Genomic DNA, 57,326 nt, shown 5'->3' with positions numbered 1-57,326 from the left:
TGTTTGGTGACGCCGTCCACGGGTTGGCCCAAGCCGGTCGTGGCGCCCACTTCCTGAGTCAGTCCGACCACCGTATTGACGACAGGCGCCAGGGTGGGATCCAGCGCTTTGCCCACGCCGCCCAACGTCGTGCCCAGATTCAGGGGCAGGGTGTTATCCACGGCGCTGCCGGTATTGCCCAGGGTGGTTTGCAGCAGGCCGGTCGTCACGGGATTGACGGGGGTGGTTGGGTCCGTACCGCCGGGATTGGTGGGATCGGTTCCCCCAGGATTGGTGCCGCCGGGGTTGGTTGGAATATCGGTGCCGGGCAGGCCCGCTGACTTCTTGCCGCCGCCTCCGCCGCCGCAGGCAGCCAGGGCGCTCATCAGCGCGGCGGCCATGACGGTAGAGGTCAAAATACGTTGAATGCGCTTTGCGTCGACTTTGGTATACATGGCGAGCTCCTCGGGTTGGATAGGTCAGGCGATGAAACTGCCCGATACGTCTCTACATGCATAAACCGTGCCAATATTTTCCAGGCTCCTGTTATCAGGCCCGCGCGTAGTGTTTTTTGGTTTAAAAAGTCCTTTTATATCAATGGCATGCGTGTGGATCCAGGGTTTATACCAATCTTGGGAAACCCGCATTTTTGCGACGACAAAAACCCTGCGAATGTTACGAATGACGGGTTATTCCCCGTTACGTTACGGGCAACGTTACGTAACGCGGTGTGTGGAATCCGCAAAAAAAAAGCGCCTGTGAGAACAGGCGCCAATCAGTCCAGCGTGCCCCGGCGTTCGGTCAGAACGCGTCGTAGAACAGGGAATAGTTGGCGTTGAAGCGCACGTCCCGGTCGTTGTTGACGGGGGCGGAGCCGATCGGCTTGGCCACGTTGAAATCGAACAGATAGTATTTATCGTCCGTGAACCGCAGGCCCAGGGCAACGGAAGACAAGTGCCGCTGGTTAAGTTCCTGCAAGCCCTTGTTGTTGTACCAAGTGCGCGCGTAGTCCACCAAGGCATAAGGCTGCACGCTGGACAGGTATTCCCAGCCCGTGCCGAAACGGCGGTTGACTTCGGCCGATACGCCCACGCCCTTGTCGCCGCTCTGCTCGCCTTGCGCGTAGCCCATGGCATATCTCCAACTGCCGAAAGAGACTTGCTCCGATGAAGGCAGGATATTGCTGGAGTATTGGGCGGCGCCCGAAAATGTCAGTCCGAACTGCGCCGGCAACGCAAACGTTTGTTTCGCGTTCAGGTTGTATCGGGTGAAATCCAGGTCAAGGATCGGCGTGGCCGAGTATCCATAGTTGGTCGAGATGTCCTTTTTGGCACCTGCTGCGTCAAAACCCTTGGACACGCTCGCGGTAACGTCCGTTGTCTTGCTTTCTGAAATCTGAATATAACGAAGCTCGGCATTGGCGGCGCGCACCCGCGCATCCTGCTGCAGCCAAAGATCCGTAGTGCGCGAGTCGTAGCGGTCCTTGGAATTGGCGGCATAGACGCCGAGCGTGCCCGTCAGCGAACGGGTGTTGTTCAGCAAAAACGGATAACTGACGCCGACGCCGATGCGGTCGTTTTTTACCCGCCGCTCGAAGCCCAGGTATTCGATGGCGTCGTCCTGGGGTTTGGCGTCGTAGTGATAACCGTCGACTTTGATTGCCAAGCCGTCCGGGCCGATCGGCACGCGGACCTCGCCCATGACATATTTGACGTCATCGGTATTGAACGGGATGGATGCGGTCAGCTTCACCTGTTCGCCCAGCGGCGTCAGGCTATTGGTGCCTACATTGACCAGCGGCTGCATGCCGGTGCCCAGATCGGCGATGCCGCCTGTCACGCTTACGGGCTGGCGGGTGGCGGTCAGTACCAATTCCGTTGCCCCATCCGCGCGGCGCGGCAGATCCAGATTCGGGGTGAACTTCACGCCAGGCACGGTGCGCATCAGATTCAACTGGCGCTCCAACGTTGCCTGCTGCAAGGGCCGATCTTCTTTCAAGGGGCCGGCCAGCGTTTCCAGACGGTCCAGCGCATTGCCGATATCGCCTTCGATACGCACGTTTCCGATATAGCCCTCGACCACCGTCACGACGACCAGTCCATTGGCGAACGTCTGGTTCTGCACCAGCGCGAACGACAACGGAAATCCCTTGTCGCGGTACAGCTGGGTGATCTTGTCGACCTGCTGCACCAGTTCGCCCAGGCTGATTTCTTTTCCTGACAATGGTGCAAGGATGCCGGAGACCTCGTCAAACGGAATGGCGTGGACGCCGCTCACGTCGAAGTTCAACGGAACGATGCGTTGCGCCAGCCTGGCTTGCAGCGCCAATTGTTCGGGGGTGGCCGTTTCCACGACGGGGGGCGGCTGCTGGGCGCCGGGTGGTGTTTCCAGCTTGGGAAGCGAGTCGACGGGGTTTCCCCGAAGCGGCCCGTCTGCGCGCGCATTCGCGCTGAAGGCAAGGGCGCAGATAAGGGCGAGGGTAAGCGGGCTTGCCGGGTACGAACGTCTCATGCCTTGTATGTCTCTCGTTTCTGCAGGCGCTGTCCCGCCATGTATTCGATATTCATTCAATATTGAACATATTGAGGGACACAACATTAGTAAGAAGTGCATCCATGCGCCGTAGGCGGTATGGTGCCAGTCGCACCGGATAATGACAATTTATTTCATTGTGACCGATCGGAAACGACAAGATAACAACATTGCGAAATGCTCAGGAACCGATTCATATAGAAAATATCAGGGTTAACTCGTGGTTTTTAATAAGATTGATATAAATTTTGGGGTATCCGTTACATGTCTGATGCACGAGTATGGGGAATATTGGTGTAAACCCTGATGTGTATTAAATGTTAATAGATAAGACTATATAAACGTATCAAAACACATCGGTTTTCAGGCCATCGGGAGTCCACAAGATGGGCGCGTGTGACAGCAGTACTTCTCGGATATGCCTGCCGGCGCAACGCCACGATTGCGGACCATTTCATTGGGGCCGTCCATGAACCCGGGCGACGTCGTTCCCCTTTCATTTCATGGCGGTCTGGTCGCGCTGTCGTTCCTGACCGCAGTGCTGGGCTCGTACGTTGCATTGCTGGCCGCGGCGGGTATACGCACCGAAACCCAGGACGGTGAAATACGTATCGGTTACATCCTCATCGGCGCTATGGCCATGGGCGGGGTGGGTATCTGGAGCATGCATTTCATTGGCATGCAGGCGCAGAACCTCCCTTTTGAAGTGGGTTACCAAGTCGGTCTGACCATACTGAGTTTCATTGTCGCTGCCGGGTTTTCAGGGTGGGCATTCTGGTATGTCGGTCGCGACCGTTTCACGTTCGGGCGTTGCCTTGTCGGTGGCCTTGCCGCCGGCTTGGGCGTCGCCGCGATGCATTATCTGGGCATGAGCGCCATGCGCATGCCGGCGGTATTGCTCTGGAATCTTCCGATGGTTGTTTTATCGGTGCTTATCGCGGTAATCGCGGCGTCAGCCGCGCTGTGGCTGGCTTTCAATACGCAGAATGAGTTTCAACGCGGTGGAGCGGCCATTTTGATGGCGGTGGCGGTGTGCGGCATGCATTACACCGGCGCAGCGGCCGGCACGGTTATCTGCACGACCCCTCGTGACTATTCCAGCCTGCAAATCGGCGGGCTCATGTTGCCGTATATCGCGTTTGTGCTGTCCGCCGTCACGCTGCTGATCATGCGTTGGCAGTTGCAGCGGGCATCGTCCCGGTTTCGCGCCCGCATGGCGCAACGGATTGACTCGTTTATCGAATCGGCGCCGGTGGCGGAGCCTGGCAAGGTGCCAGGATCCACGCTAGGGCCGGGTTAGCAGGGCCCCGGTTTGCGTGCGGGCGAGGAATGCTCCCCGCAGAGCAAGCAGTTCCGGGCATAGGGGGCTGGTGTCGCGCGGCGGCGCAGCTCAATGATCAATCGAGTCTTAGGAGCTCGACATGAAAGCGAAACTTGCGCAGTTCTGGAATGACGAAGATGGCATCACTGCCCTGGAATACGGGCTGATTGCTGGGCTGATGGCGGTAGCGATCATCGCTGCAATAGGCTTCTTCACCGGAGGCCTGACCAGTCTGTTCACAGACTTGGGCGCCAAGCTTACCTCCCAGGGCGGGGCAGTTTAACGCCCGGCAAGCCGGTCCATGTCGAGGATGGCCCTTTGGGCCATCCCGACGGGCAGGCTGGCCACCCCGTTCATTGGCTTGAGCCGAATCGTTGAAGCCTGGTTTTTGAAATATCGGAAGGTCCCGCCTTGTATCCAGGGGAAGTGTTGTGGTGGCTGCTATTCGCAAGCTGGAATCTGGTGCTGATCTACAACGATCTGCGCTACCGCCGTGTTCCCAACGCGTTGATCGTCGCGGGGTTCGTGGCTCAGCTGCTTTGGCTGGCGGCCGCATGGGCAGTGCCTGGCTGGCTCTATCCGCCCAGATGGACTGGCGGCGCCATGGCGCTTGCCGGATTTCTGGCGGCGATCCCGTTCCTGATCTTGTGGAGCCGGCGCCTGATGGGCGCGGGCGACGTCAAGGCGATCGCCATCATCGGGCTGCTGCTGGGTATCGCGCCCCTGATCCTGGTGCTAGTGCTGGCGAGCCTGATGGCCGGCTTGCACGGCCTGCTGTATCTGATCGCGTCGCGGTACTGGACTCTGACACCGCGCATCCGCCAGATTCCGTATGCCGCATACCTGGGAGCCGCCGCGCTCAGCGTGGCGTGTATGCCGTTGAATTCGGCCTGGTATTCGTGGTGTTCTTCCTGGTGTTCTACGCGATTCTGACGTACTCGCTGGTGGCCGCCGCACAACAATCCGTGACGCTTGCCGCGCAAGAAGGCGCGCGCAAGGTCTTGCAGTGGCAAGAGGGCACGCCGTCATCATTGGCCATGCGGGCCAATGCCGGCCGCGATGCGGCCCTGTATCAGGCGCAGTGGATCAGTTCCATGTCTGCCGCCGGCGTCCAGGTGGCGGTCTGCGGCAGCACGGGCGCGCTGAGCAGTTCGGCGGGCGGGGCCTGCAGCGGCCGCACGCTTGCCGATGGACAGGTGGAAGTCACCGTGTCTTACGCCTACGGCGCTCACCCGCTGATTCCGGCGCTGCCGTTGCTGCAGACGGTGCTGATGCCGGCCTCCGGCGTATTGAGCGCCCGCGCCACGGTGCATCTGAATGGGGAACGCTGATATGCGCGCCAACCTTCGGCACCGTAAAGGCCGCTCTCAGTGTTCCCGTCAGCGCGGCATCGCCGCGCTGGAATTCTCGTTGACCTTGATCATGCTGCTGATGTTCATCTGCGGCGTGCTCAGCTTCGCGGTGTTGTTCTGGATGCAGCAGCAATTGGCGTCCGCCGCGACTGACGGCGCCCGCGCTGCCGTGTTCGCCCGATTCAACGGCCAGCCAAATGTATCGGTGGCGGCGTGCTCGGCCGCGATGAGCGCGTTTTCCTCGGGCTCCGCTGTCGTCTGTGCCACCACCAGCGCGCCGTGCGCTTGGACTGGCTCGGGGGGGCAGCAAGCCAATTGCGCCACTGTCGGCCTGACATACGACACCCAATCCTGGCCGCTGCTGGCCACCTTGCAGCGCCTGATCACCACATTGCCCGGCATGGGGCCGAACTGGATTCCTACCCGATTGCATTCGCAAGCCGTTGTTCAGATATCGCAAGGGACACCATGAGCAGTTTGAGCAAGATCGTCGCGGGATTTTTGTTGGTGGCGGGCCTGGTTCTGGCCTTCGTCGCTTGGCGGCTCGCGTCCGCGCCCACGAACCCGCCGGCAAGCGTCGCGCCGGCGACTTCCGCACCGACGGCCGCCGCGCCAGTCAAGCTCTATCCGGTGGTCGTGGCCAAAGCGGCCATTCCTGCCGGTACGAGCATCAACAGCGAAGGCATGCTGAGAGTGGACGACTGGCAGGCGCCGCTGTCCGGCGGATACAACGCCGTCGCCGCGTTGGAGGGCGCCGTCACGAAAGTCGATATCGCTGCGGGCGACCCGATCCTGCCCAGCCTGCTGGCGCAGGGGCTGGCCCGCCAGTTGAAGGCGGGCGAGCGCGCCGTGGCGATCGCGGTGGACGAAGTGATCGGCGGCGGCAACCGCATCGCGCCCGGGGATTGGGTTGACGTGTTCTTCATGATCGAAAAGGGCCAGGAAGTGCCTGGCGGCCAGTCGCGGTTGCTGCAATCCCAGGTGCGCGTGTTGGCGGTGGGCAAGGATTCCGTGGACGGGCCTGAGAAGAACTCGGCCGGACAGCCTGGCGTGCCGGCTCAGCCGGCCCAGCCCGCCAAGACCGCGGTGCTGGCGGTGCCGGTGGAACACGTGAATGAACTGATATTGGCCAGCCGCTCAGGCCGGCTGCAACTGGCCTTGCGCCCGTTGAATGACGACAGCGTGCCCGATACGCAATTGTTCGCTCAGCGCGGCACGGTGTTGCCGACCCGCGCGGATTTGACGCCGGAACAGCGCGAAGCGCTCAAGCAGGGACCGAACCGCGCGTTCGCTGGCGAAAGCCTGGTTCAGCTTGACGGGACGACGACTGCCGCGCGTGCCCCCACCGCACCCGTGCGCGGTGCGAATTCCAGCGGGGGCGGAGGCAGGACGGTTGAGATCTTGCGCGGAGACAAATCCGAACGTGTGCGTTATTGAACGTGGCTCCGCGCGGCTTGGCGCCGCGCGCGGCTGGACTCTCTCTCATGACTAGATTCAGCACAATGAAGAACTATCAGCGCACCACCTTGATCTGCGTCCTGTCGGCGGCAGCGGCGATGTCCTACGGCGTTCTCGCCACCGCGCAGACTGCGGCGTCCGCGCCCGGCTCGAATGCGCCGGCGCCGGCCCGAGATCTTGCGTTGTCCGTGAAGGGGCAGCAGACGCTGCTGCTGGACGGCACGGCGCCGTCGCGCATTGCGATTGGCGACCCTGACGTGGCTGACGTGAAAGTCCTGCCGGCCTCCGGCAAGCGGGCGGGATCGATCCTGATCTACGGGAAAAAGGCCGGGACCACGCAGTTGCAGATATGGAGCGGCAACAACACGACGCCGCAGGTCTGGAACCTGCGCGTGGGCGGCAGCGTCCAGGGCGCGCTGGCCACACGCGGCATCGCCGGCGGGGCCAATGTCGATATCGCGGGCGACCGAGCTGTCGTGTCCGGCCATGCCGAGACGCCGATGGGGCAGGTCGCCTCGGCCGCCATTGCGGCCTCCGCGGTGGGGGGAGAGAAGAACGTCGTCGACGTGTCTTCCGCTGGCAACGGCGGCATTGTCCAAGTCGAGGTCAAGGTCGTCGAAGTATCGCGGTCGGTGATGAAAGAGGCGGGCATCAATTGGAGCGCCGGCGGCAGCGGCCCGTGGAGCGCGTCCACCAGCCTGGTTCCGTCCAGCCTGGCTTCCGCGGCATCCGGCTTCTCGCTGTTCTACGACACCAAGAATTTCGCCGCGAATCTGCGCCTGCTGCAGACCAACGGCATGGCGCGCGTGCTGGCCGAGCCCACGCTGGTGGCCATGACCGGGCAAAGCGCCAGCTTTCTGGCAGGCGGTGAACTGCCGATTCCCGAAGCCGGCGGGCTGGGGACGGTGTCAGTCACGTTCAAGCCTTTCGGCATCGGGTTGACGGTCACGCCCACGGTGCTGTCGCGTGACCGCATTTCGCTGAAAGTGGCGCCCGAGGCCAGCGAACTGGACTACAGCAACGGCATCGTGCTCAACAGTGGCACGGATTCCAGCTCGATCATCCCGGCGTTGCGCACCCGCCGCGCAGACACGACGGTCGAATTGGGCGATGGCGAAAGTTTCGTGATCAGCGGCCTGGTGTCGAGGCAGACCAAAGCCATGGTCAGCAAGGTGCCTTTGCTGGGCGACCTGCCGATCATCGGCTCGTTCTTCCGCAGCCTCGACTACTCGCAAGAGGAAACTGAGTTGGTCATCGTCGTGACACCGCGCCTGGTCCGCCCCATCGCGCGCGGGGTGAATCTGCCATTGCCGGGCGAAAAGCAAGAGCGTGCGGACAACGGCTTCAACGCCTGGGGCTACTACCTGACGGGTCCCATGGGCGGCCAGCAAATGCCGGGTTTTTCGCGGTGAACAATATGAAGACACACGCAAGCGAGTGGGTAGGCCTGCAAAACAGCAAGCGGTTTTTGTTTTGCTCCAAAGGCGCGGATGTCGCCGTGCAACTGGGGCAGGTGCTGGGCGACATGGGGATGCTGACCCAGGAGTCCCCGAGCAACGAGGAATTGGCGCGCCGCCTGGCCGAGATATCGCCCCAGGTGGTGTTCCTGGATTTCACGCTCAGCGAAGACGAGCCGGGAAAGCTGTTCAAATCCGCCGAATTGGCGCGTCTGCTGGCGCGCATCGCACCCACGTTGCCGCGTGTCGCAGTGGGCCTCTTGAGCCAGCCTGAGGGCGCCATCGCCGCGCTCCGAGCGGGCGTCAGCGATTTTGTCGACCCCACGGTCGCGCCGCAGGAAATCAAGGACATCGTGCTGCGGCTGCTGGACGCGCAGGCGGACGGCGGGCGCGCGGACGGTTCGCGGCGCAGTGTCCTGTTGCTGGGCGCTCGCCCCGGGGTGGGCGCCAGCACCTTGGCCGTACACCTGGCCCACATGGCTCAGGATCGTCTGAAACAGGCGCATGGAATGCGGGCCACGGCCAATGGGTCCAAAGGCGCCAAGGCAGCTGCCGCCGAGTCGGGGGCCTCGCTGCCCCTGTCCAGCCGCGTTGCGCTCATGGACCTGGGCTGGCCTGTGGGCGATTGCCAGCTTTATCTGAACATCGGCGGCGAGTTCGATTTCTCCGAGGCGGCGCGCAATCTGCGCCGGCTGGATTCCACCTTGCTGGCGTCAGCCATGCCCCACACGGCCAACGGCCTCAGCGTCCTGTCCCTGCCGCGCGATCTGGGCCTGATGCGCGATGTCTCGCAATCCGATTCGCTCCTGGTGTTCGAACGCATGCGCCAGCATTTTGGCGTGGTGATCGCCGATTCGGGGGGCTTCACCAACCCGGAATTCGTAGCCGGGCTGGCGCGCGCGTCCGAACAGAACTGGATCGTGACGGACCAGAGCGTCGGCGCCCTGGTGTCGCTGGCCGGATTGCTTCAAGAACTTGAGCAATTGCATGTGGACCGCCGCAGCCTGGGTCTGATCGTCAACCGGTACGACGAACGCTACGGCATGACCGCGCAGCAGATTGCCGAGCGCTTCCAGCTGGAACTGGTGGGCACTTTGCCGGACCGCACGTTGGCCTTGATGGTGTGCACGAACCAGGGCCACCTGCTGCACGAGGACGCCGAGCGCGACATCTATGTGCGCGCGGTGCAGGGGCTGGTGGAAAAGCTGGGGGCGGAAGAAAGCTCGTCCGGTGGACGGGCAAGCTGGCTGGCCACGTGGCTGCCCGGCGTGCACCGCCGTATGGTCGTCGGTTAACGGAACGACGCAAGGATTGCAACGGAAGCCGACATGATCATGACAGCGACGATAGAGTTTGGCGGTGATGGCGATAAGGGATTCTCGGCGTCGAACCGCTTCCAGGAAGTGAAGACGGCGGCGTACGAACACCTGCTCTCCCGTATCGAGGAACTGGGCGCCGAGTTCGGCCGATGGGCGCGGTCCGCGATCCAGGAATTCGTCGACATCGAGGTCGCGAGCTTCGTGCGCCTGCGCAGGGTGCCGATCAACGAAAGCGAAATGCGGCAGATCGCGGAGGCCCTGACCAAGGAATTGGCGGGTCTGGGGCCGTTGGAGGATTTGCTGGCCGATCCGGCCGTCGAGGACATCCTGATCAACGGCTATGACAACGTGTTCGTGTCGCGCCGCGGTGTGCTGGCCCGCGAAACGCTGCGGTTCACCGACAACCAGCATGTGCTGCGCATCGTGCGGCGCATCCTGGCGCCGATCGGCCGCCGCCTGGACGAATCCAGTCCCATGGTGGATGCCCGTCTTCCCGACGGCGGCCGCCTGAATGTGGTGATCGAACCGCTAGCCGTCGATGGGCCGATGGTGTCGATCCGCAAGTTCCGGCAAGACCCGTTAAAGCCCGCCGATCTGCTGACCCTGGGGTCGTTCGACGAAGAGATCTACCGGCTGCTGCATGAAGCGGTCAAGAACCGCTGCAATGTGCTGGTTTCCGGTGGCACCAGCTCCGGCAAGACCTCGCTGCTCAATGCGTTGGCGTTTTTCATTCCGGAGACGGAACGCGTCGTCACGGTGGAAGACACGGCGGAATTGTCGCTGAACCACCCGCACGTGGTGCGGCTGGAATCGCGCCAGGGCGGTTTCGACGGCAGCGGCGCGGTCAGCATCCGCGAGCTGATCCGCAATAGCCTGCGGATGCGCCCGGACCGGGTGGTGGTGGGCGAAGTGCGCGGCGCCGAGGTCATGGACATGCTGCAGGCGATGAACACGGGCCATGAAGGGTCGATGGCGACCATCCACGCGAACTCCCCGCGCGAGTGCCTGTACCGGATCGAGATGCTGGCGGGTTTCGCCGGCTTCCAGGGAAGCGAGGACAGCTTGCGCAGGCAGATCGCCAGCGCGCTGGATTTCATCGTGCAGATCGGCCGCCTGTCCAACGGCAAACGCCGCGTGCTGTCCGTGACCGAAGTCACCGGCATGGGCGACAACGTGATCTCCACTCAGGAACTCTATCGCCACGAGACCTTCACGACGCCAGAGGGTGAAGAGAAGGACCGTTGGAACTGGCTGGGGATCCACCCCCACACACCCAAGCTTGCCAAGATGCGCACCGAGGCGCGCGCCAACGAGCCCCCGCCGGGCGATACCGACGGTGGCGGATTCTGGAGCCGGAGGCGCTGATGATGCAAGCCCTGGTGCTGGCAGGCCTGGCCTTGGTGCTGGCGATCGGTGCGGTGCTGCTTTGGCGTCATGCCAACAGCGGCGCACGCCGCGCCGCAAGCTCGTCGTTCCTGGAAAACCAATTGAACCGGGGGCGCGACGCGTCGTCCAAGCCCGAGCCGATTTTCGAAAGCGCGCGTGCGGTGCGCAGCGGCCTTCCGGGCTGGGACCGCCTGCTGCTGCTGGCGGGCGTGCGCCAAAGCGCGGGGCTTTATGTGCGGCTTGGGGTACCCCTGTTGGGCCTGGCCGTGCTGGCGTGGCTGATATTGGGGGTCTTGTCCGGCATCGTGACACTGTTGCTCGTGGCCATCCTGGAGTACTTCCTGTTGTGGTTGCGCGCCGACAAGCGCCAGCGCCGGATGATTTCGCAATTGCCAGCGTTCCTGGACAACATCGTCCGCCTGATCACGATCGGCAACAGCATGGGGGCCGCGTTCCAGACGGCGGCGGCCACCACGGATGAACCATTGCGCGAGGTGGTGGAAATGGCGGCCAGCCTGAGCCGGTCCGCCAAGGAACTGGATGCGGCCCTGGTTCACGTGTCGCGGCTGTATGGATTGAAAGAGCTGTACATGATTGCCGCCGTGGTGTCGCTGGCGATGCGCTTCGGCGGCCGCAGCGACCAGGTGCTGGAGCGCATGGCCGCCTTCATGCGAGACGTAGCGCAGGCGCGCAATGAGCTGTCGGCAAGTTCGGCCGAGATCCGCCTGTCCGCCTGGGTCCTGGCGCTGCTGCCCGTCGGCATCGGCGGCTTCATCATGTTGACGAACAACGATCTTTTCATGAATCTGTGGCGCGACCCGGCCGGATTCAAGATGCTGGTGACCGCCGTTCTCCTGCAGATCGTCGGCAGCTATTGGCTGTACCGCATGGCCAAGTCCATTTGATGGGAGAGGCGAGATGGATATCCTGAAATCCTGGAGTGTCTCCTCCGTGCTGGCGATGGGCCTGATGCTGATCGCGGCGGCCATGCTGGTATTGGGCGTGGGCATCGTGCGCCGGCTGCGCGGCCAAAGCAGAAGCCGGCAGGTCGTGGACCATGCGCTGGCGTCGCGGCAAGTGGGTGGCTCGGCGGCGTCGGCCTTGCCCGCGCAAGACGGGCAGGGCAGGTTCGCGGCCGCCACGCGCGCGGCGGATTCCTTCGGCAAGCGCCTGAGCGAAGGCCGGTTCGCGGAAGCCTTGCTGGCCGCCGAAGACCGCAAGCTGGTGGATATCGCCGGCTATGCCAATGCGGCGACCGCAAGGTCGCGCTTCGTCGCGTTCCGGTTCGGACTGGCGATCTTGTTGCCCATCGCCGCGGTGACGCTGGGTCTGCGCTACCACTACGTCGATTCATTGTCGGGGATGCTGGTCGCGGCCTTCCTGGGCTTTGCCGTCGGCTACATGCTGCCCAAATGGATCGTGCGGCGGCGGGTGGCGCAACGCCGCAGGATGGCGGCGGACGAGCTGCCGCTGTTGATCGATCTGCTGCGCCTGCTGCAGGGCGTGGGGCTGTCGATCGATCAGAGCATGCAGGTGCTGGTGACCGAGTTCGGGCAGGTGCTGCCGGTGCTGTCGCAGGAATTGCGCCTGGCCTCTGAACTCTATGTGCGCGGCCGCACCCGCGAGCAATCGCTGGCGCGGCTGGCCACCGGATTCGACAACGATGACCTGTCCGCCATCTGCCGCCTGATCGCGCAGGTCGATCAGCATGGCGGGGCGGTGCAAGAGCCGTTGAACCGCTTCGGCGAAAGGTTGCGGGATTCGCGGCGCCTTGAATTGAAAGAGAAAGTCGGCAAGACCACGGTCAAGATGACGGGAGTCATGATCGTGACTTTGCTGCCCGCGCTGCTGATCGTCACCGGCGGGTCGGGGTTTGTAGCGGTGATACGCGCGATGTCGCGCATGGGGGGTACATGATGGCGGGCGCGATGGGAAGTCGGCAGGGCGCATTGCGCTGGACCCTTTTAGCCGCGGCGCTGTCCGCGGCTGCGGGCTTGAGCGGATGCAAGACCAACAGTGCGGAAACTGCCTGGCAGTTAATGCAGCAACAGCAGCAGGAGCAAGCGCTTGCCCGCCAGAAAGAGGACGAGGCGGAGGGCCGTCGGCGGCCCAAGGAACCGGAGATGATGCTCTCCCTGATTTCCGAAGCGCAGCGCCAGGAACGCTATTTCGCTTCGCTGGCGTATATCGAGGCGTACCAGCAGAAATTCGGCAACGACAACCGGCTGGCCGTGATGCGCGCGGATGCCTTGCGCCAGACCGGCCAGACCGCGCTAAGCGAGCAGGCCTATCGCGCCTTGACCAGCGGCGATCAGGCGGCGGACGGGTGGCATGGCCTGGGCCTCATCGCAGGCGGCCGCGGGCAGTTCGATCAGGCGGTCGACGATTTCGCCCGTGCGGCCAAGCTGGCGCCGATGAATGCGCGGTTCCTCGGCGATCTGGGCTATGCGCGATTGCGCGCCGGCGATGTGGTCGGCGCCCGGGTGCCGCTGGGCCAGGCGGCCGAGCTGGCGCCGGAGAACGGCAAAGTGCTGGCCAACATGGCGGTGCTGCTGCTGGTTGAAGGCGACTCGGTCAAAGCCCAGCAATTGATGGACCGGGCGCAGCTTGGCGAGGACGCGCGCGGTCAGGTGCTGCGCCTGGCTTCCGAGATCCGCAGCCATCGCATGCCGCCGCCCATGCCGGCCGCCGCGGCGGTGGGCGGCGCGCCGACCCGCGTGTCCAGCGGCGAGGGCACCGTGATGCCAATGATGAGTCCGTTGATGGATGGCCTGGGCAATGGGCCCATCGTGCGTTAACTCCGTGTTCAGGAAACCTCTTATGTCTCAACCTCGATTGACTCGTTCCTTCACCCTGGTGCTGGCATTGGCCACGCTGGCGCCTGTGGGCGCCCTGGCACAGTCGAATGCGCCGCTGACCGGAAACATGTCGGGCGGGGCAGCGGCAGGCGCCGCGCAACCCGCGCCGCCACCGGCCGCGACCTTGCCCAACCGGCCCGTAGTGCAGCAAGTCCAGACGTCGATGCCGCAGGCAGACGCGCCCTCGGCGACGCCGACGGCGGCGCCGGCTGCAGCACAACCGCCCGCCGCCGAGGTCCGGGAAGGCTTCGGCGACGTGACGCGGGGGTTGCTGGCGGCCCAGGCCGACGGCCGTCGCGCAGGCGGCGTGTTGCCTATCCTGGGGCCGGTCTCGTCCGCGGCCTGGACCCGTTACGTGGATAGCTTCAGGCAGCCGATCCCGGAATGGTTCCAGAAGCGGGTGGAAACCAAGAACACCAATTAGGGCTCGGACACGAGCCGGAGCCGTCAGACCATGTCAGCCGTCCCGTTACGTTCCCGTTCCTTGTCGCGCCAGCGCGGCAGCATCACCGTGGCTGTCGTGTTCGCGGTGCTGGTGGGGCTGGTGCTGCTTGGGGTCGCACACATTTCATACAGCTTCTACATGAAGCGAGAGATGCAGAAGGGGGCGGACCTGGCAGCGCTGTCGGCGGTGCAGGTATTGGGCATGGGGGCCGCCGCGGACTGCGCGCGTGCGGGCACCGCTGGCCGTACGTCGGCATTGGCCAACCTGCCCGGTTTCTTCCAGACGTTCACGGCGGCCGACGTCACCGTCGAATGCAAGGTATGGGATTCAAGCCGGGCTGACGCCTCCGGCATGCATGTCTTTGATGCCGCCAGCGGGCAAACGTTCAACGCCGTGCGCGTGACGGTGCGCAAACGGCTGACCAGCATTGTTCCCAGCTTTTCCGGCGGCGCGGACAGCGGCACGCTGGTCACGACCACCGCCGTGGCCACGAACACGCGGCCCGTCGCGGCATTCATGGTGGGGTCACGCCTGCTGCGCCTGGAAAGGGGCGGGTTGCTGTCCCAACTGCTGGCCTCGGTCGGGGCGACGCCCGCACAATTGGATGTGCTGGATGCGGCAGGCTTGGCCAGCGTCAACATCACGCCGTCGGGCCTGCTGAAAGCGCTGGGCTTGCCCCTGTCGGTGGCGACCGGCGTGGGCACTCCCGCGGAACTGGCCGCCGTCAACAACCTGACGCTAGGCCAGTTGCTGAACGCCACGCTGACGGTGGTCAACCAGAGCGGCACCGCCGGGGCCAGCATCGGCCTGATCAACAACGCCATCAATACGGTGCTGGCCGTGATGCCGCTGAACCTGCCGGTCAAGCTGTTCGGAGACGGCGGCGTCCTGAACCTGTCGGTCGTGGGGGGGGACGCCACCGGCGCCCTGGCGGCGAACGTCAACGCGTTGAACCTGCTTGAAACCGCGCTGGTCGTCGCCAACGGGCAGAACCTCATCAACCTGGGCCTGAGCGTGCCGCTGCTGGGCGTGGACGCCCGGGTGCGCGTGGTGGAGCCGCCCACGCTGGCTGTCGGGGGCATCGGCACCCAGGCCACCAGCGCTGGTATTCGCGTGTATCTGCGCGTCAACACCGCGAACATTCCGCTGGTGGGCCCCTTGCTGGCGAATACGCTGGGCACGAAGGTGGATTTGCCCATCATCATCGACGTGGCGCAGTCCACCGGCACCTTGACGAACCTGTGCCAGGCGCCTTTGACGGAGTCGCAGGCCACGATCGCCGTGACGTCCTCCGTCGCCAATATCTGCCTGGGGCGCTTTCCGGGCATGACGTCCAGTACCGATCAGAACGCTGCCAACTTCGTGTCCCTGACCAATAGCTGCCAGCCCAGCTCGTTTTCAGCCATCCAACGCCACCAGGTGTTGAATGTGCTGGGCATCCTGCCGTTGACCGCAAAGGTCACGCTGCCGGTTTTCAACTCCGCCGCGCCGGTTTCGGTGACGCTGACCGAGCCACCCGGCACCCCGTCGACGCAGACCGTAACCGCCACGTCCATCGACCTGGGGGCGTTGGCATCCAATCTGTCGGATGCCTTGATCGGCGGCATTCTGGGGGATCTCTTCAATACCGGCACCGCGTTGACTGCGACCGAGCGCACTGCGTTGGCGACCAAGCTGGTGGGCGGGGGCGGCAGCAATGCCGGCAAGTCCATTACCGAAGTCTTCAATGACATGCAGTGGTCCACGACCGCCCTGAACCAATTGGGCAACCGCCTGAGTACCGGCGGGTTGACGGGGGTGCTGGGGGGCACATTGCAACTGGTCGGCAATATCCTGACCTCGCTGCTGCTGGCGCCAGTCAATGACCTGCTTTGCACGCTGGCGATCACGCCCAGCGCCGTCCGGCAATGCCGCATCGATTCCGTCGCGACGATGGCGCTTAGCGGTTCGTCCCAAGTGGGCGGGGTGCTGTCCGTCGTTGTGAACCTGTTGCAGCCTGTCCTGGCGCCGCTGTCGGGCCTGTTGCAGCAATTGCTCAACATGCTTGGCCTGAGCGTCGGCCAGACCGATGTTTCGCTGCTGTCCGTGGACTGCGGCCAGCCCCGTTTGGTGTATTGATGATGCCTGTGATTTCCGCCCGTTATTTGTCGTCCATGCCATGACCCAGAAATTCGCCCGCGACGAGTTCGACGTGTATGTATGGGAGGGGACTTCCGATATCGCCTCCCGGGCAGAGCGTTGCCTGGTCGGCATGGACGTGTCGCTGGTGCGCGCGGACGCCGGCACCGCGTTTCCGCCGCCGCGCGACCCGACGCGCCCGGCCGTGGCGCTGGTGTCGGTATCCGTGATGGGTGACAACCGCTTCAGTGGCTACGACTGGCTGGCGGTGCAGGCCATGCCGGTGATCTGGGTGGCGGCAGAGGCCCGCGGGCGCGATTCGCGCTACTACCCGCCCGAATATTCCTACACCTTGCCGCTGTCCTTTACGACGTCGGACTTGCGCAAATTGCTGTTCGAATTGCTCGGCACGCTGGACCAGTTCAACCGCACCGCGCCCAAGCGCGAACAGCCCTTGATCGCCGTGTCCGAGCCGATGCGCGCGCTGTTGGCCGAAGCCGAGATGTTCGCCGACTGCCGCAGCAATGCGTTGATCCACGGCGAAACGGGCGTGGGCAAGGAGCGCATCGCCCGGCTGTTGCACGACCGGGCAGAATGGTCGGATGGCCCATTCGTGGCCGTCAACTGCGGCGCCATACCGGAGGGCCTGTTCGAAGCGCATTTCTTCGGTCACGCGAAGGGCGCCTTTACCGGCGCGGTCGGCGCGCATAAGGGCTACTTCGAACAGGCCAATGGCGGCACGCTGTTCCTGGACGAAATCGGCGACTTGCCGCTGTATCAGCAGGTCAAATTGCTGCGAGTGCTGGAGCAGAGCGCCGTCACGCGCCTGGGTTCCAGCGTCGAGATCCCGGTGGATTTCCGGCTGGTCGCGGCGACCAACAAGGATCTGCGGGTGCTGGTGGGCCAGGACGAGTTCCGGGCGGACCTGTATTACCGCCTGGCGGTGATCGAGCTGCGTATCCCGAACCTGGAGCAGCGCGGGCCGGAAGAGAAAATCGCCATTTTCCGCGCGCTGCTGGAGCGGGTGGGCGGGGAAGGCGACCCGCCGGACTGGCTGCTGGAGCGCGTGGCGCGCACCCGCTATGCGGGCAATGTGCGCGAACTGTCCAATGTGGCGGAGCGCGTGGCGATCATGCGCCGGCAGTTCAAGAGTTGGGACCAGGCGCGCATTGAACGCATATTCGATCAGATCGGCGAGCCATTGCGCGCCGCCGGCTCCCTGGGCGGGCCCGGCTCGCTGTGCGAACCACCCGTTTTCACCGATGCCGAGCGCGCCGAGCGCGCCCGCATCCTGGCTGCGCTGGACGTCAATGGCTGGCGCCGCCAGGACACCGCCAACACCTTGGGCATCAGCCGCAAGGTGCTCTGGGAAAAGATGCGGAAATTGCATCTGGGGGGCGGCCAGGGCGAAACGGCGGAAGGGATTGTCGAGGCATCCTGATCATGCAATAGGGAAAGGCCCGTACAGGGCCACAACTTTGCCTGCGGCGAATGTAAGTGGATCTGCCGTGAACGAAATAAATTGCTATAGTTCCGCAACGATTTTTTTGGGGAAGGCATGAACGTCCAATTTATCCGTGCCGCCACTCGCATGGCGCTGTTAGGCACGGCACTGTCCGGCCTGGCGGCTTGCGCCAGCGCGCAATCCGAAGCGCCGAGGCCCACGGTTAAGCAGGTCGAGGACAAACCGGCCGCCTCCACGCCCGTGACCCCGCCGCCGCCGCCGGCTGCTGCGCCGGCCGCGGCCGCGCGGCCGTCCTCCACCGTGGCGGAATTGCAGGGCCTGATCCAGAGCCGTCAGGTGTCGGAGCTGCGTACCGCCTATAACGGCACGTATGGCGCCAGCCTGCTGTTCAAGCCGGACGACCTGACCTATTACGTTGCTTTGTTCCAGCAGAAGGACTTCTGGCGCGTGCTGAAGACCTTGTCGGAAAAGCAGGCCGAATCCACGTACCGCGCGTTCGCCGCGCAATCTGCCGACCTGGCCGAAGTGGACATCAAGCGCATCAAGCTGCAAGCCGAATACGCGAACGCCGAGAAGCTGCTGGCCAGCCGCAGCGCCCAGCTCAGCACGTTGCAGGCCGACCGCACGCTGCGCATGCAGCAGGAAGAGCAGGTCGCGGCACGCCAGGAGCAGTCGCGCCAGGAAGCCACGGCATTGGCCGATCAGCAAAAGGACGTGCGCCAGCAACTGCGCGATCTGCAGCGCCAGATCGATTCGTTGCAGGCTCAGCAGGCGCAAATCGACGCCGGCCCGGCCGCCAAGCGCGGCAAGTAAGCCGGCGCCAATCACCAGAACGGGCCTTCGGGCCCGTTTTTCTTGGGCACCGCCCCGCCTGCCTGCTTGACGTGGGGGAATGGCGCCCGGTGCGGGCGAATTCTTGTATTCTGGCTGCTGGACCCCATATAGCAACCATGGCTCTTAAAGTTTTCGACCTTCAGTGCGAGCACAGCCACATTTTCGAAGGCTGGTTCGGATCGCACGACGACTATGACGCGCAGCAGGCGCGTGGCTTGGTCACGTGCCCGGTTTGCGGATCGGCCAGCATCACCAAGCGCCTGTCTGCGCCGCGTCTGAACGTGTCCCACCTGCATGCGCCGGCCAAGCCGCCCGCCGTGCCGGCAGGCGCGTCCGACGCCGAGAAAATGGCCGCCTTGCAGGCGGTCGTGATGAAGCAGGTGCGCGCCTTGCTGCGCAATACCGAAAACGTGGGGCCGCGTTTCGCCGAAGAGGCGCGCCGTATCCACGAGGGCGATGCCGACGAGCGCCCCATCCGCGGCACGGCCACGCCCGAAGAGCGCGAAGCGCTGGCCGATGACGGCATCCAAGTCATGGCCGTGCCTGACTTCCTGGACGACGAGCGATTGCAGTAAGTCTTCGACCATCAGGACGGTGGGCAAGTCGATGCCCAGCAAGGCTGGCACGCGCGGCACATGCTCTAGAAACAGCCTGCCCGCCCGAGTCAGTCGCGGCCACGGCCAGGAAGCAGCGTAGATGCCGAAGCGCTATGCATCACCTCACAATTTCCCAGTTAAGTGGTGCTGAAGGAACGGCCCGGTCACTGACTCCGGGGCGTTGATCATTGTTGCGGGTGCACCCTCAAACACGAGTTTTCCTCCATGCTTTCCGGCTCCAGGTCCCATCTCGATCAACCAGTCTGCATGGGCGATGACATCCAGGTTATGTTCGACCACGATCACGGTGGCACCTCGCCGCGTGAGTCCGTCGAGAATGGCCAACAACCGATTCACGTCGGACATATGCAGGCCGGACGTGGGTTCGTCGAAGACGTACAGACTGCCTTCCTCGGCCAATCGGGAGGCCAGCTTCAAACGCTGGCGCTCGCCCCCTGACAGGCTGCTCAGGCGCTGCCCCAGCGACAGATAACCCAGTCCCACGTCGCAGAGCCGCCGCAACGACCCGGAAATACTCCCGCAGGACAGGAAATGCTCCAGCGCCTGCTCCACCGGCATAGCGAGAACCTGGGCGATGTTGCAGCCCATCCAGATGATCGCGCGTGCCGCCTCGTTGAAGCTCGTGGCGCCACAGGCGTCGCAGGGTGTTTCCACACTGTCCATGAATGCCAGGTCGGTTTGAATCAGCCCCAGCCCCTTGCAGACCGGGCAAGCGCCCTGGGCATTGCTGCTGAACAGGCTCGGGGGGTGGCCGCTGGCCTTCGCGAAACCCGCGCGAATCTCGTCGAGCACGCCGATGTAGCTTGCCACCGACGAACGTCGCGTTCCTCCCAAGCCTTTCTGGTCGATCAGGATAGCCTGCGGACAATGGCGCGGAAGCAGGCGGTTGACCAGTGTGCTTTTGCCGGAACCGGCGACACCCGTCACCACGGTGAGTACGCCCGTGGGGATGGATACGCTGACATCGCGCAGGTTGTGTAGTGAAAGGCCGTGCAAGACGATTTGCCCGGTCGCGGTGCGCGGCTCGCGTTTCACGGATGTGGGCCGCCGCAAGCAACGTCCCGTAAGGGTATCGGCCTGCCGTAAACCTGAGTAGTCGCCCTGGTACACCACCTGGCCGCCATCCTTCCCGGCACCCGGCCCCATGTCCACCACATGGTCGGCAATAGCCATCACGTCGGGGTCGTGCTCCACCACCAGGATAGTGTTTCCCTTGTCGCGTAGTCCACGCAGCAAGGTGTTGAGCTGGTGGACGTCGCGCGGATGCAGTCCCACGCTGGGTTCATCGAAGATGTAGGCGATGTCGGCCAGGCTGCTGCCCAGGTGGCGGACCATCTTTACGCGCTGCGACTCCCCACCCGACAAGCTGGCAGTCTCCCGGCCCAGGCTGAGATAGTCCAGACCGATGGCGCGCATCTGCTCCAATCTCTCGTCGATAGCGGTCAGCACCGTCGTTACCGGCTCGGCGCTGATCGTTCGGATGAAGGCCAGCAGGTCGGCAATCTCCAGACTGGCACAGTCCGCGATGGATTTGCCGTGGATCTTGCAGGACAGGATGGTGGGGTTGAGCCGTGCGCCGCCACAATCCGAACAGCGCTGGCGGGTGATGACGTGGGCGAGCCCTTCGCGTTCGGCCTGCGTCATGCGGCTGGGCTCATGGTTCAGATAGGCGCGCCGAAAGCGCGGAACGACCCCCTGAAACCGCGCCGACGACGGCCATCCAGGAAGAGGATTACTCACGGCAAGATCGTCGGCATACAACAGCGTCTGCCATTCGTCCGGGCTGTAGTCGGCCAACGGCTTGTCGCAATCGAACAGGCCGGAGCAAGCGTAGCGCTTCCAACGGAATGTGCCCCGGGCAAACGTGGGGAAACGGATTGCCCCTTGGTTAAGGGACTTGCTGCGGTCAAACAGCAGATCGAGGTCAAGCTCGTTTACCCAGCCCAGGCCTTGGCAGGTCGGGCACATCCCCTGTGGGTGATTGAACGAGAACACATTGGAGTAGCCCACAAAAGGCTGGCCCAGGCGCGAGAACAGCAGCCGCAGCAATGGCTGTATGTCGGTGGCCGTCCCAACCGTCGAGCGCGCATTGCCGCCCAGCGGTTTCTGATCGACCACGATGGATGCCGGCAGGTTGCGCAACGCGTCGGCCTGAGGCTGGCCGTAATGTGGCAATCGGTGCCGCACGAAGGCGCTGTGGCTTTCGTTGAGTTGGCGCTGGGACTCGGCAGCGATAGTGTCGAACACCAGCGACGACTTCCCGGAACCGGACACCCCAGTGAACACCGTGATGCAATGCTTGGGAACCTTCAGGGTGACGCTGCGCAGATTGTTGTTGCGTGCGCCAATGATGTCCATGTCGCGGTACGGAGTCTGTAGAGGGCTCATGAGCTTGCCCCTTGTTCGGCCTCATGCGCGGTCAATGCCGCGCTGACCTTCTCGCAGAGTTCTGTGAACATGGCCTGTTCACCGGGCGTCAGCGCCGCCATGACGCAATGTGCCGCATCGCGCCTGCCTGTGGCAGCGCGCACGAGGAAGTCACGCCCTTGCTGCGTCAATGCGGTGACCTGTTCGCGACGGTCACCATCCCCCTGCATTTGCTCCACCAGATTGAGGTCTTTGAGCACGCGCAAGGCCTTGGAGATGCCGGTGCGCGCCGCCCCCAGCCTGTCGCCCAGCAGCGAGGGCGTCATGGGACCTTGCAGGCGAAGCAGTTCCAGGATGTCGTACTGCGCCCAGCTCACCGCCTCGGGTGTGTAGCGGGTGCGTCGCGCCACGAGGATGCATTGGAGGTGCGAGAACGCGTTCTCCAGAGCGCCAGGTTCTTCGTCAGATTGATCTATGTCCATGAGGTCTCACAAGATTTCCCTTGTGCAACTTTATACCCATATTTTTCGATAAATTATGCCTATTTGATTTCTTTTTGGCAATTATATTGGGTGTCCCTGTTCTCGCCCGACATCCGACGGCATACCGTTGCCGTGTACCGTGGCGGCAAGGTCTGCTGGAGTCATCGTGCAATAAAAAAAGCCAGACCTTCCGGTCTGGCTTTTTTGTCGCAGGGCCGTCCCAAGACAAAGCGCCCCCTCGGGGGGCACAAGCAAGCACACGAAGTGTGTGCCGCGTGGGGGCCCTTGTACCGGCTTGCCGGATCAGTTGTTGACGCGGCTGCGGTATTCGTTCGTGCGGGTGTCGATTTCGATCTTGTCGCCGATGGCGCAGAACAGCGGCACGTTCAATTCGTAGCCGGTGTTGATCTTGGCCGGCTTCGTGACCTTGCCCGACGTATCGCCGCGAACGGCGGGTTCGGTGTAGGTGATTTCGCGCACGAGCGTGGTGGGCAGTTCAACCGAGATGGCGCGGCCGTCGTAGAAGACCACTTCCACGGGCATCGCTTCTTCCAGGTAGTTCAGGGCGTCGCCCATGCTTTCGGCTTCGATTTCGTACTGGTTGTACTCTTCGTCCATGAAGACGTACATCGGATCGCCGAAATAGGAGTAGGTGCACTCCTTGCGGTCCAGCTGGACGACTTCGAACTTTTCGTCGGCCTTGTAGACCGATTCGCTGGCCGAGGCGGTCAGCAGGTTCTTGAACTTCAGCTTCACAACAGCAGCGTTACGGCCAGACTTGTTGTATTCGGCTTTCTGGACCACGAGGGGATCCTTGCCGACCATGACCACGTTGCCGACTCGCAATTCCTGAGCGGTTTTCATCGATAAAACTCCGGGGGGGATGGGTGCACTCGCCGTGCTTGCAAAAAGCCGCCTTCGCGAAAAATCACGAGCTAAAGGTCCGGGTCAAAAGTCCCTGACAAGCGGTTTCATGCACACCCCGGGAGGCGTCATAGTTGAGGCCCGACAAATCCAGGGCGACTCAGAAAACTCTCTATTCTAACGTTTCTTGGCCAAGTCTGCGCAAAAGTCCGCCAGATTTTCAGCCAGATCCGGCAGGGTGGCCTGGCTGGCATCCCACTGCCGGGCGGCGGCCGACCAGGCTTGCCAGGCGTCGGGCGCCAGCGCCTGGGCGACGGACGCCGCCGCCTGGCCCGTTTCCGGCTGGTTCCACGCGCGAATCAACGCCTGCGCGGATTCCGGGGCCGGGTAGCGGGCCAGCCAGGCTTCCAGTTTTTCCAGGTGGATGTTCTCGTCTTGCGGGTAGATCTGCCACACAAGCGGTCGAGCGGCCCAGGCCGCACGGATGAAGGAATCTTCCCCGCGCACGAAGTTCAGGTCCGCGCACCAGAGCAGGCGGTCGAAGTCCGGCTGGGCCACGAAGGGCAGGCGCGCCAGAAGGGGGGCGTTTGGCGCGGCGCAGGCCGCCTCCAGTCCGGGCGCGACGCCCTCGGGCACCAACAGCACGCTCGCGCGCGTGTCGGCCGCCAGCGCCTGGACGAGGGCATCGGCGGGCGCCGTGGGATAGCAAAAAAGGGACACTGTGCGGGCGCCGTCGCGGCGGCGCAACAACACGGCCTCGTCCACGCCCAGCGATCGCAGGAAGCCGTTCTGCAGGTCCATCGAGGCCTGCCAGGCGTCGCGTTCGGCGCCAAGTCCGGGTTCGCGCAGCAGGCCGCCCGTGGCGGCCGTGAAACCGGGAAAGAAAAAATGCTTCACCAGGCCGTCGGGACGCTGCGACGGCAGGCCGTGGCAACTTTCCACCCAGGCCTCGGCGCTCAGGTATTCCAGGTTGATCCAGGCCGGATGCACGCGGCGCATGCTGTCCACGAACGCAGGCGGGGGATCGCACGCGAAGGCTTCAATGACGACGTCGCGCGCGGTCAGGGCCGGATCTGGCGTGTTGGACCAATGCACGATATCCACGCCGCCCAGCTGCTGTCGCGCCGCGTGAGCGTCGACGCCGGGCTGGATGCGCGCAAAGCTGGCCAGGTCGTCCACCCACAGGCGGATATCCCAGCCGCGGCCTTGCGACAGCCGGCGCGCCAGCCGCCAGCAGACGCCGATGTCGCCGTAGTTGTCGACGACCCGGCAAAAAATGTCTGCTTGCATGGCGGCTTAGTGGAACTTGGCGGGGGCCGCTTCGGCGTCTTCGGGCAGTTCGGCGTGGACCAGTTCGCCCAGCGGGTTCGGGAAGTAGGGCGCGCCGCAGTCTTCGCAGTACTCGGCAGGCAGCACGCCGGGGATGCGGCGCACTTCAGTGACGCCGTATTCCTTCAGCAACGCCGTGATTTCGTCGACCACGTCGGGCTGGCCTTCATCGGACGGCAGTTCTTCTTCCCGTCCGTACAAGGGCCACACGCAGCCGTAGTAGACGTCGTTGCTGCTGCGGGCCGTAAAGCCGATGCGGTATTCGTCGATGCGGCTTTCGCCGCAGCCGGCCACGACCGCGCGCAACTGCGAGGCTTCCAGGCTGACCGCGCCTTCCAGCCAGCTGATGGCCGCGCGCAGGGACAACGGACGTACGCGCCGGTCCGCTTCGCGGTTGCTGACGTAATAGGCGTCGGGCAGCAGCGCTTCAAAGCCGCAGCCCGGCAACAGCGCGGCCAGGGTCGGCTGCGCCTGCGCGGCCCACTGCTCCTGGCACGCGTCGCGGCTGGCCTCGGCTTCGCCCATTTGCTCCTGCCAGCGGAAGATCGGCGCGTTCTCGGGCACCGCCACGGCGCCGATGATGTAGCGCGTATCGGCCAGCATGTTCGCAGTTTCGGCCTCGGTGTTCAGGGCCGGCTTGGTGGTTTCGGCGCCCAGCGCCTGCGAGCCCAGGCGTTGGAGCCATTGCCAGGTTTCACCGAAGGTGCGGGGCATCTGGTCCACGCTGACCAGCATGGGCATCAGCGCGGTGCGCGCCTGACTGGACAGCACATGGCCATGCAGCTGGGCCAGCAGCGCCTGCTGGGCGGAGGCGGAGACGGGGCCGGTGGGGATCGCGTAACGGGTCCAGGCGACGATGGGCGCGACGATCAGCAGCACGTCGTACCGGACGCCGTTCTTCTCGATCTTCATTGATTCGGACAGGGTTTCGGCCTGTTCGATCAAGACTTCGTAGGCGCCTATGTCGCTTTGCGCGAGGTGGTCCAGGGCCGCTTCCAGCGGGGCATCCTGCCCAGCCTTCAGCAGCTTGGGAATCGCTTCGCCAAGCTGGTTCTCCCAGAACACGTCTTCGACGCGGCTGCCCGAGCGGTTGAGCGCCTGGGCAAGCGCAACCAGGCGGGTCGCGTCACGGGTCATGCGGGGAGCGGATTGGCTGCGGGATCGGGCCATAACTTCGGGGGACGTCCAGTAAGTGGTGTAACGGTGTAGTTTAACGCCCGCCGCGCGCCTCGGCATTGAGGGCGGACCCGGGCGTCCGGCACAGGCGATGGCATGGGGACGGCGGGCTGGGTATTGGCGCAGGTGCCCAGATTGATGCGCATATGGCAACAGATCATCCCTGGGCAGGGGGTTTATTGCTGAATCGAAACGTCCGAAAATGCTTTCATCGACTTGATCTATGGAGGCATCGCCATGCGTTGGCCTACGCTTTTCGTTTCCCACGGCTCGCCCATGCTGGCCGTCGAACCCGGCTTGACCGGCCCCGTGCTGGCTGACTGGAGCCTTGCGCAAGGCCGCAAGCCCCGCGGCATCCTGGTGGTGTCTCCCCATTGGATGGGCGAGGGGTTGGCGCTGTCCACGCGCGACCAGCAGGTGGCCTGGCATGATTTCGGCGGCTTTCCGCCCGAGCTCTACACCTTGCAGTACGCGGCGCCGGGTTCGCCCGAACTGGCGGCGCGGGTGCAGGCCTTGCTGGCCGAATCCGGCATCGCTGCCGACCGCGATCCGCGCCGGCCGCTGGATCATGGCGCCTGGGTACCGCTGCGCTACCTTTATCCCGAGGTCGACGTGCCGGTGGTGCAGTTGTCGCTCGACATGGGGCGCGACGCCGCAGGGCAGCTGGAACTGGGCCGCGCGCTGGCGCCCTTGCGCGACGAGGACATCCTGATCATCGGGTCGGGATCGTTGACGCACAACCTGCGCCACGTGCGGATGCCGCAGAACGCGCCGGCCGTGCCTTACGTGCCGGCCTTCCAGGACTGGTATGCGCGCCGGCTTGCCGAGCACGACGTGCCGGCCCTGCTGGATTGGCAGGCGCAGGCGCCTGGCGCCATGCAGGCACATCCGCATGACGACCACCTGATGCCGCTGTACGTGGCGCTGGGGGCGGGCGGCGCATCGGCCAAGCGGCTGAACGACGAGATCTCGTACGGGGCGCTGGCGATGGACGCCTATCAGTTCGACGACTGAATCCGCCGATTGCCTGCGTAAAAAAGCCCCGGAACCTCAAGGTTCCGGGGCTTTGTTCAACGCGGGGCCTGCGAAGGGGCTCAGGCCGCCAGCAGTTGGCGCAGCACGAAGGGCAAGATGCCGCCGTGCTGGTAGTAGTCCACCTCGATCGGCGTGTCGATGCGCAGCAGCACCGTCACATCCTGCTTCGAACCATCCTTGCGGGTGATCGTCAGCGTCACGTCCTGCATCGGCTTGATGCCGTTTTCCAGGCCCGAGATGTCGTAGGTTTCTTCGCCGGTGATGCCCAGCGATTGCACGCTGTCGGCGCCCTTGAACTGCAGCGGCAGCACGCCCATGCCCACCAGGTTGCTGCGGTGGATGCGTTCGAAGCTGCGGGTGATCACGGCCTTGACGCCCAGCAGCTGGGTGCCCTTGGCCGCCCAGTCGCGCGACGACCCGGTGCCGTATTCTTCGCCGCCGAACACCACGGTGGGGGTGCCGTCGGCCACGTACTTCATGGCCGCGTCGTAGATCGACATCTGTTCGCCGGTGGGCTGGAACAGGGTTTCGCCGCCTTCGAAGCGGCTGCCGTCCGGCAGCGACGGGATCATCAGGTTTTTGATGCGCACGTTGGCGAAGGTGCCGCGCATCATGATTTCATGGTTGCCGCGGCGCGAGCCATAGCTGTTGAAATCAGCCTTCATGACACCGTTGGCCTTCAGCCACTTGCCGGCGGGCGACGTTTCCTTGATGGAGCCGGCGGGCGAGATGTGGTCGGTCGTGACCGAGTCGCCAAATACGCCCAGCGCGCGGGCGCCCTTGACGGCCGGCATGGCGGACGGCGTCATGCCGAAGCCTTCGAAGAAGGGCGGTTCGGCGATGTAGGTCGAATCCGGCCAGTTGTAGGTGTCGCCGCTGACGCCCTTGATGTTCTCCCACAGCTTGCCCGGGTTGCTCTTGACCTGGCCGTAGTTGGCCTCGAAGACCTTCGGGTCCAGCGCATGCTTCATCAGCGCTCCGACTTCTTCTGCGGTCGGCCAGATGTCGCCCAGCCAGACGTCGCCATTCTTGCCGCGGCCCACCGGTTCGGTCATCAGATCGCGCGTGACGGTGCCGGCCAGTGCGTAGGCCACGACCAGCGGGGGCGAGGCCAGGAAGTTGGCCTTGATGTTCGGGTGGATGCGCGCTTCGAAGTTGCGGTTGCCGGACAGCACGGCCGAGCAGACCAGGTCGTTGCCGATGATGGCTTCGTTCAGGTCCGGCGTCAGGTCGCCCGCGTTGCCGATGCAGGTGGTGCAGCCGTAGGCGGCCACGTCGAAGCCCAGTTTTTCCAGGTAGGGCAAGAGGCCCGTCTTGGTCAGGTAGTCGGTGACGACACGCGATCCGGGGGCCAGCGAGGTCTTGATGTGCTTGGGTACCTTCAGCCCGGCTTCCACGGCCTTCTTGGCCAGCAGGCCGGCGGCCAGCAGCACGTTGGGGTTGGACGTGTTGGTGCAGGACGTGATGGCGGCGATCAGGATGTCGCCGTTCTTGATCTGCGTGCCCGCGCTGGTGGTGAAGGTCTGGGCCAGCTTTTCGGCGGGCTGGTTGAAGCCGTTTTCAGCGACGGGCTTGGAGAACAGGTCGATGAACGTGTTCTTGACGTTGCCGATTTCGATGCGGTCCTGGGGACGCTTCGGGCCGGCCAGCGACGGCGCCACGGTGGACAGGTCCAGCGTCAGCAGCTTGGTGAAGTTGATGTCCTGGGCGGCCGGGATGCCGAACATCTTCTGCGCCTTGAAATAGGCTTCGAAGGCGGCGATCTCGTCTTCCGTGCGGCCGGTGCCGCGGAAATAGTCGATGGTGCGGTCGTCGACCGGGAAGAACCCCATGGTGGCGCCGTACTCGGGCGCCATGTTGCCGATGGTGGCGCGTTCGGCCACGGTCAGGCTGGCGGTGCCTTCGCCGCAGAATTCGACGAACTTGCCCACCACTTTTTCACGGCGCAGCATTTCGGTGATGGTCAGCACCAGGTCGGTGGCGGTGACGCCGCCGCGCAACTGGCCCTTGAGTTCCACGCCAACCACGTCGGGCGTCAGGAAGTACACGGGCTGGCCCAGCATGCCGGCTTCGGCTTCGATGCCGCCCACGCCCCAGCCCACCACGCCGATGCCGTTGATCATCGTGGTGTGGCTGTCGGTGCCCACCAGCGAATCGGGGTAATAGACGTTGTTCTTCTTGTCCTGGTGCACGCCGCGCGCCAGGTATTCCAGGTTGACCTGGTGGACGATGCCGAAGCCCGGAGGCACCACGCCAAAGGTGTCGAACGCCTGCATGCCCCACTTCATGAACTGGTAGCGCTCCTGGTTGCGCTTGAATTCCAGCTTCATGTTCAGGTCCAGCGCATCCTTGGTGCCGAAGTAGTCGATCATGACCGAGTGGTCCACCACCAGGTCCACCGGCACGAGGGGCTCGATGCTCTTGGGGCTTTTGCCCATCTTGTCGGCCACCGAGCGCATGGCGGCGATATCGGCCAGCAGCGGCACGCCGGTGAAGTCCTGCAGCACCACGCGGGCCACCACGAAGGGAATCTCGTCTTCGCGGCGGGCGTTGGCCTGCCAGTTGGCGAGCTGCTTGACGTGTTCTTCGGTGACCTTTTTGCCGTCGCAGTTGCGCAGCACGGATTCCAGCACGATGCGGACCGAAACCGGGAGCCGCTGCACATCGATGCCGAGGGACTTGCCCAGCGCCGGCAGCGAATAGTACTGACAGGATTTATTGCCGATCTTGAAATTCTTGAGAGTATCTAGGGTGTTGTGCGGCATGATGGACTCCGTGGTTTTGCCTGGCTTTATCTACCCAAGCGCAGGCGGCAATTTTTGGCGTTTTTGCGCGTTTGTCATTGTAGGGGAGACAAACCCGCGTGCGGCGGTATGTCTTATATCTTATATAAGACTTGGCCTGCACGTCAAAGTTCCGCCCCTGTTCCGGTAAACGGCATCCGGAACTGCAAAACCCCTACTTTGGCGGACATGGGCCAAGCCCGCAAGACCCAGCGGTTTTACCAAGAAAGTCCTACCGTTGGATGGCGGACGGCGCGGGCGTCTGCCGCAGGGCGGCGGGCCCCTTCATGCCAGGAAATCGCGCAGCAGCGGCTCGAGTTCGGCCTTCAGGTAGTCCACCAGCGCGCGTTGGGCCGTGGACGGGTATGGAGTGGGCGAAGTCAGGATGAAAAGCTTGTCGCCAGGCCCCTCGGCCTTGTAGGCGGGCAGCACTTCGCGCAGCCGCCCGGCCTGCAGGTCGGGGCGCACGATGTAGGCGGGTAGCAGCGCCACGCCTGCACCGTCGCGGGCGGCGTCGGCCAGGAAAGGGAAATATTCGGATTGCAGGCGGGACGCCAGCTTGATCTCGTAGGCCTGGCCCTTGCGGTGCAGGCGCAGCGCCGCCTGTGGCTTGGGGCCGGGCGGGCATAGAAAGTCCAGTCGGCCCAGGTCGCGCGGATGCGCGGGCGTACCGGCGCGTTGCAGATAGGCGGGGGCGGCGCACAAATGCCATTTCACGTCGCCCAATTCGCGCGCCACATAGTCCTGCGGCGGCGACGAGACCACGCGCAACGCCACGTCGATCTCTGAGGAAATCAGGTCGCTGACCCGGTTCGAGAACAGCACGCGCAGGCTCAGGCTGGGGTGTTCCAGGGCAAATCGCACCAGCAGCGGGCGCAGGGCGTCAAGTTCGCCCAGCCCGGTGGGCAGGGAAAGGCGCACGTGGCCCGTGGGTTCGGCGCCCATTCTCTGCAAGGCGTGGCGGGCGGACTCCACTTCGCGCGCCATGCGGGCGCCATGCTCGTACAGCACGCTGCCCTGATGCGTCAGTTCCAGGCGGCGCGTCGTGCGCCGGATCAGTTGCGCCCCAAATACCCGCTCCAGCTTCTGCAGGTTGCGGCTGACGTGCGACCGGGTGACGCCCTGGCGCAAGGCCGCCTCGCTGAGCGTGCCCGTTTCGACGATGGTCACGAATAGCTGGATCAGGTTCAGGTCTAGCGCGGGCAAGGCGGACATGGGCGGGGTTGATTGTTGCCTGTGAGGAAACAGAGTTTACTCAAGGTGAAGGATTGTCGCGATATCCGGGGATTGATATTCTGGGTCCGAACCGCATCGGACCCATCCGTCCGCTGCTGGCATTCCAAACGACAACAGGAGACAAACCATGCCGCAAAGCATGTTCCGGGCGGACTTGTTCCACGGCCAGCGCATCCTCGTCACGGGCGGGGGAACCGGCCTGGGCTACGCGATGGCGGAGCAACTGGCGTCGCTGGGCGCCACTGTCCACCTGTGCGGACGCCGCTTGTCCGTGGTGGAGGAGGCCGCTGCCGCCTTGCGCGCCAGGCATGGCGGCCAGGCGTATGCCCACGCGGTCGACATCCGCGACGCGGATGCGGTCGACGCGATGGTGGCGGGCATCTGGAACACGCACGGGGGCCTGGACGGCCTGATCAACAACGCCGCCGGCAACTTCATCAGTCCGACTGAAAAACTGTCGGCGCGCGGTTTCAACGCCATCGCTGACACCGTGTTCCGCGGCACTTTCTATACGACGCAGGCCGTGGGCAAACGCTGGATCGCCACCGGTGCGCAGGGCGCGGTCGTGTCCATCGTGGTGACGTGGGTGTGGACCGGATCGCCGTTCGTGGTGCCCTCGGCCATGTCCAAGGCGGGCATCGACGCGATGACGAAATCGCTGGCCGTCGAATGGGGGCGGCACGGGATCCGCATGAACGCCATTGCGCCCGGGGTGATCCCCACCGAAGGCGCGACGGCGCGGCTGCGCCCGAACGGCGATGGCCAGGATGCCCTGATCCAGCAGAACCCCATGCGGCGCCTGGGCACCGGCCACGACATCGGCGAACTGGCGGCCTTTCTGCTGGGGCCGGGCAACGACTGGATCAACGGCCAGACGATTGCGCTGGATGGCGGCGACTATCTGGCCAACGGGGCGTACTTCAAGCAGTACTTCGAGTGGACCGAGGAAGACTGGGCCGCCGCCCGCGCCGCGATCGAGGCGCGCACGGCGCAGGACAAGGCCCTGCGTGCCGGGAAGCCGGCATGAGCGGACGGATCATTGCCGGCGACGTTTGCCTGGACCGCGATGCGCTGATCGCCCGCGGCGAACAGGTGGCGGCGGGCCTCGCGGCCATGGGGGTGCGGGAAGGCGACGTGATCGCCGTGCTGCTGCGCAACGGCATGCCCTATCTGGAAATCATCCAGGCCTGCAAGCGGCTGGGCTGCTATTACTGCCCGATCAATTGGCACTACACGGCCGACGAGGTGGCGTTCCTGGTAAGCGATAGCGGCGCGAAACTGCTGATCACCGAAGACGACCTGTGGCGCGGGGTCTGTGCCGCGCTGCCGGCAGACCTGCCCGTGCTGCGAGTGTCGGGCGGCACGGACACCATGTCCGAGGCCGACAATTTCGAGGCGAACGACTACGAGGCGTGGCGCAATGCGCAGCCGCGCCATGACGGGCCGCTGGTCGCGCCGCGCGGCCACATGGCCTATACCTCGGGCACGACGGGCCGCCCCAAGGGCGTGGTGCGCCAGCCCTTCCCGGTGGAGCGGCTGGCCGAACATCTGGCGGCCGTGGAGGCCGTCGTCGAACAGGCCTATGGCTTGCGCCAGGGAAGCCGCGCCTTGCTGCCCGCGCCGATCTACCACAGCGCGCCCAGCGTCTTCGCGCAGGTGGCGCTGCGCGTGTGCGACACGCTGGTGCTGATGCCGCGTTTCGACCCGGTCGAGGTGTTGCGCCTGATCGAGCAGCACCGCATCGACACGATCTATCTGGTGCCCATCATGTACGTGCGCTTGTTGAAGCTGGATGCGCGCACGCGGGCATCGTTCGATTTGTCGTCATTACGCTTCGTGGCGTCGACGGGCGCGCCGTGCGCCCCAGAGCTCAAGCGAGCGATGATCGACTGGCTGGGGCCGGTGGTGCATGAAACCTACGCGTCCAGCGAAGCGGGCATGGTGACCGTGATCGATTCACATGAGGCGCTGGCGAAGCCGGGTAGCGCGGGGCGGCCCATCGGGCCAGCGCAGGTGCGCATCTACGCCGAGGATGGCTCGGTCTGCGCGCCCGGGCAGGTCGGGCGCATCCACGTGCGCCAGCCCGCGTATGCCGACTTCACCTACCGCAACCATCCCGAGGCCCGCCAGGCGGTCGAGCGCGACGGCCTGATCGGGCTGGGCGACCTGGGCTATGTCGACGAGGACGGCTACCTGTTCGTGTGCGACCGCGAATCGGACCTGGTGATTTCGGGCGGCGTGAACATCTATCCGGCGGAAATCGAACACCACCTGATGCAGTACCCGGGCGTGGCCGATTGCGCGGTTTTCGGCGTGCCGGATCCCGAGTTCGGCGAACGCCTGCTGGGCTTGGTTCAACCCGCCCCGGAGGCCGTCCTGGATGTGGAAGACGCCCTGCGATGGCTGTCCGCCCGGATCGCCCGCTACAAGGTCCCGCGCGAGCTTTCCCTGCGCCAGGTCCTGCCGCGCGACGACAACGGGAAGATCGCCAAGCGCCGGCTCAGGGCGGAATTCTGGGAAGGCCACGCGCGCAAGGTGTAGCGGCCACGCGGCCTTTGCGAATGGCCGCCGGCGCCGTCGTCCAGTTCCTTCAGGCAGTACCCATTACAAGAGTCCGTGAAGACTCGGGAGACAAGCATGTCGCAGATGAATCGTTGGTTCGGCCGCGCCTTGGCCGCGATGCTGGTGTGTGCCGCCAGCGTCCCGCAAGCCCGGGCGGCGTTCCCGGACAGGCCCGTGAAGCTGGTGGTGCCCTACACCCCGGGGGGCGCGGCCGACCAGTTGTCGCGCGTGCTGGCCGAGCGCCTGTCGCGCGAGCTGTCGCAACCCGTTGTGGTCGAGAACAAGCCGGGCGCCAACACGATGATCGCCGCCACGCAGGTGGCTCGCGCCCAGCCTGACGGGTACACGATATTTCTGGCCAGTAACGCCAGCATGGTGCTCAACCCTCTGCTTTACCGGAAGATCTCCTATGACGCGGCGCGCGATTTCCGCGTGCTGTCGGTCGTGGCGGAGTTGCCGCTGGTGGTCGTGGCGAATAACGAGGTGCCCGCCACAACGTTGGCGCAGTTCGTCAGCTACGCGAAGGCGCACCCTGGCAAACTGAACTACGCGTCGGTCGGCATCGGCAACCCCTTGCAACTGGCGACTGAACTGCTCAAGTCCCGGACCGGCGTCGACATCGCGCACATTCCGTACAACGGCAGCGCGCCCGCGCTCAGTTCGCTGATGGCCAACGACACGCAATTGATGGTGGATGTCATCAGCACGTCGCTGCCCCTGGTGAAGGAAAACAAGATCAAGGCGCTGGCGGTGACCACGGCCGAACGGCTGCCCGTGTTGCCCGACGTGCCGACCGTCGCTGAAAGCGGGTTTCCGGGCTTCCGCGCGGCGACCTGGTTCGGCGTCGCCGTGCCGCTGGCCACACCCGCCGCCGATGCGCGCGTTTTGCAGGACGCCGTTGCCCGCGTCATGCGCCAGCCGGATTTCCGCGAACGCTTCCAGACATTGGGGCTGGCGATCCAGGCGCCGCGCGACCAGGCGGAGGTCGACAGGTACGTCTCGGAGGACCGCGAACGCTGGGGCGCCGTGATCCGCGCGAACCGGATCACGCTGGACTGAGTCCGTGGCGTCGCTACCGGGGCGAGGGCGAGAAATTGGGGGGATTGCGCGGGGGGCGCGGAACCCATAAGCTTCGCGTCAGCTAGGGCCTGCGCGCACGGAAGGGAGCCTCCTTTTACGTGTGTGGCAGGCCCTAGCGCCACTCCCTCATCAGGCAGCATTTTTTTGACTATCCATCTCAGCAACGTCGTTGCCGGCCAGACCCAGTCCGCGGGCGATGCCTGCACGCTTCGCCCGTTCCTGCACACCGATTTCTCCCATAGCCCGTCGCCCGTCGTCATGGTGGACCACTTCATCATGACCGGGGCGATGGCCGCGCCGCAGCCGCACGCCGGCCTGTGCGCGGCCACGCTGCTGCTGGAAGACGCCAAAGGCGTCATGCAATGCCAGGACAGCGAAGGCAACGATCACGAGGTGCGCGCAGGGGACCTGCACTGGACCGTGGCGGGCACGGGCATCCTGCGCACGCAGCAACCCGCCGGGCCCGCGCGCCTGAATGGCCTGCGCATCGCGTTGAATCTGCCGGACCGGCTCAAGTCGCTGCCGCCGGAGGTCTCGTTGCTTCGCGCCTGGGAGATGCCTGTCATCCAAACGGACGCCGGCCGCGTGCGCGTCGTGGCGGGCAAGCACGGCGGCTGGCAGTCTCCGCTAGCGACCCCCGAGGCACTGATGATCCTGGACGGCTGGCTGCGCCCCGGGGCGACGCAATTGCTGCCCTTGGCGCCCGGCTGGAATGCCTGGATCTACTCGGTGCAGGGGGAGCTGGGGGTGCGTGCCCGCCATTGCCGGAGCGGGGCGCCGCCCTTGCCGAAGCGGCAGGGCGGTGATCCGGACTTTGCCGTTCTGCACGTCGGTTCCGCGTTGGCGGCGTCGGCGCGACCGGCCGACGACGAGGGGGTGCTGCTGCTGATGGCAGGGAAGGCGCCCGCGCATTACGTGCTGATCGCAGGTCCGTTCGTGGACGAACCCGTTTTTCGGCGCGGGACCGTCGTGATGGCCAGCCAACGTGACCTGAGCCGAGCGCTGGCCGCCTATGAAGCCGGCGATTTCGGGAAAATGCGCCAGGATCAAGCGGCTTGACCCTGTAGGCATCAGGGATATCTGTTGCGCGCCGGCAACGATCCGTCTTTCTAAAATAAGGGACGGAATGAGAATGATTCTCTGTTTGATACCATTTCCGGCATAAATCCTCCAAGATTCCGTGCGTGACCCCTGCGGGATGTTGCGTTTCTTTGCGCAACGACGCGCTTCTCTTGCCTCTCGTGATCCCGATATGAAAATCAGAACTCTTGCCTGCATGGCCGCGACGCTGCCGTGCCTGGGCGTCGTCTACGGTCAAACTGCCCCCGAAACCCAACCCGCCGCCAATGGCTCCGTCGTGTCGATGGAGGCCATCAAGGTCGAAGCCAGCGCTGATGCCTCGGCCGGCGGCCTGGCGGCGCCTTTCGCGGGCGGCCAAGTCGCCACAGGCGGCCGCGTCGGCATTCTGGGTACCCAAGACAACATGAGCACGCCGTTCAGCATCACCAGCTACACGAACGAGCTGATCCAGGACAAGCAGGCACGCAGCGTGGGCGACGTGCTGCAAAACGATTCCGGGGTGCGGGTGGCGCGCGGCTTCGGCAACTTCCAGGAGTCGTACTTTATCCGCGGCTTCATCCTGAGTTCCGACGACGTGGCCTACAACGGGCTGTACAGCCTGCTGCCGCGCCAGTACATCGCCACCGAACTGTTCGAGCGCGTGGAAGTGCTGCGCGGCGCGACGGCTTTTCTGACGGGCGCGACGCCCGGCGGCGGCGGCATCGGCGGCGTGATCAACCTGGTGCCCAAGCGTGCGCCGAATGAACCGCTGACCCGCGTCACCACCGGCGTGGGCAGTGGCGGCCAGTTCCAGCTGTCGACCGACATTGCGCGCCGTTTCGGCCCTGACGACAGCACCGGCATCCGTCTGAACGCCGCGCAACGCAGCGGCGATACGGGTATCGACGACGAACATTCGCGTACCAGCCTGGTGTCGTTGGGCATCGATTGGCGCTCGGCCGACACGCGTTTGTCCGGCGATATCGGCTGGCAGGAAAACAAGCTCAAGCGCGCGCGGCCGAACGTGACGATGGGCGCCGGCGTCACCAGCGTGCCCGACGCGCCGGACGCCAGCTCCAACTACGCGCAGCCGTGGTCCTATTCCAACGAGCGAGATGTGTTTGGCACGTTGCGCGCCGAGCACGATTTCAGCGACAAGCTGACGGGCTGGGCCGCGTACGGCTTCCGCCGCAGCGACGAAGCGAACTCGCTGGGCAACGTGACGCTGACCAACGGCAGCACGGGCGCGGGCAACTTCTACCGGTTCGACAACACTCGCGAGGACAGCGTCAACACGGGTGAATTGGGCTTGCGCGCCAAGGTGCGCACGGGTCCGGTGGGCCACGAGTTCGTCGTGTCGGCATCCTTCTTCGACCTGAAGAAGAAAAATGCCTACATCATGGATTACGCCAACACGTTCGCGACCAACATCTATGACCCGGTGTCCTACGACAAGCCCGCCTTCAGCGCCGGCGCGTTGCGGGGCAACGACATCGACAACCCTGCGCTGCAAGGGCGCACGCGGATGAGCAGCTACGCCTTTGGCGACACGATGTCGTTCCTGGATGACAAGGTGCTGCTGACCTTGGGCATCCGGCATCAGCGGCTGTCCCAGCGCGACTACGCCTACAACACCGGCAAGGAAAACGGCGCCTATGACGCCAGCCGCAATTCGCCTGCCGCCGGCATCGTCTTCAAGGTGGCGCCCAGCGTTTCCCTGTACGCGAATTACATCGAAGCGCTGGTCGCAGGCCCGACCGCGCCCGCCAACGCGAACGGCAGGCCCGTGCCCAACGTCGGCCAGAGCCTGCAGCCGTACGTGTCCAAGCAAAAGGAAATCGGCGTGAAGTACGAAGGCGACGGCCTGGGCGCCGGCCTGGCGCTCTTCTCCACGGACAAGCCGCGCGCGATGTACAACGCCAGTAACGAGCTGACCACGTCCGGCAAAGACCGCCATCAAGGCGCGGAACTGACTGTCTACGGCGAACCCATCAAGAGCGTGCGCGTGCTGGGCGGCCTGACGTGGCTGGACGCCGAGCAGCGCTCGACCGGCACGGCGTCGCTGGATGGCAACCGCGTGATTGGCGTGCCGCGCTTCCAGGCCAACATGGGCGTGGAATGGGACATTCCCGGCGTGCAGGGCCTGGCCGTGGACGGCCGCGTCGTCTACACCGGTTCGTCCTATGCGAACGACGCCAACACCCTCAAGGTGCCGGGCTGGACCCGTTTCGATGCGGGCCTGCGCTACATGATGGACGTCGACGGCCACGTCGTGACCCTGCGCGCGCGCGTCGAGAACATCGCCAACCGCAACTACTGGTCGTCGGTGGGCGGCTACCCGGGCAACGGCTATCTGGTCCTGGGCGGTCCGCGCACGTTCCTGCTGTCGGCCAGCATGGACTTCTGATTGTGGCCGGCATGAGCCGGCATGCATGAAAAACCCCGGCTTGGTGCCGGGGTTTTTATAAAGACTGCCCCCTCACCAGAACCATCCCCCCCGCGTCAGATCCGCCTCGCAGCTCTTGTACTGCGACGTGAACTTCTCCGCGCGTGCCTGCACCTTTTGCGACACGGTCTTCAACCAAGCCTTGCGGTCGTAGCTGCGGTTGCGGTAGCCGGTCCAGCCTTCGTGATAGTTCAGGTATTGGCCGTAGGCGTCCCACTTCGATACGCCGTTGATGCGCTGCGACTTGCTCATGTACCAGCCCATGAAATCCAGCGCATCGGCGAAGTTGTCGCGGCTGGCGCCCCAACCGCCGGCGTCATTCTTGTAGTCGGCCCAGGTTTCGTCCTTGGCCTGCGCATAGCCGTAGGCGGAGCTGACCCGGCCCCAGGGGATGATGCCCAGGAAGTAGTAGCGGGGCGGCACGGCGTCCTGCTTGAAGGACGACTCCTGGTACATCATGGCCATCGGGACCGGCACGGGGGCGCCCCATTTCTTCTGCACCTTCAGGGCGGCGTCGTGCCAGTCCGGTTTTTCGCGGAAGATCGCGCAAATGTTCTCGGGGTTGGATGGCGGCGCGGTGGCGCAACCGGCAAGCGCCAGCAGTAGCAGCGGCGGCAGCAAAAGCCGGGTCATTGGCAGGCGTCCTCCTGAATAAGGGGGGCGCAGGCGGCAAGCCGCGCCGGTTTAAGGGCCAAGTGTCACAAGGTAGCGCGATTGTATGAAAACGTATCGCCGGAAAAGTTCCGTCCCTGAAATTTTTTGAGGACACGTGCAGCCCCGGGTGCTTCGCGCCAACGCGGGCACAAAGAAAAACGGCCCCGGATCGCTCCGGGGCCGTCGTGCAGGCAGCAGGGCCTGGCTGGGCGTTCGAGGCTTAGACCTCGATCACATCCGCCACGTCCTTGTAGTCCGCGATTTTGTCGAAGTTCAGGTACTGGTAGATCTGGTCGCCGCTCTTGTTGATGACGCCCATATCGCCCATGTATTCTTCCTTGGTCGGAATCCGGCCCAGCTTCGAGCAGATGGCGGCCAATTCAGCCGAACCCAGGTACACGTTCGTGTTCTTGCCCAGGCGGTTCGGGAAGTTGCGGGTGCTGGTCGACATGACGGTAGCGCCTTCGCGCACTTGTGCCTGGTTACCCATGCACAGCGAGCAACCCGGCATTTCCGTGCGGGCGCCGGCGGTGCCGAAGACGCCGTAGTGGCCTTCTTCGGTCAGTTGCGTGGCGTCCATCTTGGTCGGCGGGGCAATCCACAGCTTGACCGGGATGTCGCGCTTGCCTTCCAGCAGCTTGGAGGCTGCGCGGAAGTGGCCGATGTTGGTCATGCAGCTGCCGATGAACACTTCGTCGATCTTTGCGCCGGCGACTTCGGACAGCGTCTTGACGTCGTCCGGATCGTTCGGGCAGGCCACGATGGGCTCGTGCACGTCGGCCAGGTCGATTTCGATGACGGCGGCGTATTCGGCGTCGGCGTCCGGAGCCAGCAGCTTGGGGTCAGCCAGCCAGGCTTCCATGGCCTTGATGCGGCGGCCCAGGGTGCGCTCGTCTTCGTAGCCGTTGGCGATCATCCACTTCAACATCACGATGTTGCTGTTGATGTATTCGATGATCGGTTCCTTGTTCAGGTGTACCGAGCAGCCGGCGGCCGAACGTTCAGCGGAAGCGTCCGACAGTTCGAAGGCTTGTTCGACCTTCAGGTCGGGCAGGCCTTCGATTTCCAGGATGCGGCCGGAGAAGATGTTCTTCTTGCCTTGCTTGGCGACCGTCAGCAGGCCTTGCTTGATGGCGTACAGCGGGATGGCGTTGACCAGGTCACGTAGGGTGACGCCAGGCTGCAACTTGCCCTTGAAGCGGACCAGCACCGACTCCGGCATGTCCAGGGGCATCACGCCCGTGGCGGCGGCAAAGGCCACCAGGCCCGAACCGGCGGGGAACGAGATGCCGATGGGGAAGCGGGTGTGCGAGTCGCCGCCGGTGCCGACGGTGTCGGGCAACAGCATGCGGTTCAGCCACGAGTGGATCACGCCGTCGCCCGGGCGCAGCGAGATGCCGCCGCGGGTGCTGATGAATTCCGGCAGCGTGTGGTGCGTCTTGACGTCCACGGGCTTCGGGTAGGCGGCGGTGTGGCAGAACGACTGCATCACCAGGTCTGCCGAGAAACCCAGGCAAGCGAGGTCTTTCAGTTCGTCGCGGGTCATCGGGCCGGTCGTGTCCTGGCTGCCGACCGAGGTCATCTTCGGTTCGCAGTAGGTGCCCGGGCGGATACCCTTGCCTTCCGGCAGGCCGCAGGCGCGGCCGACCATCTTCTGGGCCAGGGTGTAGCCGCGGCCGGTGTCGACCGGGTCCTTCGGCAGGCGGAACAGCGTCGACGGGGCCAGGCCCAGCGCTTCGCGCGCCTTGCTCGTCAGGCCACGGCCGATGATCAGCGGAATGCGGCCGCCGGCGCGCACTTCGTCGAACAGCACGTCGGATTTGACTTCGAATTCAGCGATGACTTCGCCATTCTTGATGGCCTTGCCTTCATACGGACGCAGCTCGACGACGTCGCCCATTTCCATCTTGGACACGTCCAGTTCGATCGGCAGCGCGCCGGCGTCTTCCATCGTGTTGTAGAAGATCGGGGCGATCTTGTTGCCCAGGCACACGCCGCCAAAGCGCTTGTTCGGTACGAAGGGGATGTCTTCGCCCGTGAACCACAGCACCGAGTTGGTGGCCGACTTGCGCGACGAACCCGTGCCGACCACGTCGCCCACATAGGCGACCAGGTGGCCCTTTTCCTTGAGCGATTCGATGAACTTGACCGGGCCGCGCTTGCCATCTTCTTCCGGTTCGAAGGCGGCGCCGTCGCGCTTGTTCTTCAGCATCGCCAGGGCGTGCATCGGGATGTCGGGGCGGGTGGTGGCGTCAGGCGCCGGCGACAGGTCGTCGGTGTTGGTTTCGCCCGGCACCTTGAAGACGGTGATGGTCAGGCTTTCCGGCAGTTCCGGACGGCTCGTGAACCACTCGGCATCGGCCCAGCTTTGCAGCACGGACTTGGCGTTGGCGTTGCCGCCGTCGGCCTTTTCCTTCACGTCATGGAAGGCGTCGAACATCAACAGGGTCTTTTTCAGCGCATCGGCGGCGATGGTGCCGATTTCCGCATCATCCAGCAGGTCGACCAGCGGGCCAATGTTGTAGCCGCCGAGCATCGTGCCCAGCAGTTCCGTCGCCTTGGCACGGCTGATCAACGCACAAGCTTCCTTGCCCAGCGCCACGGCGGCCAGGTAGGACGCCTTGACCTTGGCGGCATCGTCCACGCCGGCCGGCACACGGTAGGTCAGCAGTTCGACCAGATTCTGCTCCTCGCCAGCAGGCGGGTTCTTCAGCAGTTCGATCAGTTCAGCGGTTTGTTTAGCCGTAAGGGGCAGCGGGGGAATCCCCAGAGCCGCGCGTTCGGCAACGTGTTGGCGGTAATTATCCAGCATGTGAGGCCTGCTCAAAGTCGGGTTGGAAGAAGGGTTGTTGGCGGAATTGTAGAGGGAAGACGGGGGGCAGGCAAATGTCTTATATCTTATATAAGACTTGAGTTGATAGCTGTTGCTTACGGGCGACGGCGCGCAGGGGGGCGGTGCGGGGCGGGCAAGCAAAAGGCGGCCTTGCGAGCCGCCTTTCCATAGAGGCGCGCCCGAAGGCGGCGCGGTGCCAGGCTCAGCGTGCCGTAGCGTCGTAGACCAGGCCCACCCGGGCGAAATTGCCGCCGTATTGTTTGACTTGGGCTTCGAACGGGGCAGTTTCGCCCGGCTTCAGCTTGGGCAACCGCAGTTCCTTGAACGTGGCCCCGGACACCTGGTCCTGGGCGTCGTACAGGGTGATCCAGACCCGCACGTTGTCGACCTCCGCCTGGTCTTCATTGCGTACCCGGCCGTGGACCGTGACGTACTTGTAACGGTAGCGGTAGCTGAAATTGAGGGTGCCGGTGCCGACGTTGGCCTCGGTGTTCTCCACGGAGACGGCCAGCTTGGGGCGGGGGCCGGGCAGCGCGGCGCGCTTGGCCGGCCGCCAGTCAGGCTTGATCTCGGTCACGCGTTCATAGCGGCCGCCGGGCATCGCCACCGTCACCCGTTCGCCCGGATACAGGTGGGTGGGCAGTTCCCAGTCCTGGCGCAAGTCCACCGCGCGCGACCCGTCGAACACGGCGATCTTCACCCGTGGCGACAGGGCGACGTAGCGATCGCTGGTGTTGACGAGTTCGGCATACAGGACGGGGCGTTCGATTTCGTCCAGCAGGCGGCGCGGCGCGGACAGGCTGAACGCCTTGGGGTCGAACAGCGCAAAATCGGGGTCCAGCAGTTCTTCCGTGGTCAGGCGGACCTGGTCGATGACCCGGGCATTGGCCGGGCTGACCCGCACGATGCGGCTGGCGGGGGCCGCCTCCTTGGGCGCATCGTCCTTGCCCGGGGCCGCGGCTTGCGGCGCGGCTTTCGGGGCAAATTTCTGCGCGATCCAGGGGCCTGCGGCCGTGTGCTTGTATAGCGCGAAGCCGATCGCGGCCAGGATGATCAGCGCAAGTCCGGCCTTGGCCGGCCAGGACAGGGATGTCGCTTCGGGGCGGTCAGCTTTCACTTTGCACCATGTAATCGTAGGACGCGACATTGCCGTCGCCAAGCATCTCGCAGCGCACGTCGAACGACGTCAATGCGCCGGGCGCCAGCGGGCTGGCAGTGCCGTAGCCGTTGCCCGTGCCGATCATCGCGCCGTCCTCGCCGTACAGGATGACGGTGATCTGGGTGCTGTTGGCCTCTGTCGCGCCCTGATTCTTCAGCAGGCCGACCAGCCGGTAGGCCCCGTCGTTGCGCACGAGTTGCACCTTGCTGGGCGCCACATTGTTGGTCTTGCCGCGCGCGGGCGACGGCGTGGCAACCTCCAGCGCGTAGCGGCTATAGGCCTTGTCCGGCACCGAGATCAACACCGGGGCGTATTCGCCGGGTTGCAAGGTCCGAGCCGACGGCGAACTCCAGGACGACGACAGCGTCAATTCGCCCTGGAAAAACGTGGCGGTCACGCGCGGCGCGTCGATCTTCCTGCCGGTCTCGTTGCGCATCATCATGACCAGCTGCTTGCGGCCGCGTTCCTGCGTTTCGCGGACATCGGTCAGCTTGACCAGCGAGGCATCGATCGGCGGCGGCTGCACCGGACGGTGCGGCGCCGGCGAACTGCCCGAACTCAACAGCGAGGCCACCAGGGGGATGGTGATCACCGCGGCCACGGTCAACGCGATGGCCGCGAGCACCGCGGGCTTCACTTGCGGCGCCTGGTTGGGCTGCTGCATGCCGCGCAGGATCTTTTCCAGCCGCTGCGCGACGTCGTCCTCCACCAGCGTCAAGGCGTGGCAGTGGTTGCATCGGTATTCGTTGGGGGCCAACTTGGTGAACTGAGCGCTGCCGCACGTGGAGCAGGTCAGGGTCACGGTGTTGATCGTGGTGTGTTTGGGCGTCATTCAGGCAAGGTCAAACCGGCTAGGACGGACAGGGCGGCAAGGATAGCGGCAGTCCGTCGGGGACAGGTTCAGGGACGCTTCCATTTGTGACAAGATATGTGATTCGACCGTCCGGGGGCCTCGGGGGGAAGGCCCCCAGCGCGGTGATATCATCGCCGCGGCAGGCCGCCTCCACGGGGCGGCCCAGCGATAAGAAAAACACGCGCCGCTATGCAGGCGGCCCGGCGACAAGAAATTCCCTACGCATGAGCATCTCCCAACATCTGCTGTTCCTGGTCTGCGTGGCGCTTGCCACGTATGCCCAGACCATGACCGGCTTCGCCTTCGGGCTTGTGCTGCTGGGGCTGTCGGGCGTGTTCCAGCTGGCGTCGGTGTCTGAAGTGGCGAACGTGGTCAGCGTGCTGTCGCTGGTGAATGCCGCGGTGACGCTGGCGCGCGCCAAACCGCAGGTGAACTGGTCGCTGATCGGCCCGGCGATGGCTGCCAGCCTGGTGGGAGTCGGCGTGGGCGTGGCGGTGCTGACCTGGATCAGCGGGTCGACGACGGTGTTTTTGCAATTGCTGCTGGGCGTCACGATCCTCGCGTGCGCCGTCTTGCTGGTGGCGCGCGCCAAGCCGCTCGAACGGCTGTCGTCCAAGGCGTCTTTCGTGTTCTTCGGCGGGATATCGGGCGTGCTGGGCGGCTTGTTCTCAAGCGCCGGGCCGCCAATGGTCTATCACTTGTACCGCCAGCCCTTGCCGCTGGCGTCCATCCGCAACAGCCTGCTGGTGCTGTTTTCGCTGAACGCCTTGGTGCGTCTGAGTCTGGTGACCGGGCAGGGGGCGTTCATGGCGTCGTCGTTCTGGCTGAGCGTGCAGGCGTTTCCGGTCGTGATCGGCGTGACGTGGGTGGCGCGGCGTTATGGCACGGCGGGCTCGATGAAGACCATCAAGCGCATGGTGTTCGTGCTGCTGCTGGCTGCGGGACTGGGGCTGATCGTGCCCGCGGCACGGATCCTGGCGGCGGGCTAGCCCGCGCCCGCCAGGTCCGCGGCCAGGGGGGTCAGGCGTGGCCGCCGCTGATGTAGCGCTCCAATTCGTGGATGATGAACTTCTGTTCGCTCATGACGTCCTTGACCAGATCGCCGATGGACAACAGGCCGATCAACTTTTCGTCGTCGATGACCGGAAGATGGCGGAAGTGCCGTTCGGTCATCATGGCCATACAGTGTTCCCGCGTATCGCCGGGGCCCACGTAGTAGACCGAGTCCGTCATGATGTCGCGCACTTTCGTGCTACGCGACGAGCGGTCTTGCAAGACGACCTTGCGGGCGTAGTCGCGCTCGGACAACATGCCCAGCACGGTATCGCCTTCGACGACGACGACCGCGCCGATGCTGCGTTCGGCCATGGTCTTGATGGCGTCGTACACCGATGAATCCGGTGAAACCGTCACGACGGAGTGGTTCGGCTTTTCCCTGAGAATCTCAGCAACTGTCTTCACGATGTGCTCCCGAATCGCTGGCAAGGTTCAAACGTGGACCGCGCGCCGCACTTCCAGCCCCGCGAGGTGCCGTGGCGCAGCCATGCTCCATCCTAAGCCTGCCGGCCACCTTGCCGCAAGCGCGGCACCGGATATTTGGCAGGCTTGTCGCGGAATGCCTGGCTGGCCATCTCGCGCAGGTTGCGCGCGGCGCTGCGTTCCGTGTCGGGATTCCATGCCAGCGAAATGCCGATCGAGGCGTCGGCGGGAAAGTCGGCCAGCGTTTTATAGACGACGTTGGGTCCCGGATGGCGCCGGCTGCCGGCGGGCACCAGCGCCACGCCCAATCCGCTTTCGACCAGGCTCAGCAGCGTCTGCACCTGCACCGCTTCCTGGGTGATGCGGGGCGTGAAGCCGCGCAATTGGCATGCGTTGATCGCCGCCATCCGCAAGCCGGCCGCCTCGGTTGCGGTGTACATGATGAACGCCTCGTCCGCCAGGTCGGTCAAGCGGATGCGGCCGCGCCGCGCCAGCGGATGCCCTTTGGGCACGGCCAGCGCGAAGTTCTCGGTGGTCAGCGGGGCCAGGCGCACGTTCGACCCCATGGCCACCGGCACGCGCACGATACCGACCTCCAGCGTGTCCTCCGCCAGATCCTGCATGATGCGGATCGATGTCGCTTCGCGCAGCACGACGGTCACGCCGGGATAGCGTTGGCGGAACAGGGGCAGGATGCGCGGCAGGATACCGTGCGTGGCGGACCCGACGAAGCCGATGCGCACGGTGCCGCCTTCGCCCGCGGCGCCGGCGCGCGCAGCCAGCTTGAACTGCTCGGCATGGAATAGGGCGCGACGCGCTTCATCCAGGGCGGCCAGGCCGGCTTCGGTCAATTGCACGCCCTGGCGTCCACGGACGAACAACGGCACGCCCACCATGTCTTCAAGCTTGCGGATCGAGACCGACAGCGGGGGCTGAGACATATGCAGCTTCTCCGCCGCGCGGTGGAAGTTCAGCGTCTCGGCAAGCACCAGGAACTGCTGTAGATGGCGGAAATCCATAAGGGCGGCCCGGGAGGATGGTTGCCCTGGATGATACGGCGCGCGTATCGATTGCGGCATGCGTGCTATCCCTTCGATATTGGCCTCATCCCGGGACGCAGAGTGCCGTGCGCAGGTAGGTCAGGGCATCTGCGTCGTTCTTCAGCGCATGGGCGCCGATGCGTTCGTGCCAATAGGATTCCGACCCGCCCGCCGTCCGCCATTCGCGCAGTCGCCGGGTATACAACTGCAAATCGTATTCAGCGGTGACGCCGATGGCTCCATGCACCGCGTGCGCGATGTCGGCGACCAGCGGTGCTGCCTGGCTGGCGCGCGCCTTGCCCATCGCGGCCAGCATCGCTCGCGGTCGCCCGCCAGCGCCCTGGAACACCAACTGCGCGGCCATGCGGACGGCCCAGACCTGTTCGGCCATCACACTGATCTGCTGCTGCACGGCCTGGAAACGGCCGATGGGTTTGCCGAACTGCGCCCGCGTATTGGCGTAGTCCAGCGTCAGCGCCAGCACCCGGTCCATGGCGCCGGCCATCAAGCCGGCATAGGCGGCGGCGGCCAGCTCGTCCAGCGGACTGCCGTGGCCCAGGCATTGCGCGTCCGCCATCATCCACGAGGCTTCGCCGTCCAGGCTGCCCTGCACGCCGTTCGGCTGGACGCGGCCATTCTGCGTGGCCAACAGCCAGGCTTGCCCATTGATATGCGCCAGGACGTTGTCGGCCGCGCGGATCCACGGTACGTTGGCGCCTGCGACGCGGTTGCCCTGGATCGACAGGCCGTGCGGGGCGATGGCGATCGATCCTGTCGGCCGTGCGCGTCCGGCGGCGGCAAGCCAGGCACGCGCCAGCATCGTGTGCGCAATCGGATAGGGGCAAAGATGGCGGCCGGCCGCCAGCATCACGGGTAGCGCATCGGGCAGGTCCAGCCCCGCGCCGCCCTGCGCCTCGGGCACCAGCGCGTCGGCAAAGCCGGCGTCTTCGCAGGCCTGCCACGCCGTGGCGATCGGTTGGCCTTGTTCGATGCCGCGAATCAATGCGGGCGTGCACGTCTGGGCGAACAGGCGTTCGGCGGCGTCGCCAAGCAAAGTGTCCATGATGATCGTCCTTATCGAAGGCCAAGACCGCGGGCGATGATGCCGCGCAGGATTTCGCGCGTGCCGCCGCGCAAGGAAAACGTGGGGCTGACTTGTTCCAGATAGGCCAGGGTGCGCAGCAGCGGCAGGGGCGGCGGCATGTCGGGGCGGCGTCCCAGTGCGTCGCCGATCAGGCGCGGAAGGGCTTGTTCAAGCTCGGTGCCCAGATCTTTCACCAGCGCGGCCTCGGTGGCCGGACTGCCGCCTGCCGCCAGCCTGCCCGCCACCGCCAGCGACATGGCGCGCAGAACAGCCATCTGCGACAGGATGCTGCCCAGGGCGGCCCGGTCGCTGGCGTCATGCGAGACGGTCCGGCATTGTGTCAGCCAGCATTCCAGCAGGGCAATGCTGGAATACAGACGCTCGGGGCCACTGCGTTCAAACGCGAGTTCGGCGTTGACTTGCGCCCAGCCCGCGCCTTCCGCGCCGATCAGCGCGTCATCCGCCAGCTCGACATTGTCGAAGAAGACCTCCGAAAAATGCGAATCGCCGGCCAGGTCTTTGATGGGGCGGATGGACACGCCAGGCAGCGACAGATCCACGATCAGCTGCGACAGCCCCTGGTGCCGGTCTTCAGGCGAACCCGACGTGCGGACCAGCGCAATCATGTAGTGTGAGCGGTGCGCATTGGTGGTCCAGACCTTGCTGCCATTCAAACGCCAGCCGCCCGCAACGGGCGTGGCGCGGCTGCGGATGCTGGCCAGGTCCGAACCGGATCCGGGTTCACTCATGCCGATGCAAAAGAACGCCTCTGCGCGGCAGATGCGGGGCAGGTAGAAGTCCCGTTGCGACGACGTGCCGTACTTCAAGATCAGCGGCGCGCTTTGGCGGTCGGCAATCCAGTGGGCCGAGACCGGCGCGCCCGCGCCCAGCAGTTCTTCGGACAACACGAAACGGGCGAAATGACCGCGGGCCGCGCCGCCGTGCTCGCGGGGCAAGGTCATGCCCAACCATCCGCGTTCGGCCAGTTGGCGGCTGAACGCCGCGTCGAAACCCATCCATGACCGCGCGCGCTCGTCGGGTTCCAGCCCATCCAGCGTATCGGACAGGAAAGCGCGCACGTCGGCGCGCAAGGCTTCATCCTCGGGCGGGATGGCGGTCAATTCCAGCGTATCAATCATGGGCGCTCCGAAGCGGAAGGGCGCCCCGCAGCAGGGCGTCCTCGGCCACTATCACGCCGCGTGGCGACAGCCGTCCAATATTATTTGTTGGATATTTGATACTAATTTCGTATCGGTGGCGGCCCGGTGGGTGATACGTGGCTGGTATCGCTTGCGCAAAAATTAATATTAGACGCGACCTGTCCGTGTACCTACGCTGCCTCCTGCGCCGTGCCGCGTCCAACGCGCCAAGCGACGATAACAACAGGAGACAAGCAATGAACAAGCTGATGCGCCTATTGGCGCTGGCAGGCGCGGCATGGCTGGCGCTGTCCGCGGCGTCGGTCCAGGCCGCTTACCCCGACAAGGCCATCCGGCTGATCGTGTCGTTTCCTCCGGGCAGCGGCACGGACAGCAACGCGCGCTATGTCGCAAAGAAAATGGAAGAAAAGCTCGGCGTGGCCGTTACGGTGGAAAACCGGCCGGGCGGCAACAGCTTTATCGCTGCGCAGGCGGTCGCCTTGGCGGAACCCGACGGCTACACCCTGCTGCTGGCCAGCAATTCGCCGGTGGCGACCAACGCGGCCATGTTCAAGCACTTGCCGTATGACCCGGTGAAAGACTTCGCGCCCGTGGCGCGTCTGGGTTACGGCGCGATGGCGCTGGTAGTCAAGGCTGATGCGCCCTACAAGACAGTGGCGGATCTGGTGAGCGCGGCGCGCCAGCGTCCGGGCGAGCTGAATTTCGGCAGCGGCAGCGCGTCCTATCAAATCGCTACCGAACTGTTTCTGGCCATGGGCGGCATCAAGGCCAACCACGTGCCGTATCGCGGCGCGGCTCCCGCGTTGACGGACCTTGCGGGCGGGCAGGTGGACTTCGTGTTCGCGGATTATGGCGCCGTGATTCCCTTCCTGCAGAGCGGCCGCATGCGTCTGCTGGCGGTCACGGGAGACACGCGGCTAAAGAGCGCGCCCGATACGCCGACGTTGCAGGAATCGGGATTTCCGGGCTATTACATGGTGAACTGGACCGCGGCGTTTGCGCCGGCCCGCACGCCGGCAGCTGTCATCGACAAGTTGGCCGGCGTGCTGCTGGAGATATTTCGCACGACGGACGCTGTCGAGTTCATGGCGCGCACGAACTGGGAGGTATTCCCCGTAGGCCCGCAAGAACTGGGCGTGTTCCAGCGCGACGAAATCCGCAAGTGGGACGAAGCCGCCCAGCGCGCCGGCATCCCGAAGCAATAGCACGCAACCCTGCATACAAGGAGAAAGGCATGACGGAACTCGTGCATTACGAGCAAAGCGCGGACGGCGTCGTAACGCTGACGCTGGACGATCCGGCCACGCGCAATGCGCTGACCGGCAGCGGCATCGTGGACCAGTTGCTGGCCGCGTTCGCGCGCATCGAGCGGGATCCTTCCGTGCGCGTGCTGATCCTGACGGCAGCGGGCAAGGTGTTTTCGTCTGGCGGCAATATCAACGACATGCAGCGGCAGATCGGCCCCGAGGTCGGCAGCGCCGCCTTGCGCCAGGAGTACCGCCACGGCATCCAGCGTTTGCCGCTGGCCCTGCATGCGCTGGAAGTGCCGACGATCGCGGCCGTCAACGGCCCGGCCGTCGGCGCGGGTTGCGATCTGGCTTGCATGTGCGATGTGCGCATCGCCGCGGAAGGGGCGACGTTCGCGGAAAGTTTCGTCAAGCTGGGGATCGTTCCGGGGGACGGCGGCGCGTGGTTCCTGCCGCGGCTGATCGGCTCGGCGCGGGCGGCCGAGATGTCGTTCACCGGGGACGCCATCGACGCGGGCACGGCGCAGGAATGGGGGCTGGTGTCCCGCGTCGTGCCGGCTGTTGAACTGCTGCCTGCGGCGCAGGCGCTGGCCGCGCGCATGGCGGCGAACTCCCCCGACGCGGTGCGGCTGACCAAGCGCCTGCTGCGCGAAAGCCAGCATGTGCGGCTGGACACCTTGCTGGAGCTGTCGGCCGCGTATCAGGCGCTGGCGCACAAGACCCAGGCACACGCGGATGCGGTGGGCGCCTTCATCGCGCAGCGGGCCGCGCGCAAGCCCCGCGCCTGACGCCGGGGTCGTTCCGGGGGGCGGCGGGCCGGCGGTATGATGGAAAGCACTACAAGGAGGAAACACCATGAATGAAGTCATCGTCGCTTCGGCCGTCCGCACCGCCATCGGCGACTTCGGGGGCGCGCTGAAAGACGTGCCGCCGTGCGACCTGGGCGCCACCGTCATCCGCGCCGCGCTTGAACGCGCCGGCGTCAAGGGCGACGAGGTCGGCCATGTCGCGGTCGGCCACGTCATCAATACCGAACCCCGCGACATGTACCTGTCGCGCGTGGCCGCCATGAATGCCGGCATCGCCAAGGAAACGCCCGCCTTCAACGTCAATCGCCTGTGCGGTTCGGGCCTGCAGGCCATCGTGTCGGCGGCCCAGACGATCTTGCTGGGCGACGCCGAGATCGCGATCGGCGCAGGCGCCGAAAGCATGAGCCGCGCGCCCTACATCGTGCCGTCGCAGCGCTGGGGCGCCCGCATGGGCGATAGCGTCATGCTGGACATGATGACGGGCGCATTGTCGGATCCGTTCGGCCGCATGCACATGGGCGTCACGGCCGAGAACGTGGCGGCCAAATTCGGTATCAGCCGCCAGGACCAGGACGCGCTGGCCGCCGAATCGCATCGCCGCGCGGCAGCCGCCATCGACGCCGGCTACTTCCGCGACCAGATCGTGCCGGTGGTGCAGAAGACGCGCAAAGGCGAAGTCGTGTTCGACACCGACGAGCACGTGCGCCGCGATGTCTCGGCTGCCACCATGGCCACGCTCAAGCCCGTTTTCCAGAAGGAGAACGGCACGGTCACGGCGGGCAACGCCTCGGGCTTGAACGACGGCGCGGGCGCCGTGGTGCTGATGAACGCCTCGGTGGCCGCCAAGCGCGGCATCAAGCCGTTGGCCCGCCTGGTGGCGTACGCCCATGCGGGCGTCGATCCCGACATCATGGGCATCGGCCCGGTGCCGGCCACGCAGGCGGCGCTCAAGCGCGCCGGCCTGACCGTGGACCAGCTGGACGTCATCGAGGCCAATGAAGCCTTCGCGGCGCAGGCTTGCGCCGTGTCGCGCGAACTGAAGCTGGATCCGGCCAAGGTCAACCCGAACGGCAGCGGCATCGGCTTGGGACACCCCATCGGCGCCACCGGCGCGATCATCACCGTCAAGGCGCTGCATGAACTGCAGCGCGTGGGCGGGCGCTATGCCCTGGTGACGATGTGCATCGGAGGCGGGCAAGGCATCGCCGCCATTTTCGAGCGCATTTAAGGCCGCCCCAAGCCCGGCCGCAAGCCCGAACGGTCCAGGCGTTTCGCCCGGACCGCGTTCCGCCACCCCCGGCGGAACGCGCCGCCTCAGGCGTGGCCCAGGTAGTCCTGGGCCCACGCCAGGCATTCGGCGCGCAGCAGCGCGCCCATCTGTACACGGCGCGGCCCATCCAGCCGGCTGCTGATCGCCCCGAAGCTGAACGCCACCCAGGTCAGTTCCGACACTGGAAACGCGACCCCCACGCCCGACACGCCCGGCGTGATCGTGTCGACGATCTCGGAGTACCCGGCCGTGCGCGTCTGCTTGACGGCCTTCATCAATGCGCTGCTGGTGACGCCGATCTGCGCGTAGCTTGCCGCGTGCCTGGCGTATAGCGACGCGATGTCCTCGTCCGGCAGGCTGGCCATCAGCGCCAGCCCGCCGGCGCCCACACCGAGCAGGCGGCGTTCGCCCTGGTCGATGGTGAACACCTTCACCGGAAACGACCCGGCTTCCCGCAACAGGCACAGCGCGTAGTCGCCCTGGCGGATCACCAGGAAAACGGTGTCGCCGGACAGGCGCGCGAGCTTTTGCGCGAACGGCCGCAGCGCGTCCAGCAAGGGCGTGCGCCGCAGGGCGGCAAACCCCAATTGCATCGAATCCACGCCGAGGCGGTAGCGACGGTTGCGGTGGTCGCGTTCGGCGAACTGCTCTTCCAGCAGGCAGCTCAGCAGGCGGTGCGCCGTTGAGCGCTCCAGCCCGGTGGCGCTCATCACGCCCTGCAGGTCGATGCCGTCTTCCTGGTGCTGCGCCAGCACGCGCAGCAGCCCTAAGGCGCGGCGCATGCTTTGCGTGCCGCCGGTGGCAGTTGGTTTGTTCATATTGTGGGAAATATTTATTGAATATTTTGTATTCTAGGATTTGGGGTGCGTTAATTCAATCCAGTCGATCCGCGCCGGTGTCGAGCGCGGACATTGCAAGAGACGAGGAGACTATGGAATACACCACCCTGGCCATCGAGCAGTTTGACTCGGTATGCCGCATCAGCCTGGCGCGCGAATCCGCGCGCAATGCCCAAAGCCAGCAGATGCTGGACGAACTGGACGACGCCCTGACGCGTGCCGAGCAAGACGATTCCGTGCGGGTTGTCGTGCTGGCCGGCCGCGGCGCGCATTTCTCCGCGGGCCACGACCTGAAAGAAGCGCAGGCCAAGCGCGCCGACTTCACGGTGGAAGAGCGCTGGGACTACGAATCGCGCCGCTATTACGGCTATTGCCTGCGCATCTGGGACTTTTCGAAGCCGACCGTCGCGCAAGTGCAGGGCGCCTGTGTCGCCGGCGGATTCATGATCGCCAACATGTGCGATCTGGTGGTGTGTTCGGACACGGCGTATTTTTCGGATCCGGTGGGCCATACCCTGGCGGCCGCCGCGACCGAGGTGTTGATCCATCCGTGGGTGATGGGGCTGCGCAAAGCCAAGGAAATGCTCTACACCGGTGAGAAAGTCGATGCGCAGGAAGCGCTGCGCATCGGCATGGTGAACCGCGTCGTGCCCGAGGCCGAGTTGGACGAGGCGACGCTGGCGCTGGCGCGGCGCATCGCCCAGGCGCCGCCGTTCGGCCTGCGCCTGATCAAGCGGTCGCTGAACCGCACCGCGGACGCCCAGGGGTTCCGCACCGCGCTGTCGGCGCACTTCGACACGCATCAGCTGTCGCATCTGAGCGAGGAATTCCAGGCGGTGCGCGAGCGCGGACTGGCCCAGGCCATCCAACGCAACAAGAAGGGCGAAACGGCATGAGGACGGCCCTGGATTGCCTGTTGAACCCAGGGTCCATCGCCATGATCGGCGCCAGCGCGAACGCCGGCCGAATCGGCGGCATGCCCCTGGAGCTCTTGACCCGCTTCGGCTACGCCGGTGGCATCTATCCCGTGAACCCGAAGTACCAGGAAGTGTTCGGCAAGCGCTGTTGGCCCGACATCGAGGCCGTGCCCGAGGCGGTGGATCTGGCGGTGCTGGCCATCGCCGCCGCCGAGGTCACGCCCATGCTGCGCCGCTGCCACGCCCGGGGCGTGCGCGCCGCCATCGTGTATGCCGCCGGGTTTGCCGAGGCGGGCGGCGAGGGCGTGCGCCTGCAGGACGAGATGGAAGCCTTCGTGGCTGAAAGCGGCATGGCCGTGGCGGGCCCGAACTGCATGGGCTTCGCCAACCTGAACACGCAGGCGCATACTGCGTTCGCCTCGGTCTTCAAGACCGCGCCGGCGCAAACCGGACCGGGCGTCGTCAGCCTGCTGACGCAAAGCGGCAACGTCTGCGCGGCGGTATACGCGATTGCGCGCAGGCTGGACTTGCCGTTTTCGCATTTCATCAATACCGGCAATGAAGCGTGCCTGGATTTTTCGCAATACCTGGAATACCTGGCCGCCGATCCGCAGACCGAAATCGTGCTGGGTTATATCGAGCAACTGCGCGACGGCGGCCGCTTCGTGCGCGCCTGCCGCGAGCTTGAACGCCAGGGCAAGCTGCTGATCGCGCTGAAGGCGGGCAACACGGACAAGGGCGCAGCGGCCGTGCGGTCCCACACGTCCGCCTTGGCCGGAGACCGGCGCGTGTACGCCGCGGCCTTCCGGCAGTTGAACGTCATCGAGGCCACGGACTTCGCGCAGATGGCCCATCTGGCCAGCCTGGCCACGCTACGTCACCGCAGCGCGGGTAAACGGGTGGCCGTGCTGACGATGTCGGGCGCGCTGGGCGCGATCCTGGCCGACAAGTTCATCGGCGCGGGGCTGCACTTGCCCGATCTGCCCGCGTCCTTGCAAGCCGTGCTGCGCGGCGGGATTCCCGATTACGGCATGGTCGGCAATCCCGTGGACGTGACCGGCAATGTGGTCAACGATCCCGACTTCGTGCGTACCGTGCTGCAGGCCCTGGCGACGACGGACGCGATCGACGCAGTGGTGGTCTATGCCCCCGGCTACATGCTGGACCGCATGGCGGACGCGCTGGCCGAGGCCTCGCGCCAGCACCGGCGCCTGTTCGTCGCGATCGATACCGGCCTGGCGCAAAGCCGCGCTGCCTTGCGCGCGGCAGAAGTCGCCGTGTTCGAAGATCTGGGGCAGGCCGTGTCCGCCCTGGCGCCGTACCTGTTGTGGTGCGAGGCGCGCGGCGCCAAGCGCATCGCGCCGATGCCACGCCTGGAGGCGATGCCTGCGCCGGCGCTGCCCTGCAATGAAGTCGATGCGCGCGCGTATGTCGCCGCCTTCGGATTGCCGCAGGCGCGGGCGCGTGTGGCGCGCGACGCCGGCGAGGCAACGGCCGATGCGCAGGCGGCGGGTTATCCCGTGGCGCTGAAGATTCTTAGCGCCGACATCGCGCACAAGACGGAGGCCGGCGGCGTGGCGTTGGCGCTGGCGGACGACGCGGCGGTGCAGGCGGCCTGCGGCCAGGTGATCCAGTCTGCCAGGCAAGCGCAACCCGATGCGCGTATCGATGGCGTGATGGTGCAGAAGATGGAGCGCGGCGTGGCCGAGATCATCGTGGGCGCCACGCGCGATCCGGTGTTCGGCCCCGTCCTGACCGTGGGCCTGGGCGGTGTGCTGACCGAGCTGTACCAGGACACCAGCCATCGCCTGCTGCCGGTGGACGAAGACATCGCCTTGCAGATGCTGCACGAACTCAAGGCGTTTCCGCTTTTGGACGGCTACCGAGGCAAGCCCCGCGCCGATCTGGCGGCGGCGTGCCGGAGCATCGTGGCCGTGGGCAACGCCCTGCTTGCGGCGCCCGCGGACGTGGCGGAAATTGAAGTCAACCCATTGCTGATCAAAGAGGCGGGACAGGGCGTCGCAGTGCTGGACGCGTTGATCCTGCCCGCAACCCCGTAGCGCGCATACGCAATCACGCGGCCGCGCGCAGCGTATCCCCAGGAGGAGACAAGCATGATGAAGAGACTATTGGCCGGCGTTGCGCTGGCCTGCATCGGCGTCGCGAACCCGGCGCTGGCCCAGGACCCCTTTCCCAGCCGGCCCGTACGCATCGTGGTGCCGTTTTCGCCCGGCGGCGCGGCGGACATCATGAGCCGGCTGCTCGCCGAGCGCCTGACCGCAAAGCTGGGGCAGCCCGTGATCGTTGAGAACAAGCCGGGCGGCGGGACGATGATCGCGTCCGACTACGTGTCGCGAGCGGAGCCGGATGGCTACACCTTGCTGATGGCGGCGTCCTCGCTGGGTATCGCGCCCAGCATCTACGCCAAGGTCAATTACGACCCCATCAAGGACTTCGCGGCGGTCAGCCAGGTGGCGTCGGTCGTGCACGTGCTGGAAGTGCATCCGTCGATCCCGGCCAAGAACGTGGGCGAGCTGATCGCCTACCTGAAGGCCAATCCGGGCAAGGTCAGCTACGGTTCGGTCGGCACCGGCAGTTCGACGCATCTGGAAGCCGAACTCTTCAACAGCATGGCGGGCGTGCAGATGGCGCACATCCCGTACAAGGGCAGCGCGCCCGCGCTGAACGACCTTGTGGCCGGGCGCATCCAGGTGATGTTCGATGCATGGGCGTCGTCGGGCCCCTTCGTCAAGGACGGCAAGCTGCGCGCGCTGGCCGTGACCACGACGCGCCCGTCGGCGTCCGTGCCGGATCTGCCGACGGTGGCGGCGTCGGGTCTGCCGGGCTATTCGGCGATGCCGTGGTTGGGGTTGGTGGCGCCCGCGCGCACGCCGCAGCCGGTGATCGACAAGCTCTACCAGAATCTCGCGCAGATCCTCGCGCAACCCGATGTGAAGGCGCAGTTCGTAGGCCTGGGGCTGGACATCATCGGCAGCGATCCCAAGACGTTTTCCGCCTTCATCCGGCAAGACGTGACCACCTGGGCCAAGGTGGCGCGGGAATCCAACATCCGCCTGGAGTAGTAGGCATGAGTCGTTTGCAGAACGCGGCGCAGGATGACGCCGCTTTCCGCCAGGAACTGCGCGCCTGGCTAGCCTTGGCCTATGCCGCCTTCGCCCGGGATTGGCCGGGCGGGGCCGCCCCGCACGACCTGGATTTTCGGCGCGCCTGGGAAGACACCCTGTGCGCCAATGGCTGGTCCGGCCTGGGCTGGCCCGAAGCGTATGGCGGGAAAGACCTGCCGTTGTCGCGGCAGGCCGTGTTTCACGAAGAGCACGCGCGCTGCGGCGCGCCGTTGGGCGTGAACCTGATCGGCCATGGCATTCTGGCGCCGACGCTGCTGCACTTCGGCACCGAGGCGCAGAAGCGGCGTTTCCTGCCTGGCATCCTGGCCAACCGCGAGGTCTGGTGCCAGGGTTATTCGGAACCGGGCGCCGGCTCCGACCTGGCGTCAGTGCGCACGCGGGCCGAACCTGTGGCGGGCGGCTATCGGCTGAACGGCCACAAGATCTGGACGTCGTTCGCGGACCGCGCGCAATGGTGCTTCGTGCTGGCGCGCACCGATCCCCAGGCGCCCAAGCACCGTGGCCTGAGTTTCCTGCTGGTGGACATGGGCAGCCCTGGGGTGCGGGTCGAACCTATCCGGCAGATCACGGGTGAAGCCGAATTCTGCGAGGTGTTCTTTGAAGACGTCTTCGTGCCGCACGACCTGTTGCTGGGCGATCCGAACCAGGGTTGGAAAGTGGCGATGGCCGCCGCCAGCTTCGAGCGCGGCACCTACTTCATCCCGCGGCTGGTGCGTTTCGCGCAGGAACTGGATATGGTGCGCCGCCTGGCGTTGCGCCCCGATGTGTACGGGCACGTGCCGGCCTCGTCGGCCGCCGTGCGCCACAAGTGGGCGCGGCTGGCGGCCGACGGCCATGTGCTGGCGTTGAAGTCGCAGCGCGCGCTGGCCGGCGCGATGCGGGGGGACCCGCCCGGCCCGGAAGGGTCGTCCACCAAGATCCATTGGAGCGAGGCGCACCAGCGGCTGCTGGAACTGTCCATGCAATTGCTGGGTGAAACCGCTTGCGTGGCGGAAGGCGCCGACGAGCAAGCGGCGGCGCTGACCCATGCCTATCTGTGGTCGCGCGCGGAAACCATCCTGGCCGGTACCTCCGAGATCCAGCGCAACATCATCGCCGAACAGATGCTGGGCCTGCCCAAGGCCTGACGGCCGATGCGCGTGCGGGCCGCAGTTCGACACTTCCATTGATTCCGATCGTCATGACTCTGCCTTTAACCGAAGACCAGCGCATGCTGCAAGACGCGGCCCAGCGCTTCCTGGCTGAACGCCATCCCCCTGCCGCAGCGCGCGGCGCG

At 65.1% G+C, this 57,326-nt stretch carries 49 protein-coding genes (1 of these 49 running past the window's edge); 31 read left to right on the top strand and 18 right to left on the bottom strand.

Annotated elements, in window-relative coordinates:
- Together HG262_RS21050 and HG262_RS21045 are read right to left on the bottom strand one after the other, a co-directional pair.
- Positions 1–434 carry part of the coding region annotated (locus HG262_RS21050) for a collagen-like triple helix repeat-containing protein (protein WP_169272867.1) on the bottom strand (this coding region is incomplete at its 3' end). The annotated region extends 789 nt beyond the left edge of the window, so 434 of the 1,223 annotated nt are shown.
- 346 nt (positions 435–780) lie between these two features.
- Positions 781–2,490 carry a ShlB/FhaC/HecB family hemolysin secretion/activation protein gene (locus HG262_RS21045; RefSeq protein WP_169272866.1) on the bottom strand — a complete coding sequence of 570 codons (1,710 nt, stop codon included), beginning with the start codon at positions 2,488–2,490 and terminating at the stop codon, positions 781–783.
- 490 nt (positions 2,491–2,980) lie between these two features.
- Here HG262_RS21045 and HG262_RS21040 point away from each other — a divergent pair, with 490 nt between their 5' ends.
- From HG262_RS21040 to HG262_RS20960, 17 genes are all read left to right on the top strand, one after another.
- Positions 2,981–3,811, top strand: coding sequence for an MHYT domain-containing protein (locus HG262_RS21040; RefSeq protein WP_169272865.1), 831 nt, complete (start codon positions 2,981–2,983; stop codon positions 3,809–3,811).
- A 121-nt stretch (positions 3,812–3,932) separates the two neighbouring features.
- Entirely contained in the window at positions 3,933–4,115 is a 183-nt protein-coding gene (locus tag HG262_RS21035; protein WP_105556585.1) for a Flp family type IVb pilin, read from the top strand.
- A 143-nt stretch (positions 4,116–4,258) separates the two neighbouring features.
- On the top strand, positions 4,259–4,765 hold the full coding sequence (locus HG262_RS21030) for an A24 family peptidase (protein ID WP_169272872.1): 507 nt from the start codon (positions 4,259–4,261) through the stop codon (positions 4,763–4,765).
- Positions 4,732–5,163 carry a TadE/TadG family type IV pilus assembly protein gene (locus HG262_RS21025; protein WP_348984408.1) on the top strand — a complete coding sequence of 144 codons (432 nt, stop codon included), beginning with the start codon at positions 4,732–4,734 and terminating at the stop codon, positions 5,161–5,163. Before HG262_RS21030 ends, HG262_RS21025 begins: the two co-directional genes overlap by 34 nt.
- A 1-nt stretch (position 5,164) precedes the next feature.
- Positions 5,165–5,656 (top strand): TadE family protein, encoded by a 492-nt coding sequence (locus HG262_RS21020; protein ID WP_169272863.1) that lies wholly within the window; start codon positions 5,165–5,167, stop codon positions 5,654–5,656.
- Complete coding sequence (cpaB, locus tag HG262_RS21015; RefSeq protein WP_169272862.1) at positions 5,653–6,621, top strand: Flp pilus assembly protein CpaB; 969 nt, start codon at positions 5,653–5,655, stop codon at positions 6,619–6,621. The genes HG262_RS21020 and cpaB overlap by 4 nt, the downstream gene beginning before the upstream one ends.
- Before the next feature lie 119 nt (positions 6,622–6,740).
- Positions 6,741–8,054: a type II and III secretion system protein family protein gene (locus HG262_RS21010; RefSeq protein ID WP_169272871.1), complete on the top strand. Its 1,314-nt coding sequence runs from the start codon at positions 6,741–6,743 to the stop codon at positions 8,052–8,054.
- Positions 8,051–9,394 carry a pilus assembly protein CpaE gene (locus tag HG262_RS21005; RefSeq protein ID WP_169272861.1) on the top strand — a complete coding sequence of 448 codons (1,344 nt, stop codon included), beginning with the start codon at positions 8,051–8,053 and terminating at the stop codon, positions 9,392–9,394. Before HG262_RS21010 ends, HG262_RS21005 begins: the two co-directional genes overlap by 4 nt.
- A gap of 33 nt (positions 9,395–9,427) precedes the next feature.
- Positions 9,428–10,783 (top strand): CpaF family protein, encoded by a 1,356-nt coding sequence (locus HG262_RS21000; protein ID WP_169272860.1) that lies wholly within the window; start codon positions 9,428–9,430, stop codon positions 10,781–10,783.
- Entirely contained in the window at positions 10,783–11,709 is a 927-nt protein-coding gene (locus HG262_RS20995) for a type II secretion system F family protein (protein WP_211187618.1), read from the top strand. Before HG262_RS21000 ends, HG262_RS20995 begins: the two co-directional genes overlap by 1 nt.
- Positions 11,710–11,722: 13 nt before the next feature.
- Positions 11,723–12,721: a type II secretion system F family protein gene (locus HG262_RS20990; RefSeq protein ID WP_169272859.1), complete on the top strand. Its 999-nt coding sequence runs from the start codon at positions 11,723–11,725 to the stop codon at positions 12,719–12,721.
- A gap of 11 nt (positions 12,722–12,732) precedes the next feature.
- Complete coding sequence (locus tag HG262_RS20985; protein WP_169272869.1) at positions 12,733–13,602, top strand: tetratricopeptide repeat protein; 870 nt, start codon at positions 12,733–12,735, stop codon at positions 13,600–13,602.
- Between the two features lie 22 nt (positions 13,603–13,624).
- Complete coding sequence (locus tag HG262_RS20980) at positions 13,625–14,086, top strand: DUF3613 domain-containing protein (protein ID WP_169272858.1); 462 nt, start codon at positions 13,625–13,627, stop codon at positions 14,084–14,086.
- Positions 14,087–14,116: 30 nt separating this feature from the next.
- Complete coding sequence (locus HG262_RS20975; protein WP_169272857.1) at positions 14,117–16,225, top strand: pilus assembly protein TadG-related protein; 2,109 nt, start codon at positions 14,117–14,119, stop codon at positions 16,223–16,225.
- A 40-nt stretch (positions 16,226–16,265) separates the two neighbouring features.
- A complete protein-coding gene (locus tag HG262_RS20970; RefSeq protein ID WP_169272856.1) occupies positions 16,266–17,666 on the top strand; it encodes a sigma-54 dependent transcriptional regulator in 1,401 nt (466 codons plus the stop codon).
- A gap of 117 nt (positions 17,667–17,783) precedes the next feature.
- Positions 17,784–18,503 carry a DUF2968 domain-containing protein gene (locus HG262_RS20965; protein ID WP_169272855.1) on the top strand — a complete coding sequence of 240 codons (720 nt, stop codon included), beginning with the start codon at positions 17,784–17,786 and terminating at the stop codon, positions 18,501–18,503.
- 137 nt (positions 18,504–18,640) lie between these two features.
- Positions 18,641–19,099, top strand: coding sequence for a DUF1178 family protein (locus HG262_RS20960; RefSeq protein WP_169272854.1), 459 nt, complete (start codon positions 18,641–18,643; stop codon positions 19,097–19,099).
- Positions 19,100–19,243: 144 nt separating this feature from the next.
- On the opposite strand, the gene HG262_RS20955 is transcribed toward HG262_RS20960, so the two are convergent.
- From HG262_RS20955 to HG262_RS20935, 5 genes are all read right to left on the bottom strand, one after another.
- Positions 19,244–21,529, bottom strand: coding sequence for an excinuclease ABC subunit UvrA (locus HG262_RS20955; protein ID WP_169272853.1), 2,286 nt, complete (start codon positions 21,527–21,529; stop codon positions 19,244–19,246).
- Entirely contained in the window at positions 21,526–21,990 is a 465-nt protein-coding gene (locus HG262_RS20950) for a MarR family transcriptional regulator (protein ID WP_169272852.1), read from the bottom strand. Before HG262_RS20950 ends, HG262_RS20955 begins: the two co-directional genes overlap by 4 nt.
- Before the next feature lie 303 nt (positions 21,991–22,293).
- On the bottom strand, positions 22,294–22,854 hold the full coding sequence (gene efp / locus HG262_RS20945; RefSeq protein ID WP_006225610.1) for an elongation factor P: 561 nt from the start codon (positions 22,852–22,854) through the stop codon (positions 22,294–22,296).
- A gap of 177 nt (positions 22,855–23,031) precedes the next feature.
- Positions 23,032–24,144, bottom strand: a complete 1,113-nt coding sequence (gene earP, locus HG262_RS20940) for an elongation factor P maturation arginine rhamnosyltransferase EarP (protein WP_169272851.1) — start codon at positions 24,142–24,144, stop codon at positions 23,032–23,034.
- 6 nt (positions 24,145–24,150) lie between these two features.
- Complete coding sequence (locus HG262_RS20935) at positions 24,151–25,353, bottom strand: DUF2863 family protein (protein WP_169272850.1); 1,203 nt, start codon at positions 25,351–25,353, stop codon at positions 24,151–24,153.
- 243 nt (positions 25,354–25,596) lie between these two features.
- Here HG262_RS20935 and HG262_RS20930 point away from each other — a divergent pair, with 243 nt between their 5' ends.
- Positions 25,597–26,373 (top strand): class III extradiol ring-cleavage dioxygenase, encoded by a 777-nt coding sequence (locus HG262_RS20930; protein WP_169272849.1) that lies wholly within the window; start codon positions 25,597–25,599, stop codon positions 26,371–26,373.
- Positions 26,374–26,453: 80 nt separating this feature from the next.
- Here the strand turns inward: HG262_RS20930 and acnA are convergent, their stop codons facing one another.
- Both acnA and HG262_RS20920 read right to left on the bottom strand, forming a co-directional pair.
- Entirely contained in the window at positions 26,454–29,159 is a 2,706-nt protein-coding gene (gene acnA / locus HG262_RS20925) for an aconitate hydratase AcnA (RefSeq protein WP_169272848.1), read from the bottom strand.
- Between the two features lie 303 nt (positions 29,160–29,462).
- Complete coding sequence (locus HG262_RS20920) at positions 29,463–30,392, bottom strand: LysR family transcriptional regulator (RefSeq protein ID WP_169272847.1); 930 nt, start codon at positions 30,390–30,392, stop codon at positions 29,463–29,465.
- A 160-nt stretch (positions 30,393–30,552) separates the two neighbouring features.
- On the opposite strand from HG262_RS20920, the gene HG262_RS20915 reads away from it, so the two are divergent.
- The 5 genes from HG262_RS20915 (at position 30,553) to HG262_RS20895 (ending at position 37,521) form a co-directional block, all read left to right on the top strand.
- Positions 30,553–31,440: an SDR family oxidoreductase gene (locus HG262_RS20915; protein ID WP_169272868.1), complete on the top strand. Its 888-nt coding sequence runs from the start codon at positions 30,553–30,555 to the stop codon at positions 31,438–31,440.
- Positions 31,437–32,954, top strand: a complete 1,518-nt coding sequence (locus HG262_RS20910) for an AMP-binding protein (protein WP_169272846.1) — start codon at positions 31,437–31,439, stop codon at positions 32,952–32,954. Before HG262_RS20915 ends, HG262_RS20910 begins: the two co-directional genes overlap by 4 nt.
- Positions 32,955–33,050: 96 nt before the next feature.
- The gene (locus HG262_RS20905; protein ID WP_169272845.1) at positions 33,051–34,034 is read left to right on the top strand and encodes a tripartite tricarboxylate transporter substrate binding protein; all 984 of its coding nucleotides are present in this window, start codon (positions 33,051–33,053) and stop codon (positions 34,032–34,034) included.
- 165 nt (positions 34,035–34,199) lie between these two features.
- Complete coding sequence (locus HG262_RS20900; RefSeq protein ID WP_169272844.1) at positions 34,200–35,114, top strand: pirin-like C-terminal cupin domain-containing protein; 915 nt, start codon at positions 34,200–34,202, stop codon at positions 35,112–35,114.
- A gap of 193 nt (positions 35,115–35,307) precedes the next feature.
- Positions 35,308–37,521 carry a TonB-dependent receptor gene (locus HG262_RS20895; protein WP_169272843.1) on the top strand — a complete coding sequence of 738 codons (2,214 nt, stop codon included), beginning with the start codon at positions 35,308–35,310 and terminating at the stop codon, positions 37,519–37,521.
- Between the two features lie 72 nt (positions 37,522–37,593).
- Here HG262_RS20895 and HG262_RS20890 read toward each other — a convergent pair whose 3' ends face one another.
- From HG262_RS20890 to HG262_RS20875, 4 genes are all read right to left on the bottom strand, one after another.
- The gene (locus HG262_RS20890) at positions 37,594–38,193 is read right to left on the bottom strand and encodes a hypothetical protein (protein WP_169272842.1); all 600 of its coding nucleotides are present in this window, start codon (positions 38,191–38,193) and stop codon (positions 37,594–37,596) included.
- A 241-nt stretch (positions 38,194–38,434) separates the two neighbouring features.
- On the bottom strand, positions 38,435–41,026 hold the full coding sequence (gene acnB / locus HG262_RS20885) for a bifunctional aconitate hydratase 2/2-methylisocitrate dehydratase (RefSeq protein WP_169272841.1): 2,592 nt from the start codon (positions 41,024–41,026) through the stop codon (positions 38,435–38,437).
- A gap of 223 nt (positions 41,027–41,249) precedes the next feature.
- Complete coding sequence (locus HG262_RS20880) at positions 41,250–42,164, bottom strand: FxLYD domain-containing protein (RefSeq protein ID WP_169272840.1); 915 nt, start codon at positions 42,162–42,164, stop codon at positions 41,250–41,252.
- A complete protein-coding gene (locus HG262_RS20875) occupies positions 42,154–43,038 on the bottom strand; it encodes an FxLYD domain-containing protein (protein ID WP_169272839.1) in 885 nt (294 codons plus the stop codon). Before HG262_RS20875 ends, HG262_RS20880 begins: the two co-directional genes overlap by 11 nt.
- A gap of 245 nt (positions 43,039–43,283) precedes the next feature.
- On the opposite strand from HG262_RS20875, the gene HG262_RS20870 reads away from it, so the two are divergent.
- On the top strand, positions 43,284–44,048 hold the full coding sequence (locus tag HG262_RS20870; protein WP_169272838.1) for a TSUP family transporter: 765 nt from the start codon (positions 43,284–43,286) through the stop codon (positions 44,046–44,048).
- Positions 44,049–44,079: 31 nt separating this feature from the next.
- Here HG262_RS20870 and HG262_RS20865 read toward each other — a convergent pair whose 3' ends face one another.
- The 4 genes from HG262_RS20865 to HG262_RS20850 all read right to left on the bottom strand — a co-directional run bounded on the left by HG262_RS20865 (position 44,080) and on the right by HG262_RS20850 (position 47,801).
- Positions 44,080–44,520, bottom strand: coding sequence for a CBS domain-containing protein (locus tag HG262_RS20865; protein ID WP_169272837.1), 441 nt, complete (start codon positions 44,518–44,520; stop codon positions 44,080–44,082).
- Between the two features lie 92 nt (positions 44,521–44,612).
- Complete coding sequence (locus tag HG262_RS20860) at positions 44,613–45,557, bottom strand: LysR family transcriptional regulator (RefSeq protein ID WP_169272836.1); 945 nt, start codon at positions 45,555–45,557, stop codon at positions 44,613–44,615.
- Between the two features lie 85 nt (positions 45,558–45,642).
- A complete protein-coding gene (locus HG262_RS20855) occupies positions 45,643–46,641 on the bottom strand; it encodes an acyl-CoA dehydrogenase family protein (protein WP_169272835.1) in 999 nt (332 codons plus the stop codon).
- Positions 46,642–46,652: 11 nt separating this feature from the next.
- Entirely contained in the window at positions 46,653–47,801 is a 1,149-nt protein-coding gene (locus HG262_RS20850; protein ID WP_169272834.1) for an acyl-CoA dehydrogenase family protein, read from the bottom strand.
- Positions 47,802–48,058: 257 nt separating this feature from the next.
- Between HG262_RS20850 and HG262_RS20845 the strand changes: the two genes are divergently transcribed.
- The 3 genes from HG262_RS20845 to bktB all read left to right on the top strand — a co-directional run bounded on the left by HG262_RS20845 (position 48,059) and on the right by bktB (position 51,106).
- The gene (locus HG262_RS20845) at positions 48,059–49,027 is read left to right on the top strand and encodes a tripartite tricarboxylate transporter substrate binding protein (protein WP_169272833.1); all 969 of its coding nucleotides are present in this window, start codon (positions 48,059–48,061) and stop codon (positions 49,025–49,027) included.
- Positions 49,028–49,056: 29 nt separating this feature from the next.
- Positions 49,057–49,857 carry a crotonase/enoyl-CoA hydratase family protein gene (locus HG262_RS20840; RefSeq protein ID WP_169272832.1) on the top strand — a complete coding sequence of 267 codons (801 nt, stop codon included), beginning with the start codon at positions 49,057–49,059 and terminating at the stop codon, positions 49,855–49,857.
- Positions 49,858–49,924: 67 nt separating this feature from the next.
- Positions 49,925–51,106: a beta-ketothiolase BktB gene (gene bktB / locus HG262_RS20835; protein ID WP_105556551.1), complete on the top strand. Its 1,182-nt coding sequence runs from the start codon at positions 49,925–49,927 to the stop codon at positions 51,104–51,106.
- An 86-nt stretch (positions 51,107–51,192) separates the two neighbouring features.
- Here the strand turns inward: bktB and HG262_RS20830 are convergent, their stop codons facing one another.
- Positions 51,193–51,966, bottom strand: a complete 774-nt coding sequence (locus HG262_RS20830; protein ID WP_169272831.1) for an IclR family transcriptional regulator — start codon at positions 51,964–51,966, stop codon at positions 51,193–51,195.
- Between the two features lie 113 nt (positions 51,967–52,079).
- Between HG262_RS20830 and HG262_RS20825 the strand changes: the two genes are divergently transcribed.
- Genes HG262_RS20825 through HG262_RS20810 form a run of 4 tightly spaced genes read left to right on the top strand, consistent with a single transcriptional unit; the run spans position 52,080 to position 57,177 of the window.
- The gene (locus tag HG262_RS20825) at positions 52,080–52,883 is read left to right on the top strand and encodes an enoyl-CoA hydratase (protein WP_169272830.1); all 804 of its coding nucleotides are present in this window, start codon (positions 52,080–52,082) and stop codon (positions 52,881–52,883) included.
- Entirely contained in the window at positions 52,880–54,964 is a 2,085-nt protein-coding gene (locus HG262_RS20820; RefSeq protein WP_169272829.1) for an acetate--CoA ligase family protein, read from the top strand. Before HG262_RS20825 ends, HG262_RS20820 begins: the two co-directional genes overlap by 4 nt.
- A gap of 54 nt (positions 54,965–55,018) precedes the next feature.
- Positions 55,019–55,987, top strand: coding sequence for a tripartite tricarboxylate transporter substrate binding protein (locus HG262_RS20815; protein ID WP_169272828.1), 969 nt, complete (start codon positions 55,019–55,021; stop codon positions 55,985–55,987).
- Positions 55,988–55,992: 5 nt separating this feature from the next.
- Positions 55,993–57,177: an acyl-CoA dehydrogenase family protein gene (locus HG262_RS20810; protein ID WP_169272827.1), complete on the top strand. Its 1,185-nt coding sequence runs from the start codon at positions 55,993–55,995 to the stop codon at positions 57,175–57,177.
- Positions 57,178–57,326 lie beyond the last annotated feature (149 nt).

The sequence above is a fragment of the Achromobacter sp. Bel genome, assembly GCF_012928505.1.
GTDB lineage: Bacteria > Pseudomonadota > Gammaproteobacteria > Burkholderiales > Burkholderiaceae_B > Achromobacter.
The sequence above is the reverse complement of the archived record's forward strand: the minus strand, read 5'-3'. Positions and strand labels throughout refer to the sequence as shown.

What these genes read in the sequence shown, in the direction of transcription:
- HG262_RS20830 (WP_169272831.1), bottom strand. Translation starts at nt 51,966, where the DNA reads ATGAACAAACCAACTGCCACCGGCGGCACGCAAAGCATGCGCCGCGCC.
- HG262_RS20855 (WP_169272835.1), bottom strand. Translation starts at nt 46,641, where the DNA reads ATGGACACTTTGCTTGGCGACGCCGCCGAACGCCTGTTCGCCCAGACG.
- HG262_RS20970 (WP_169272856.1), top strand. Translation starts at nt 16,266, where the DNA reads ATGACCCAGAAATTCGCCCGCGACGAGTTCGACGTGTATGTATGGGAG.
- HG262_RS21035 (WP_105556585.1), top strand. Translation starts at nt 3,933, where the DNA reads ATGAAAGCGAAACTTGCGCAGTTCTGGAATGACGAAGATGGCATCACT.
- acnB (WP_169272841.1), bottom strand. Translation starts at nt 41,026, where the DNA reads ATGCTGGATAATTACCGCCAACACGTTGCCGAACGCGCGGCTCTGGGG.
- HG262_RS20875 (WP_169272839.1), bottom strand. Translation starts at nt 43,038, where the DNA reads ATGACGCCCAAACACACCACGATCAACACCGTGACCCTGACCTGCTCC.
- HG262_RS20995 (WP_211187618.1), top strand. Translation starts at nt 10,783, where the DNA reads ATGATGCAAGCCCTGGTGCTGGCAGGCCTGGCCTTGGTGCTGGCGATC.
- HG262_RS20905 (WP_169272845.1), top strand. Translation starts at nt 33,051, where the DNA reads ATGTCGCAGATGAATCGTTGGTTCGGCCGCGCCTTGGCCGCGATGCTG.
- HG262_RS20870 (WP_169272838.1), top strand. Translation starts at nt 43,284, where the DNA reads ATGAGCATCTCCCAACATCTGCTGTTCCTGGTCTGCGTGGCGCTTGCC.
- HG262_RS20840 (WP_169272832.1), top strand. Translation starts at nt 49,057, where the DNA reads ATGACGGAACTCGTGCATTACGAGCAAAGCGCGGACGGCGTCGTAACG.
- HG262_RS20825 (WP_169272830.1), top strand. Translation starts at nt 52,080, where the DNA reads ATGGAATACACCACCCTGGCCATCGAGCAGTTTGACTCGGTATGCCGC.
- HG262_RS21020 (WP_169272863.1), top strand. Translation starts at nt 5,165, where the DNA reads ATGCGCGCCAACCTTCGGCACCGTAAAGGCCGCTCTCAGTGTTCCCGT.
- HG262_RS20990 (WP_169272859.1), top strand. Translation starts at nt 11,723, where the DNA reads ATGGATATCCTGAAATCCTGGAGTGTCTCCTCCGTGCTGGCGATGGGC.
- HG262_RS21000 (WP_169272860.1), top strand. Translation starts at nt 9,428, where the DNA reads ATGATCATGACAGCGACGATAGAGTTTGGCGGTGATGGCGATAAGGGA.
- HG262_RS21010 (WP_169272871.1), top strand. Translation starts at nt 6,741, where the DNA reads ATGTCCTACGGCGTTCTCGCCACCGCGCAGACTGCGGCGTCCGCGCCC.
- HG262_RS21040 (WP_169272865.1), top strand. Translation starts at nt 2,981, where the DNA reads ATGAACCCGGGCGACGTCGTTCCCCTTTCATTTCATGGCGGTCTGGTC.
- HG262_RS20950 (WP_169272852.1), bottom strand. Translation starts at nt 21,990, where the DNA reads ATGGACATAGATCAATCTGACGAAGAACCTGGCGCTCTGGAGAACGCG.
- HG262_RS20980 (WP_169272858.1), top strand. Translation starts at nt 13,625, where the DNA reads ATGTCTCAACCTCGATTGACTCGTTCCTTCACCCTGGTGCTGGCATTG.
- HG262_RS20810 (WP_169272827.1), top strand. Translation starts at nt 55,993, where the DNA reads ATGAGTCGTTTGCAGAACGCGGCGCAGGATGACGCCGCTTTCCGCCAG.
- HG262_RS20975 (WP_169272857.1), top strand. Translation starts at nt 14,117, where the DNA reads ATGTCAGCCGTCCCGTTACGTTCCCGTTCCTTGTCGCGCCAGCGCGGC.
- HG262_RS21045 (WP_169272866.1), bottom strand. Translation starts at nt 2,490, where the DNA reads ATGAGACGTTCGTACCCGGCAAGCCCGCTTACCCTCGCCCTTATCTGC.
- cpaB (WP_169272862.1), top strand. Translation starts at nt 5,653, where the DNA reads ATGAGCAGTTTGAGCAAGATCGTCGCGGGATTTTTGTTGGTGGCGGGC.
- HG262_RS20890 (WP_169272842.1), bottom strand. Translation starts at nt 38,193, where the DNA reads ATGACCCGGCTTTTGCTGCCGCCGCTGCTACTGCTGGCGCTTGCCGGT.
- HG262_RS20845 (WP_169272833.1), top strand. Translation starts at nt 48,059, where the DNA reads ATGAACAAGCTGATGCGCCTATTGGCGCTGGCAGGCGCGGCATGGCTG.
- earP (WP_169272851.1), bottom strand. Translation starts at nt 24,144, where the DNA reads ATGCAAGCAGACATTTTTTGCCGGGTCGTCGACAACTACGGCGACATC.
- HG262_RS20920 (WP_169272847.1), bottom strand. Translation starts at nt 30,392, where the DNA reads ATGTCCGCCTTGCCCGCGCTAGACCTGAACCTGATCCAGCTATTCGTG.
- HG262_RS20895 (WP_169272843.1), top strand. Translation starts at nt 35,308, where the DNA reads ATGAAAATCAGAACTCTTGCCTGCATGGCCGCGACGCTGCCGTGCCTG.
- HG262_RS20820 (WP_169272829.1), top strand. Translation starts at nt 52,880, where the DNA reads ATGAGGACGGCCCTGGATTGCCTGTTGAACCCAGGGTCCATCGCCATG.
- HG262_RS20915 (WP_169272868.1), top strand. Translation starts at nt 30,553, where the DNA reads ATGTTCCGGGCGGACTTGTTCCACGGCCAGCGCATCCTCGTCACGGGC.
- bktB (WP_105556551.1), top strand. Translation starts at nt 49,925, where the DNA reads ATGAATGAAGTCATCGTCGCTTCGGCCGTCCGCACCGCCATCGGCGAC.
- HG262_RS20930 (WP_169272849.1), top strand. Translation starts at nt 25,597, where the DNA reads ATGCGTTGGCCTACGCTTTTCGTTTCCCACGGCTCGCCCATGCTGGCC.
- HG262_RS20850 (WP_169272834.1), bottom strand. Translation starts at nt 47,801, where the DNA reads ATGATTGATACGCTGGAATTGACCGCCATCCCGCCCGAGGATGAAGCC.
- HG262_RS20960 (WP_169272854.1), top strand. Translation starts at nt 18,641, where the DNA reads ATGGCTCTTAAAGTTTTCGACCTTCAGTGCGAGCACAGCCACATTTTC.
- efp (WP_006225610.1), bottom strand. Translation starts at nt 22,854, where the DNA reads ATGAAAACCGCTCAGGAATTGCGAGTCGGCAACGTGGTCATGGTCGGC.
- HG262_RS20910 (WP_169272846.1), top strand. Translation starts at nt 31,437, where the DNA reads ATGAGCGGACGGATCATTGCCGGCGACGTTTGCCTGGACCGCGATGCG.
- HG262_RS20935 (WP_169272850.1), bottom strand. Translation starts at nt 25,353, where the DNA reads ATGGCCCGATCCCGCAGCCAATCCGCTCCCCGCATGACCCGTGACGCG.
- HG262_RS20965 (WP_169272855.1), top strand. Translation starts at nt 17,784, where the DNA reads ATGAACGTCCAATTTATCCGTGCCGCCACTCGCATGGCGCTGTTAGGC.
- acnA (WP_169272848.1), bottom strand. Translation starts at nt 29,159, where the DNA reads ATGCCGCACAACACCCTAGATACTCTCAAGAATTTCAAGATCGGCAAT.
- HG262_RS20815 (WP_169272828.1), top strand. Translation starts at nt 55,019, where the DNA reads ATGATGAAGAGACTATTGGCCGGCGTTGCGCTGGCCTGCATCGGCGTC.
- HG262_RS20860 (WP_169272836.1), bottom strand. Translation starts at nt 45,557, where the DNA reads ATGGATTTCCGCCATCTACAGCAGTTCCTGGTGCTTGCCGAGACGCTG.
- HG262_RS20955 (WP_169272853.1), bottom strand. Translation starts at nt 21,529, where the DNA reads ATGAGCCCTCTACAGACTCCGTACCGCGACATGGACATCATTGGCGCA.
- HG262_RS20985 (WP_169272869.1), top strand. Translation starts at nt 12,733, where the DNA reads ATGGGAAGTCGGCAGGGCGCATTGCGCTGGACCCTTTTAGCCGCGGCG.